Annotated in this window: 59 protein-coding genes (2 of these 59 cut by a window edge); 27 read left to right on the top strand and 32 right to left on the bottom strand. The window is 67.8% G+C overall.

Going from position 1 to position 54,007, the window contains the following annotated elements:
• Both AAIL68_RS01130 and AAIL68_RS01125 read right to left on the bottom strand, forming a co-directional pair.
• Nucleotides 1-148: the beginning of an NAD(P)H-dependent oxidoreductase gene (locus AAIL68_RS01130; protein ID WP_347137645.1), read on the bottom strand. 434 nt of this gene lie to the left of the window's left edge; 148 of the gene's 582 nt are visible here — the first part of the coding sequence; it begins with the start codon at nt 146-148; its stop codon lies off the left edge, out of view.
• Between the two features lie 426 nt (nt 149-574).
• Nucleotides 575-1,843 carry a 4-aminobutyrate--2-oxoglutarate transaminase gene (locus AAIL68_RS01125; RefSeq protein WP_347137644.1) on the bottom strand — a complete coding sequence of 423 codons (1,269 nt, stop codon included), beginning with the start codon at nt 1,841-1,843 and terminating at the stop codon, nt 575-577.
• A 116-nt stretch (nt 1,844-1,959) separates the two neighbouring features.
• Between AAIL68_RS01125 and AAIL68_RS01120 the strand changes: the two genes are divergently transcribed.
• Complete coding sequence (locus AAIL68_RS01120; RefSeq protein WP_347137643.1) at nt 1,960-2,382, top strand: META domain-containing protein; 423 nt, start codon at nt 1,960-1,962, stop codon at nt 2,380-2,382.
• A 4-nt stretch (nt 2,383-2,386) separates the two neighbouring features.
• Nucleotides 2,387-3,109 carry a rhomboid family intramembrane serine protease gene (locus tag AAIL68_RS01115; protein ID WP_347137642.1) on the top strand — a complete coding sequence of 241 codons (723 nt, stop codon included), beginning with the start codon at nt 2,387-2,389 and terminating at the stop codon, nt 3,107-3,109.
• Here AAIL68_RS01115 and mnmD read toward each other — a convergent pair.
• Complete coding sequence (gene mnmD, locus AAIL68_RS01110; RefSeq protein ID WP_347137641.1) at nt 3,106-3,777, bottom strand: tRNA (5-methylaminomethyl-2-thiouridine)(34)-methyltransferase MnmD; 672 nt, start codon at nt 3,775-3,777, stop codon at nt 3,106-3,108. The two genes, AAIL68_RS01115 and mnmD, sit on opposite strands and share 4 nt — an antisense overlap.
• A gap of 29 nt (nt 3,778-3,806) precedes the next feature.
• Here mnmD and AAIL68_RS01105 point away from each other — a divergent pair, with 29 nt between their 5' ends.
• A complete protein-coding gene (locus tag AAIL68_RS01105) occupies nt 3,807-4,832 on the top strand; it encodes an FAD-dependent oxidoreductase (RefSeq protein WP_347137640.1) in 1,026 nt (341 codons plus the stop codon).
• Between the two features lie 122 nt (nt 4,833-4,954).
• Here AAIL68_RS01105 and AAIL68_RS01100 read toward each other — a convergent pair whose 3' ends face one another.
• Nucleotides 4,955-5,476 carry an NnrU family protein gene (locus AAIL68_RS01100; protein WP_347137639.1) on the bottom strand — a complete coding sequence of 174 codons (522 nt, stop codon included), beginning with the start codon at nt 5,474-5,476 and terminating at the stop codon, nt 4,955-4,957.
• A gap of 66 nt (nt 5,477-5,542) precedes the next feature.
• Here AAIL68_RS01100 and AAIL68_RS01095 point away from each other — a divergent pair, with 66 nt between their 5' ends.
• Complete coding sequence (locus tag AAIL68_RS01095; RefSeq protein ID WP_347137638.1) at nt 5,543-6,106, top strand: DUF4202 domain-containing protein; 564 nt, start codon at nt 5,543-5,545, stop codon at nt 6,104-6,106.
• Between the two features lie 7 nt (nt 6,107-6,113).
• On the top strand, nt 6,114-6,797 hold the full coding sequence (locus tag AAIL68_RS01090; RefSeq protein ID WP_347137637.1) for a CbiX/SirB N-terminal domain-containing protein: 684 nt from the start codon (nt 6,114-6,116) through the stop codon (nt 6,795-6,797).
• On the opposite strand, the gene AAIL68_RS01085 is transcribed toward AAIL68_RS01090, so the two are convergent.
• Both AAIL68_RS01085 and AAIL68_RS01080 read right to left on the bottom strand, forming a co-directional pair.
• Nucleotides 6,792-7,505 carry a GNAT family N-acetyltransferase gene (locus AAIL68_RS01085; protein ID WP_347137636.1) on the bottom strand — a complete coding sequence of 238 codons (714 nt, stop codon included), beginning with the start codon at nt 7,503-7,505 and terminating at the stop codon, nt 6,792-6,794. The genes AAIL68_RS01090 and AAIL68_RS01085 overlap by 6 nt on opposite strands.
• The gene (locus AAIL68_RS01080) at nt 7,505-8,245 is read right to left on the bottom strand and encodes a molybdopterin-binding protein (protein WP_347137635.1); all 741 of its coding nucleotides are present in this window, start codon (nt 8,243-8,245) and stop codon (nt 7,505-7,507) included. Before AAIL68_RS01080 ends, AAIL68_RS01085 begins: the two co-directional genes overlap by 1 nt.
• Before the next feature lie 106 nt (nt 8,246-8,351).
• Between AAIL68_RS01080 and map the strand changes: the two genes are divergently transcribed.
• On the top strand, nt 8,352-9,149 hold the full coding sequence (gene map / locus AAIL68_RS01075; RefSeq protein ID WP_347137634.1) for a type I methionyl aminopeptidase: 798 nt from the start codon (nt 8,352-8,354) through the stop codon (nt 9,147-9,149).
• On the opposite strand, the gene AAIL68_RS01070 is transcribed toward map, so the two are convergent.
• The 4 genes from AAIL68_RS01070 to kynU form a co-directional block, all read right to left on the bottom strand.
• On the bottom strand, nt 9,146-12,202 hold the full coding sequence (locus AAIL68_RS01070) for an efflux RND transporter permease subunit (protein WP_347137633.1): 3,057 nt from the start codon (nt 12,200-12,202) through the stop codon (nt 9,146-9,148). The genes map and AAIL68_RS01070 overlap by 4 nt on opposite strands.
• Entirely contained in the window at nt 12,199-13,296 is a 1,098-nt protein-coding gene (locus tag AAIL68_RS01065; RefSeq protein ID WP_347137632.1) for an efflux RND transporter periplasmic adaptor subunit, read from the bottom strand. The genes AAIL68_RS01070 and AAIL68_RS01065 overlap by 4 nt, the downstream gene beginning before the upstream one ends.
• Nucleotides 13,293-14,357 (bottom strand): efflux RND transporter periplasmic adaptor subunit, encoded by a 1,065-nt coding sequence (locus AAIL68_RS01060; RefSeq protein ID WP_347137631.1) that lies wholly within the window; start codon nt 14,355-14,357, stop codon nt 13,293-13,295. Before AAIL68_RS01060 ends, AAIL68_RS01065 begins: the two co-directional genes overlap by 4 nt.
• Nucleotides 14,358-14,420: 63 nt before the next feature.
• The gene (kynU, locus tag AAIL68_RS01055) at nt 14,421-15,608 is read right to left on the bottom strand and encodes a kynureninase (protein ID WP_347137630.1); all 1,188 of its coding nucleotides are present in this window, start codon (nt 15,606-15,608) and stop codon (nt 14,421-14,423) included.
• A gap of 62 nt (nt 15,609-15,670) precedes the next feature.
• Between kynU and AAIL68_RS01050 the strand changes: the two genes are divergently transcribed.
• Both AAIL68_RS01050 and AAIL68_RS01045 read left to right on the top strand, forming a co-directional pair.
• Nucleotides 15,671-16,462: an alpha/beta hydrolase gene (locus AAIL68_RS01050; protein ID WP_347137629.1), complete on the top strand. Its 792-nt coding sequence runs from the start codon at nt 15,671-15,673 to the stop codon at nt 16,460-16,462.
• Nucleotides 16,459-16,989 (top strand): hypothetical protein, encoded by a 531-nt coding sequence (locus AAIL68_RS01045; RefSeq protein ID WP_347137628.1) that lies wholly within the window; start codon nt 16,459-16,461, stop codon nt 16,987-16,989. The genes AAIL68_RS01050 and AAIL68_RS01045 overlap by 4 nt, the downstream gene beginning before the upstream one ends.
• On the opposite strand, the gene AAIL68_RS01040 is transcribed toward AAIL68_RS01045, so the two are convergent.
• Nucleotides 16,979-17,449, bottom strand: a complete 471-nt coding sequence (locus AAIL68_RS01040) for a YbaK/EbsC family protein (RefSeq protein WP_347137627.1) — start codon at nt 17,447-17,449, stop codon at nt 16,979-16,981. The two genes, AAIL68_RS01045 and AAIL68_RS01040, sit on opposite strands and share 11 nt — an antisense overlap.
• 128 nt (nt 17,450-17,577) lie before the next feature.
• Between AAIL68_RS01040 and AAIL68_RS01035 the strand changes: the two genes are divergently transcribed.
• From AAIL68_RS01035 to arr, 3 genes are all read left to right on the top strand, one after another.
• On the top strand, nt 17,578-17,919 hold the full coding sequence (locus AAIL68_RS01035; RefSeq protein ID WP_347137626.1) for a hypothetical protein: 342 nt from the start codon (nt 17,578-17,580) through the stop codon (nt 17,917-17,919).
• An 88-nt stretch (nt 17,920-18,007) separates the two neighbouring features.
• A complete protein-coding gene (locus AAIL68_RS01030) occupies nt 18,008-19,264 on the top strand; it encodes a lytic murein transglycosylase (protein WP_347137625.1) in 1,257 nt (418 codons plus the stop codon).
• Between the two features lie 163 nt (nt 19,265-19,427).
• Nucleotides 19,428-19,841, top strand: a complete 414-nt coding sequence (gene arr / locus AAIL68_RS01025; protein ID WP_347137624.1) for an NAD(+)--rifampin ADP-ribosyltransferase — start codon at nt 19,428-19,430, stop codon at nt 19,839-19,841.
• Between the two features lie 44 nt (nt 19,842-19,885).
• Here arr and AAIL68_RS01020 read toward each other — a convergent pair whose 3' ends face one another.
• The 6 genes from AAIL68_RS01020 to leuC form a co-directional block, all read right to left on the bottom strand.
• Nucleotides 19,886-20,377 carry an RNA pyrophosphohydrolase gene (locus AAIL68_RS01020; RefSeq protein ID WP_347137623.1) on the bottom strand — a complete coding sequence of 164 codons (492 nt, stop codon included), beginning with the start codon at nt 20,375-20,377 and terminating at the stop codon, nt 19,886-19,888.
• On the bottom strand, nt 20,370-21,794 hold the full coding sequence (locus AAIL68_RS01015; RefSeq protein ID WP_347137622.1) for a S41 family peptidase: 1,425 nt from the start codon (nt 21,792-21,794) through the stop codon (nt 20,370-20,372). The genes AAIL68_RS01020 and AAIL68_RS01015 overlap by 8 nt, the downstream gene beginning before the upstream one ends.
• A 17-nt stretch (nt 21,795-21,811) precedes the next feature.
• Nucleotides 21,812-22,984, bottom strand: coding sequence for a peptidoglycan DD-metalloendopeptidase family protein (locus AAIL68_RS01010; RefSeq protein ID WP_347137621.1), 1,173 nt, complete (start codon nt 22,982-22,984; stop codon nt 21,812-21,814).
• A complete protein-coding gene (gpmI, locus tag AAIL68_RS01005) occupies nt 22,981-24,498 on the bottom strand; it encodes a 2,3-bisphosphoglycerate-independent phosphoglycerate mutase (RefSeq protein WP_347137620.1) in 1,518 nt (505 codons plus the stop codon). The genes AAIL68_RS01010 and gpmI overlap by 4 nt, the downstream gene beginning before the upstream one ends.
• A gap of 253 nt (nt 24,499-24,751) precedes the next feature.
• Nucleotides 24,752-25,357: a 3-isopropylmalate dehydratase small subunit gene (gene leuD, locus AAIL68_RS01000; RefSeq protein ID WP_347137619.1), complete on the bottom strand. Its 606-nt coding sequence runs from the start codon at nt 25,355-25,357 to the stop codon at nt 24,752-24,754.
• Nucleotides 25,358-25,369: 12 nt separating this feature from the next.
• Nucleotides 25,370-26,806, bottom strand: coding sequence for a 3-isopropylmalate dehydratase large subunit (gene leuC, locus AAIL68_RS00995; RefSeq protein WP_347137618.1), 1,437 nt, complete (start codon nt 26,804-26,806; stop codon nt 25,370-25,372).
• A gap of 233 nt (nt 26,807-27,039) precedes the next feature.
• Here leuC and AAIL68_RS00990 point away from each other — a divergent pair, with 233 nt between their 5' ends.
• The 3 genes from AAIL68_RS00990 to rlmH all read left to right on the top strand — a co-directional run bounded on the left by AAIL68_RS00990 (nt 27,040) and on the right by rlmH (nt 29,379).
• Nucleotides 27,040-28,395 (top strand): mechanosensitive ion channel domain-containing protein, encoded by a 1,356-nt coding sequence (locus AAIL68_RS00990; protein WP_347137617.1) that lies wholly within the window; start codon nt 27,040-27,042, stop codon nt 28,393-28,395.
• Nucleotides 28,396-28,530: 135 nt separating this feature from the next.
• Nucleotides 28,531-28,896: a ribosome silencing factor gene (gene rsfS / locus AAIL68_RS00985; RefSeq protein WP_347137774.1), complete on the top strand. Its 366-nt coding sequence runs from the start codon at nt 28,531-28,533 to the stop codon at nt 28,894-28,896.
• A gap of 15 nt (nt 28,897-28,911) precedes the next feature.
• Nucleotides 28,912-29,379 carry a 23S rRNA (pseudouridine(1915)-N(3))-methyltransferase RlmH gene (rlmH, locus tag AAIL68_RS00980; protein ID WP_347137616.1) on the top strand — a complete coding sequence of 156 codons (468 nt, stop codon included), beginning with the start codon at nt 28,912-28,914 and terminating at the stop codon, nt 29,377-29,379.
• Between the two features lie 102 nt (nt 29,380-29,481).
• Here the strand turns inward: rlmH and AAIL68_RS00975 are convergent, their stop codons facing one another.
• The 5 genes from AAIL68_RS00975 to AAIL68_RS00955 all read right to left on the bottom strand — a co-directional run bounded on the left by AAIL68_RS00975 (nt 29,482) and on the right by AAIL68_RS00955 (nt 34,749).
• Complete coding sequence (locus AAIL68_RS00975) at nt 29,482-30,609, bottom strand: site-specific DNA-methyltransferase (RefSeq protein ID WP_347137773.1); 1,128 nt, start codon at nt 30,607-30,609, stop codon at nt 29,482-29,484.
• Nucleotides 30,610-30,703: 94 nt separating this feature from the next.
• On the bottom strand, nt 30,704-31,336 hold the full coding sequence (locus AAIL68_RS00970) for a ribonuclease HII (protein WP_347137615.1): 633 nt from the start codon (nt 31,334-31,336) through the stop codon (nt 30,704-30,706).
• Nucleotides 31,333-31,812, bottom strand: a complete 480-nt coding sequence (locus AAIL68_RS00965) for an ureidoglycolate lyase (protein WP_347137614.1) — start codon at nt 31,810-31,812, stop codon at nt 31,333-31,335. The genes AAIL68_RS00970 and AAIL68_RS00965 overlap by 4 nt, the downstream gene beginning before the upstream one ends.
• A 22-nt stretch (nt 31,813-31,834) precedes the next feature.
• The gene (locus AAIL68_RS00960; RefSeq protein WP_347137613.1) at nt 31,835-33,541 is read right to left on the bottom strand and encodes a glycosyl transferase family 90; all 1,707 of its coding nucleotides are present in this window, start codon (nt 33,539-33,541) and stop codon (nt 31,835-31,837) included.
• Nucleotides 33,538-34,749: an MFS transporter gene (locus tag AAIL68_RS00955; RefSeq protein ID WP_347137612.1), complete on the bottom strand. Its 1,212-nt coding sequence runs from the start codon at nt 34,747-34,749 to the stop codon at nt 33,538-33,540. The genes AAIL68_RS00960 and AAIL68_RS00955 overlap by 4 nt, the downstream gene beginning before the upstream one ends.
• A gap of 196 nt (nt 34,750-34,945) precedes the next feature.
• Between AAIL68_RS00955 and AAIL68_RS00950 the strand changes: the two genes are divergently transcribed.
• Nucleotides 34,946-35,701: a GntR family transcriptional regulator gene (locus AAIL68_RS00950; protein ID WP_347137611.1), complete on the top strand. Its 756-nt coding sequence runs from the start codon at nt 34,946-34,948 to the stop codon at nt 35,699-35,701.
• On the opposite strand, the gene AAIL68_RS00945 is transcribed toward AAIL68_RS00950, so the two are convergent.
• Complete coding sequence (locus AAIL68_RS00945; RefSeq protein WP_347137610.1) at nt 35,702-36,994, bottom strand: TRAP transporter large permease subunit; 1,293 nt, start codon at nt 36,992-36,994, stop codon at nt 35,702-35,704.
• A 114-nt stretch (nt 36,995-37,108) separates the two neighbouring features.
• Here AAIL68_RS00945 and AAIL68_RS00940 point away from each other — a divergent pair, with 114 nt between their 5' ends.
• On the top strand, nt 37,109-38,422 hold the full coding sequence (locus AAIL68_RS00940; RefSeq protein ID WP_347137609.1) for a L,D-transpeptidase: 1,314 nt from the start codon (nt 37,109-37,111) through the stop codon (nt 38,420-38,422).
• A complete protein-coding gene (locus AAIL68_RS00935) occupies nt 38,419-39,186 on the top strand; it encodes an extensin family protein (protein ID WP_347137608.1) in 768 nt (255 codons plus the stop codon). The genes AAIL68_RS00940 and AAIL68_RS00935 overlap by 4 nt, the downstream gene beginning before the upstream one ends.
• Before the next feature lie 6 nt (nt 39,187-39,192).
• Here AAIL68_RS00935 and AAIL68_RS00930 read toward each other — a convergent pair whose 3' ends face one another.
• Both AAIL68_RS00930 and AAIL68_RS00925 read right to left on the bottom strand, forming a co-directional pair.
• The gene (locus AAIL68_RS00930; RefSeq protein WP_347137607.1) at nt 39,193-39,924 is read right to left on the bottom strand and encodes a Crp/Fnr family transcriptional regulator; all 732 of its coding nucleotides are present in this window, start codon (nt 39,922-39,924) and stop codon (nt 39,193-39,195) included.
• 111 nt (nt 39,925-40,035) lie between these two features.
• Nucleotides 40,036-41,370: a FliI/YscN family ATPase gene (locus AAIL68_RS00925; protein WP_347137606.1), complete on the bottom strand. Its 1,335-nt coding sequence runs from the start codon at nt 41,368-41,370 to the stop codon at nt 40,036-40,038.
• An 85-nt stretch (nt 41,371-41,455) separates the two neighbouring features.
• Here AAIL68_RS00925 and AAIL68_RS00920 point away from each other — a divergent pair, with 85 nt between their 5' ends.
• The 10 genes from AAIL68_RS00920 to AAIL68_RS00875 are packed head-to-tail and all read left to right on the top strand — an operon-like array spanning nt 41,456 to nt 47,084.
• A complete protein-coding gene (locus AAIL68_RS00920) occupies nt 41,456-41,839 on the top strand; it encodes a FlgB family protein (RefSeq protein WP_347137605.1) in 384 nt (127 codons plus the stop codon).
• A complete protein-coding gene (flgC, locus tag AAIL68_RS00915) occupies nt 41,839-42,231 on the top strand; it encodes a flagellar basal body rod protein FlgC (RefSeq protein WP_347137604.1) in 393 nt (130 codons plus the stop codon). The genes AAIL68_RS00920 and flgC overlap by 1 nt, the downstream gene beginning before the upstream one ends.
• Before the next feature lie 12 nt (nt 42,232-42,243).
• Nucleotides 42,244-42,528: a flagellar hook-basal body complex protein FliE gene (gene fliE / locus AAIL68_RS00910; RefSeq protein ID WP_347137603.1), complete on the top strand. Its 285-nt coding sequence runs from the start codon at nt 42,244-42,246 to the stop codon at nt 42,526-42,528.
• Between the two features lie 3 nt (nt 42,529-42,531).
• Complete coding sequence (locus AAIL68_RS00905) at nt 42,532-42,798, top strand: flagellar biosynthetic protein FliQ (RefSeq protein ID WP_207101794.1); 267 nt, start codon at nt 42,532-42,534, stop codon at nt 42,796-42,798.
• Between the two features lies 1 nt (nt 42,799).
• Nucleotides 42,800-43,516, top strand: a complete 717-nt coding sequence (locus AAIL68_RS00900) for a flagellar hook-basal body complex protein (protein ID WP_347137602.1) — start codon at nt 42,800-42,802, stop codon at nt 43,514-43,516.
• Between the two features lie 10 nt (nt 43,517-43,526).
• A complete protein-coding gene (flgG, locus tag AAIL68_RS00895) occupies nt 43,527-44,312 on the top strand; it encodes a flagellar basal-body rod protein FlgG (protein WP_347137601.1) in 786 nt (261 codons plus the stop codon).
• Nucleotides 44,312-44,725, top strand: coding sequence for a flagellar basal body P-ring formation chaperone FlgA (flgA, locus tag AAIL68_RS00890; RefSeq protein ID WP_347137600.1), 414 nt, complete (start codon nt 44,312-44,314; stop codon nt 44,723-44,725). The genes flgG and flgA overlap by 1 nt, the downstream gene beginning before the upstream one ends.
• 14 nt (nt 44,726-44,739) lie before the next feature.
• Entirely contained in the window at nt 44,740-45,465 is a 726-nt protein-coding gene (gene flgH / locus AAIL68_RS00885) for a flagellar basal body L-ring protein FlgH (RefSeq protein WP_347137599.1), read from the top strand.
• An 8-nt stretch (nt 45,466-45,473) separates the two neighbouring features.
• Nucleotides 45,474-46,058, top strand: coding sequence for a hypothetical protein (locus AAIL68_RS00880; RefSeq protein WP_347137598.1), 585 nt, complete (start codon nt 45,474-45,476; stop codon nt 46,056-46,058).
• 60 nt (nt 46,059-46,118) lie between these two features.
• Entirely contained in the window at nt 46,119-47,084 is a 966-nt protein-coding gene (locus AAIL68_RS00875) for a glycosyltransferase (protein WP_347137597.1), read from the top strand.
• Here the strand turns inward: AAIL68_RS00875 and rfbA are convergent.
• The 7 genes from rfbA to flgK form a co-directional block, all read right to left on the bottom strand.
• On the bottom strand, nt 47,057-47,932 hold the full coding sequence (gene rfbA / locus AAIL68_RS00870; protein WP_347137596.1) for a glucose-1-phosphate thymidylyltransferase RfbA: 876 nt from the start codon (nt 47,930-47,932) through the stop codon (nt 47,057-47,059). The two genes, AAIL68_RS00875 and rfbA, sit on opposite strands and share 28 nt — an antisense overlap.
• Nucleotides 47,929-48,786, bottom strand: a complete 858-nt coding sequence (rfbD, locus tag AAIL68_RS00865) for a dTDP-4-dehydrorhamnose reductase (RefSeq protein WP_347137595.1) — start codon at nt 48,784-48,786, stop codon at nt 47,929-47,931. Before rfbD ends, rfbA begins: the two co-directional genes overlap by 4 nt.
• A complete protein-coding gene (gene rfbB / locus AAIL68_RS00860; RefSeq protein ID WP_347137594.1) occupies nt 48,783-49,823 on the bottom strand; it encodes a dTDP-glucose 4,6-dehydratase in 1,041 nt (346 codons plus the stop codon). Before rfbB ends, rfbD begins: the two co-directional genes overlap by 4 nt.
• On the bottom strand, nt 49,820-50,380 hold the full coding sequence (rfbC, locus tag AAIL68_RS00855) for a dTDP-4-dehydrorhamnose 3,5-epimerase (protein WP_347137593.1): 561 nt from the start codon (nt 50,378-50,380) through the stop codon (nt 49,820-49,822). Before rfbC ends, rfbB begins: the two co-directional genes overlap by 4 nt.
• An 84-nt stretch (nt 50,381-50,464) precedes the next feature.
• Complete coding sequence (locus AAIL68_RS00850) at nt 50,465-51,565, bottom strand: flagellar basal body P-ring protein FlgI (RefSeq protein ID WP_347137592.1); 1,101 nt, start codon at nt 51,563-51,565, stop codon at nt 50,465-50,467.
• Nucleotides 51,565-52,569 carry a hypothetical protein gene (locus AAIL68_RS00845; protein WP_347137591.1) on the bottom strand — a complete coding sequence of 335 codons (1,005 nt, stop codon included), beginning with the start codon at nt 52,567-52,569 and terminating at the stop codon, nt 51,565-51,567. The genes AAIL68_RS00850 and AAIL68_RS00845 overlap by 1 nt, the downstream gene beginning before the upstream one ends.
• Nucleotides 52,570-52,572: 3 nt before the next feature.
• Nucleotides 52,573-54,007, bottom strand: partial view of a flagellar hook-associated protein FlgK gene (flgK, locus tag AAIL68_RS00840; protein ID WP_347137590.1) — the 3' portion only. It continues 20 nt past the right edge of the window; 1,435 of the gene's 1,455 nt are visible here — the last part of the coding sequence; its start codon lies beyond the right edge, outside the window; it ends in the stop codon at nt 52,573-52,575.

Raw genomic sequence — 54,007 nt, 5'->3', positions numbered from 1 at the left:
GCAGCAGGTCGGGGTCGGCGGGGTCGATGGTGCGCGTGGCGAAGCCGTGGAATTCGAGCTGGCGGATCACCCAGAAGGCCACCCGGTCGTTGATCCGCCCTTCGCGGATCGACCCCAGGATCACCCCGATGCACCTGCGTTCCGCCATGAAGTCGTTCCTTGCGTTCCTGACCGGGCTGCGCCCCTAAAGACAATCGTCCTTGGTCAAGAACAAGGCGAAAAATCCATCGGCCCCTTGCATGTAATCGGCAGAGCCAGGCCGGCAAGGGCGGCGCGGGCGATTTGCGGGGGGCCGCAGACTGGCGAAGGCCATCGCCTTCGCCACGTGCCACCATATCCCCCCACACCGCCGGGCCTCAAAGGCCCGGCCAGCGCCCGCCTTGCCGGGGCTTCGCCCGTTCGTCGCTGAAAAAGGTCCATTGGACCTTTTTCCGGGTGCTTCACGCCCACCGGATCGGGCGCTGACCTCTCGGGGTTGTGGGTGGCACCGTCTTGGATGGTGATGTCCCGCGCGGGCGGGGAAACGCGGTGCGTTTCCTTTTTCCGCCCGGTCGAGGTTGGCTGAGCAAGGCGTTCAGCCCCGCGCGGCCAGCAGGCTTTCGTCCAGGATGTCCAGCGCCTCCTCGAACACCTCGTCCGGGATGGTCAGCGGTGCGAGGAACCGCACCACGTTGCCATAGACGCCGCAGGTCAGCAGGATCAGGCCGCGCTTCAGCGCCTCCTCGCGGACGCGGTTGGTGAAGTCGGGGTTGGGGCTGTCGCTGCCCGGCAGGTTGAACTCGACCGCGTTCATGAAGCCGGGGCCGCGGATGTCGGCGATCTGCGGGATCTGGTCGCGCGCGGCGGCCAGACGCTGCTTCAGCCGCTGGCCCAGGCGGGTGGCGCGGTCGCAAAGCCCCTCCTCCTCGATCACGTCAAGGACGGCATGGGCCGCCGCCACCCCCAGCGGATTGCCCGCATAGGTGCCGCCAAGGCCGCCGGGATGGGGGCTGTCCATGACCTCGGCCCGGCCCGTGACGGCGCTGATCGGCAAGCCGCCGCCAAGCCCCTTGGCCATGGTCACCAGGTCGGCGGCGACGCCGTGATGTTCCATCGCGAACAGCTTGCCGGTGCGGGCGAAGCCGGTCTGCACCTCGTCCGCGATCAAGAGCATCCCGTGATGGTCGCAAAGCGCGCGCAGTTCCGCCATGAAGCCCTGCGGCACCTCGTAGAAGCCGCCCTCGCCCTGCACCGGCTCAACGATGATGGCGGCCACGCGGGCGGGTTCAAGGTCGGCCTTGAACAACTGCTGCAGGGCCTTCAGCGCGTCTTCCTTCGATACGCCGTGCAGGGGGTTCGGGAAGGGCAGGTGCCAGACATCGGGCATCATCGGCCCGAAGCCCGCCTTGTAGGGCGCGACCTTGCCGGTCAGCGCCATGCCCATGAAGGTGCGCCCGTGGAAACCGCCCGCGAAGCTGACGATGCCGGGGCGGCCCGTGTAATGGCGCGCGATCTTCACGGCGTTTTCCACCGCCTCGGCCCCGGTGGTGGCGAAGATCGTCTTTTTCTCGAAATCGCCCGGCACCAGCCGGTTCAGGCGCTCGGCCAGGGCGACATAGTTTTCGTAAGGAACGACCTGGTGGCAGGTATGGGTGAAGCGGTCCAGTTGCGCCTTGACGGCCTCGATGACCTTGGGATGGCGATGGCCGGTGTTGACGACCGCGATGCCCGCCGCAAAGTCGATGTAGCGGTTGCCGTCCTTGTCCCAGATCTCGGCATTCTCGGCCCGTTCGGCATAGATCTGCGTGGTCATGCCGACCCCACGGGAAATGGCGGCGTTCTTGCGGTCGGTCATGGTCGTCATTGGAATCGCTCTCCCTCCTGGGTTTGCGGGATGCTAGCGCAGCGGCGAAGCGCCGAACAGGCCCGCCCTTGCGCCGGATGGCCGCCCGCGCGATGCTGGTTCAAAGGAGAACCGCCATGCCCATCACCCGCGCCCTTGCCGTCCTTGCCGCCACGGCAGCCCTTGCCGCCTGCCAGGACGCGGGCCAGCGGTCGGTCGCCATGCTGCGGCCCGGTTCCAGCTTCACCGTCGCGCGCATCGACGGCGCCCCCGCCCCCGCAGGCGTCACGCTGGAGGTGGGCGAAGGCGGCCGCGTCACGGGCCGCGCGCCCTGCAACCGCTACAGCGGGCAGTTGACCGAAAGCGGCGGCGCCATGACCGTCAGCGGCGTGGTGATGACCCGCATGGCCTGCGCGGACGCTGACCGCAACCTGGCCGAGACGCGCTTCGGCATGGCCCTGGGCAGCGTCACCGCCGCCCGCCGCACGGGCGAGGGCATCGCCCTGGCCGACCCCGAGGGGCGCGAGCGCATCGCCCTGGTCCCCGCCGGCGGAAGCTGACCCGGTGTTCCCGATCCGTGACCACAACCCGTCGCAGCAGACGCCTTGGGTCACCTACGCCCTGATCGCGATCAACGTGGCGATGTTCCTGCTGACCCTGCCGGTCGCGGGCGGAGAGATGCTGTGGGCACGGCTGGCGCTCTATCCCCTTGCGGTGATGCATGGGGAACTGATCTGGGGCCTGCTGACGCATATGTTCCTGCATGGCGGGATCATGCATCTGTTGGGCAACATGCTGTTTCTGTGGATCTTCGGCGACAACCTCGAGGAACAGCTGGGCCGCCTGGGCTTCCTGGCCTTCTACCTGATCGCGGGTCTGGTGGCAGCCGGTGCCCAGATCGCGGCCGAGCCGTTCTCGGCCATTCCGATGGTCGGCGCGTCGGGCGCGATCGCGGGGGTGATGGGCGGCTATCTGCTGCTGTTTCCCCGCGCGCGGGTCGATATCGTCGCGATCTTCATCGTCTTCTTCAAGGTCTTCACCCTGCCCGCCTGGGTGGTGCTGGGGGTCTGGCTGGCGATCCAGATCTTCGGCGGCTGGACGACGCCCGGCGATGGCGGCGGGGTCGCCTATTGGGCCCATGCGGGCGGTTTCGGCGCCGGGGTGGTGCTGGCCCTGCCGCGCTTCCTGCGGCTGGGCGGGCGGGCCTTCTGGGCACGCACCCAAGGCCACCCACCCCACCCCGAAGCGGTCTATGCGCCAAGCCGCATCCCGCGCGTGGGCCGCTAGGGCTTGACGCCCACGCTCATGTGCCGCTTGCGGCCGAAGCCGGGGCGGCGGGTGACGCTGAAACCCGCCTCTGCCAGGGCGCGCCGCACCGCGCCCGCCGCCGTATAGGTGGCGAAGCTGCCGCCCGGCGCGGTGCAGCGACCGACATGGGCCATGATCTCGGGGGCCCACATCGCAGGGTTCTTGGCGGGGGAAAAGCCGTCCAGGAACCAGGCATCGGCCCGGCCCTGCCAGCCGGGCAGGGTCTGCGCCACATCGCCGATCACCAGATGCAGTTCGACAAGGCCGACGTGGATCACGTCGCGGCCCCAGCCCGCGCGAAGCTGCGCCGACAGATCCGCCAGTTCGGGGAAGGCCGCATGGGCCTGTTCCAGTTGCGCAAGGCTCATCGGCCAGCCTTCGAAGCTGGTCATGGTGACGGGCACCGCCGCCACCTGCGCCAGAGCCAGGCAGTTCAGCCCGGTCCCAAAGCCCAGTTCGGCGACATGGAAGCCCGGCCGCAGCCGCGCGGGCAGGTCGTTGCCGTCCAGGAACACATGCCGCGTCTCTGCCAGTCCGCCCGCAAGGCTGAAATAGGGATCGTCGAAGCGGGTGGACACCGGCACGCCGCCGTCGCGCCAGTCAAGCTGCGGGTGGCGGGCGGGGTCGGGATCGGGTAACGCGCTCATGGGCCGCAGCTAGGGGAAAGGCACGGGCTTTGACAAGCGTCACGATCATCGGCGGCGGCATCTTCGGCCTGAGTTGCGCCTGGGAGATGACCCGGCGCGGCGCCCGCGTCCGGCTGATCGAAGCCACGCGGATCGGCGCGGGATCGTCAGGCGGCCATGTCGGCGCGCTTGCGCCCCATGCGCCGGAAAACTGGAATCCGAAGAAGGCCTTTCAACTGGAAAGCCTGCTGATGGCCCCTGCCTTCTGGTCGGGGGTCGAGGCCGCGTCCGGCCTGCCCACCGGCTACGGACGCAGCGGACGCCTGCAGCCCGTGGCCGATGCGGCTGCCGCAGAACGCCTGGCTGACCGCATCGCCGCGGCTGCGGACCGCTGGCCCGAGGATTGCGCCATGCGCCTGACCGACGCCCCGGCAGGCGGCCTGATCCCCGACAGCCCATCCGGCCTGTGGCTGTTCGACGGGCTGACCGCGCGCCTGTCTCCCCGCGCCGCCGGGGCCGCGCTGGCCCAAGCCATCCGCAACGCGGGCGGAGAGATCATCGAGGGCCAGCAGCCCGGCGCCGTTTCCGGCCCGATCCTCTGGGCCACCGGCACGCCGGGGCTGGAGGATCTGTCGCGCGACCTGGGCCGCCCCATAGGCAAGGGCGTCAAGGGCCAGTCGGCGCTGCTGCAATACGACGCCCCCGATGCGCCGCAGGTCTTTGCCGATGGCCTGCACATCGTGCCCCATGCGGATGGAACGGTCGCGATAGGCTCGACTTCGGAAAACGATTACGACCATCTGGATACCGACGAGCAACTCGACAGCCTGATCGCAAGGGCGCGCGCCCTCTGTCCGCACCTTTGCGGCGCCCCGGTGATCGACCGCTGGGCGGGCGCCCGGCCCCGCGCGAAAAGCCGCGCCCCGATCCTGGGGCCCTGGCCGGGCCGCCCCGGCCATTACGTCGCCAATGGCGGCTTCAAGATCGGCTTCGGCATGGCGCCGAAGGTCGCGCAGGTGATGGCCGACCTGATCCTGGACGGGAGTGACACCATCCCGAACGGCTTCCGCCTGTAACCTGCTGCGGACTTTAAGTATCCTCGGGGGGTCCGGGGGGCAGGGCTTCGCCCGTTCGTCGTTGAAAAAGGTCCACTGGACCTTTTTCCGGGCGCGCCTCACCCCCCGGCCTTCGCCTGCCCTCAGGCAGGCAGGGGCGACACCCCGATCAGCAGCGGATGCAGATGCAGCAGCGCCGCCCAGACCAGCACCGCCAGCACCAGCCGTTGCCAGGTCACGCGGAACGCGCCGGGCAGCCCCGACCGCGCCACACCCGACAGGGCAAAGACCAGCATCCCGGCGAAGAAGATCGCATGGGCCAGATCGCCATTGGCGACCAGATGCGCCCCCGCCCAGAGGGCGAAGGCCAGCACCAGACCCGACATGCCGCGCGCCAGCGCGGCAACCAGGATCGCGACCGGCATGGCGATGTTGACCAGCCAGCGGCTCCACAGCGGCTGGTCCCACAGATGCACGTAAGGCGCGCGTCCCGCCGCCACGATCAGCCAGTACAAAAGCCCGATCGACAGCAGGCTGAAGGCGGCCAGATAGCCGCGCCGCCCCAGGTGCCCGATCAGCCAGCCGCGCGGGCCGGGCAGCATGGGGATCATGTGCGCGCCCAGGAAGCAGGCCCAGGCGGCGATATATTCGGTCCATCCGGTCATGGCCGCTTGTTAGCCGCTTGCAGGCGCCGGCGCCAGCGGGTCAGACTGCGGCAAAAAGGACGCCCCATGACCACCAAGCTAGACCATGCCTTCCAGGCCATCGACGCCGCCAATGCCCGCGATCCGAACATGGACGAAGGCAAGCCCGCCAACCTGCTCTATGGTCAGCGGATGACGGAACAGCAGCAGCACCTGTTTCCCCAAGCCTCGGACGCGCTGCGCATCGCCTGCCGGGGCCAGCATATCGAACGCTGGCTGCTGCCGCGCGACGCCTATCCGATGGACCGGGCGGGCTATCTGCAATGGCGACAGGAACAGGGCCGCCGCCACGCCGACCGCATCGCGGGCATCATGGCGGATGCAGGCTACGACCAGGACGACATCGCCCAGGCGCGCAAGATGCTGACCAAGCAGGGGCTCAAGCGCGACGCGGAGGTGCAGGCGCTGGAGGACGTGATCTGCTTCACCTTCATCCGCTGGTATCTGGGCGACTTCATGGCGGCGATCCCCGACGAGAAGATGGACCGCATCATCCAGAAGACCGCCGCCAAGATGTCCCCCGAAGGCCGCGCGCGGGCGCTGGAGGAGTTCCCGATGCCCGAGGCCCTGGCCCGGCATTTCCGCCAGTGATGCGCCCATGACAACCAAAGCCGTCATCGTCTCGCACGGCCAGCCCGGCGATCCCGGCCCGCAGCAGCAGGCCATCGAGGATCTGGCCGTCCGCGTCGCCGCCTGCGATCCCGGCTGTCCGGTCGCGGGCGCGACGCTGGCCATGCCCGGCGCGCTGGCTGCGGTCGCGGACGGTAACAGCCTGATCTATCCGATGTTCATGGCGGAAGGCTGGTTCACCCGCAGCGAACTGCCCCGCCGACTGGCCCAGGCGGGCGCGGGGGGGGCACGCGTGCTGCGTCCCTTCGGCACCGATCCGGCGCTGCCCGGCCTGATCGTGGCGCAGGCCCATGCCGCAGCCGCGGCCCAAGGCTGGGCGCCGGGGGACACCACACTGCTGCTGTCCGCGCATGGTTCGCAGCGGTCGCAGGCGTCCTTCACCATCACCACGGCGCTTGCCGAAAGCATCGCCCCGCATTTCGCGCGGGTGGTCACGGGCTTTGTCGAACAGGAACCCTTCATCGCCGATGCCGCAAAGGGGCTGGAACGCGCCGTCAGCCTGCCCTTCTTCGCGCTCAGGGCCGAGCATGTCCTGGACGACCTGCCGACGGCCCTGGATCAGGCGGGCTTCACCGGCCCGCGCCTTGACCCCATCGGCCTTGCGCCCGAGGTGCCCGCGCTGATCGCCGCCAGCATCCGCGCGGCGCTATAGATCCCTGGCGTAATAGGCATAGCCCGCGACCTCGACGAACCCCTGCCGGTCATAGGTCGCCCGCGCGCCGGTATTGGCGCGGCTGACGGCCAGGCCGATCCGGGTGGCGCCCTGTTCCGCCGCCCACTGCGCCGCCTGCCGCATCATCCAGCCCGCCAGTCCACGACGGCGGAACTGCGGCAGGACCTCGACCGCATGGACCATCGCCACATCGCCACACAGCGCGGCGAAGCCCGCCCCTGCCGCGCGGTCGTCGATGCGGCCCAGGATCGCGGTCCGGGGGCCGGTCACGCGGTCCATCACCGCCTGCCGCGCCGGGTTGATGTTGCCCGCCGCCCAGAGGTCGCGCTGGATCGCGAGCGGCGGCCAGATGGCGAAGGTCGTCAAGGACGGGATCGCCCGGTCGGTCAGCGCGGAGATCGGCGCGGCCATGATCGCGGTCGGCGTTTCGTGCCGGTAACCGGCGGCAAGCAGCGCTTCGGCCAGGGCGGCATCACCGTCCGGCACGCGGAACATCGGCTGCTGGCCCCAGGCGCGGTGGATCGCCTCGGCTGCCGCGATGTCGGTCCCGGTCCAGGCCCCGACCGCGCGAGCCGAACTGACACGTCCCCCGGCGCCCAGGCCGCGGCCCACGCGGAAGCCACCGGCGTCGGCGTATTCGGCGGCAGGCCAAGTGTCCTCGAAAGCCTGGGCCAGGGCGGGGTCCATCACAACGACAACCGCTGTTTCAGCGCGGCCATCGCCTGCGCCACGCGATCCGCGTCAAGGCCGCGCACCACAAGGTTCGTGCCCCAGCCGGACGGATCCTGGAAGGGATAGGAGCCCAGCGACAGGTCGGGATAATCGCCCGCCACGGCGCGCAGCCCCTCGGCCACCTCGCTTTCGCCGCGCCGCACCTCGACGCTTTGGGACTGGACAGGGCGGCCGCCGGGCAGGCGCGGGATCAGCCAATCGACCATGCCGCGAAACACCTCGGGGACGCCGGCCATCACATGGGTGTTGCCGATGGAAAAGCCCGGCGCGGCGGATACCGCGTTCTGGATCAGCGTCGCGCCCACCGGCACGCGCGCCATGCGCAGCCGGTTTGGGGTCAGTTCGGTACCCATGCGGTCGCAACGGGCCTGCAGCAGGGCCCGCGCCTCGGGGTGGATCTCGACCGTGGTGCCATGGGCGGCGGCAACCGCATCGGCGGTGATGTCGTCATGGGTGGGGCCGATGCCGCCGCTGGTGAACAGCAGGTCGTAATCCCCGCCCAGGCTGCGGTCCAGGGCGCGGATGGCGGCGACGATGCGGTCGTGATCGTCGGCCACCACACGGATTTCGCGCAGGTCGAAGCCGGTCGCGGACAGCACCTGCGCCAGGTGATGGGCGTTCCCCTCGCGCGTGCGGCCGGACAGGATCTCGTCCCCGATCACCAGGATCGCCGCCGTCGGATTGTCGGATTGCATCGTCCCGCCCCCTGAAACCTGTGCCGGGATGGTTCTATGCCGTCGTCCGGGGCTGGAACAAGGGGGCGTCCGGGACTATCTATGCGGCCAGACGAAAGGATCACCGATGGACCAAAGCCACATCACCAAGGAAGGCATCCGCATCCACGCGCGCGAGGATTTCGCGGGCATGCACAAGGCGGGGGCCGTGGCGTCGCAGATCCTGGACGAGGTCGGGCCCCTGGTCCGCCCCGGCGTCACCACCGGCGCCCTGGACGATTTCATCACCCGGCGGGTGCAGGAACTGGGCGTCACCTCGGCCACCATCGGCTATCGCGGCTATGAACATGCCAGTTGCATCAGCGTGAACCATGTGGTCTGCCACGGCATCCCCGGCGACAAGATCCTGTCGGACGGCGACATCCTGAACATCGACGTGACGGTGATCGTGGACGGCTGGTATGGCGATTCCAGCCGCATGTATGTGGCGGGCAAGGCATCCATCAAGGCGCGGCGGCTGATCCAGGTGACGCATGATTCGCTGATGAAGGGGATCGAGGCCGTGCGCCCCGGCGCGACCTTCGGCGACATCGGCGCGGCGATCCAGTCCTATGCCGAAGGCCACGGCATGTCGGTCGTGCGCGACTTCTGCGGCCACGGACTGGGCCGGGTGTTCCACGCCCCGCCGAACGTCCTGCATTTCGGCCGCCCCGGCAAGGGCCCGGTGCTGGAGGAAGGCATGTTCTTCACCATCGAGCCGATGATCAACCTGGGCCGCCCGGAAACCAAGGTTCTGGCCGACGACTGGACCGCCGTGACCCGCGACAAGTCGCTGTCCGCGCAGTTCGAGCATTCCATCGGCGTGACGGCGGACGGCTGCGAGATCTTCACGGGTTCGGACAAGTTCTTCCCGGATCTCGGCTAACCCGCATCGGGCGATGGCGCGGGCGGCCTGACCCGCATCACCGCGCAATAGAGCGCGGGCACGAAGACCAGCGTGATCAGCGTGCCTGCGATGATGCCGCCCATCATGGCAAAGGCCATCGGCCCCCAGAACACCTGCCGCGCGATGGGGATCAGCGCCAGGGACGCCGCCGCCGCCGTCAGAAGGATCGGCCGGGCGCGGCTGTCTGATGCCTCGAACACGGCATTCCACTGGCTGCGGCCCTTGTGCAGCAGTTCCTGGATCTCGTGGACCAGGATGACCGAGTTGCGGATCAGGATGCCGATCAGCGCCAGGATCCCCAGGATCGCCACGAAGCCCATCGGCACGCCGAAGGGCACCAGCACCGCCACCACCCCGATCAGGCCCAGGGGGGCTGCGGCAAAGACGATCAGCGACAGGCGGAAGCTTTGCATCTGCGTCATCACCAGCAGCGCCATGATCAGCAGCATCACGGGCACCACGGCGGCGATGGGTTCCTGGCTGTCGGCCGAGCTTTCCACCGTGCCGCCCACCGCGATGGTCACGTCCGAAGGCAGGCCCGCCTGGAATTCGGCGACCGCCGGAGCCAGCGCGCTGACCAGCGTGGCGGGCTGGTCCCTGGTCGAGATCGCGGCCTTGACCGTGACCGTCGGCAACCCGTTCCGTTGCGCGATCAGCGGCTGTTCGGTCGCGTAATCCAGCGACACGATGGACGACAGGGGCGTCCCGTCCCCGTTCGGCAGGCGCAGTTGCAGGTTGCGGATGGATTGGAGCGAGGTGCGGTCCTCGGCCTCGCCGCGTCCCACCACGTCGATCAGGAAGATGTCGTCGCGCAACTGGGTGACGACCTGGCCGGAAAACAGCGCCGACAGGGTGTCGGCCACGTCCTGCGTCGTAAGCCCTAGCCGCCGCGCCTGGTCCTGGTCGATTTCCAGCCGGATCACGCGCGCGGGCTCGTTCCAGTCCATCGAGATGTCGCGCAGGCGCGGTTCCCCCGCAAGCACCGCCGCAAGGTCGCGGGCGGCATCGCGCGCCTTGTCTGGATCGGGCGCGCTGACGCGGTATTGCACGGGCTTGCCAACCGGCGGGCCGATTTCCAGGTTCTTGACGAAGATATCGACGCCCGCGAATTCGCGCGCCGCCTTGTCCATCAGCAACGCCTTCAGCCGGTCGCGCCCGGCCAGATCGGGGGTCTGGATGACGATCTGGCCCATATAGGGCCCCGGCGTCGGCACATCCATGGCCAGCACGAAGCGGGGCGCACCGCTGCCGACATAGGATGTCCAGAACAGCACGTCGTCGTTGTCCTTCAGCACCGCTTCCAGCCGGTCCATGTCGGCGCGCGTCCTGGCGATGGAGGTGTTCTGGCGTTCGACGATATCGACCAGAACCTCGGTCCGGTCGGATGTGGGGAAGAACTGCTGTTCCACGAAGCGCATCCCCCAGACGGATGCGGCAAACAGCACCAGCGTGATCGCGATCACGATCCACCTGTGGCGCATCGACCACAGCAGCAGCCCGTGGAACCGCCGCCGCAGCCAACCGGGCTTGTGTTCGTGATGCGCGGCATAGGTGCGCAGGAAGGTCACGCCCAGCAGGGGCGCGAACAGCACGGCGACGATCCAGGAGATCACCAGCGACACGGCGATCACCACGAACAGCGAGAAGGTGAATTCCCCCGCCGCCGAACTGTTCAGTCCGATGGGGATGAAGCCCGCCACCGTGACCAGCGTGCCGGTCAGCATCGGAAAGGCGATCGAGGTCCAGGCATAGCTGGCCGCGGATTCCAGCGACTCGCCGATCTCCAGCCGGGAAATCATCGTCTCGATGGCGATCATCGCGTCATCGACCAGCAGGCCAAGCGCGATGATGAGCGCCCCAAGCGAAATCCGCTGCAGGGTGATGCCATACAGATCCAGGATCACGAAGGTGATCGCCAGCACCAGCGGAATGGTCAGCGTGACGACGAACCCCGCGCGGAAGCCCAGGCTGATGAAGCTGACGACCAGGACGATCAGGACGGCCTCGGCCAGGGCCCGGACGAAATGGCCGACGGCGTGATCCACCACATGCGGCTGGTCGGCGACCTTGGCCATCTCGATCCCGATGGGCAGTTCGGCGGCCACGCGCTCCATCAGCGCGTCCAGGGCCTTGCCGAATTCCAGGATGTTCTCGCCCTCGCGCATGCCGATCTGCAGGCCGATGGCAGGCTGGCCGTTGTATCGGAACAGCGACTGCGGCGGATCGGCATAGCCGCGCGTGACGGTGGCCACGTCGCCCAGGTTAAAGAACCGTTCGCCCACGCGCAGGTTCACGGCGGCGATGGAGTCCGCGTCGTCGAACTGCCCGCCCACGCGGACAAGCACCTGTTCCGGCCCCGCCTGGATCACCCCCGAAGGCGAGATCGCGTTCTGCTGGGCCAGCGTCGCCACCACCTGCTGCTGGTTCAGCCCAAGCGCCGCCAGGCGGGCGGCCGAGAATTCCAGATAGATCTGCTCCTCCTGCTCGCCCAGAAGCTCGGTCTTGCCTGCGGCGTCCAGGGCTGCCACCTGCTTGCGGATGCGTTCCACCCGGTCGCGCAATTCGCGCGGGCTGAAGCCGTCGGCGGTGAAGGCATAGATGTTGCCATACACGTCGCCGAAGTCGTCGTTGAACTGGAAGCCCGCGAATTCCTGCGGGAAATCCGGGCGGATGTCGGACATCATCTCGCGCACGCGCTTCCAGATTTCCGGCACCCTGGGGCCGCGGGTCGTGTCCAGCAGTTCCAGATAGACGACCGCCTGCCCCGGCATCGTCACCGAGCGGGTGAAGTTCAGCTCGTCCAGTTCCTCCAGCTTCTTCTCGATGCGGGTGGTGACCTGGTTCAGCGTTTCATCCACGGTGGCGCCGGGCAGGGCGGCGCTGATGACCATGGTCTTGATGGTGAAGTTCGGGTCTTCCTCGCGCCCCAGATTGGCATAGCTGATCGCCCCCGCCACCAGCGAGACGATCAGCAGGAACCACACGAAGCTGCGATGGTGCAGCGCCCAGTCGGACAGGTTGAAGCGGCTCATGGCTGGACCCTTGGCCCGACGGGCTGGCCATCGGTCAGCGAATGGATGCCCCGGACCACCACCTCGTCGCCGGGGCGGAGCCCCTCGCCGATCAGCACGCTGCCGTGCAGTTCGGCGGCGGGGGTGATGCGCACGGCCTCGACCCGCGCGCCGTCGCCGTCGCGCAGGACACGCCAGACATGGGGGGCGCCGTCGCGCTGGAAGATCGCGGCCGCCGACAGCATCAGCGCAGGGTCGCTGGCCGTGCCAAGGCGGGCGCGGATCAGCGCGCCAAGGCGGAAGGGCGAATCCGGCGGCAGGGTCAGATACAGCCGCCGGGTCCGGGTCGCCGCATCGGCGATGGGGTCGATCCGGTTCAGCACGGCACGGACCTGCCGGCTGGGGTCGGTGCGCTGCCAGACGGTGAAGACCGCATCATCCGGCAACCCCGCCAGGGCGGATTCGGGCAGGTCGATCACGGCTTCCCTCTGGTCTTCGGCCGACAGTTGCAGGACGGGCGTTCCCGCCTCCAGCACGCTGCCGGGCGTTTCATAGACGGCGCTGACGACGCCCGGAAAGGGCGCGGTCATGCGGGCGAAGCCCAGGGTGTCGCGCGCCTGGACCAGGGCGGACCGGGCCTGCTCGGCCCCCGCATCGGCGGCGGCGGCGGCACGCTGGGCCTGTTCCAATTGCGCCGCCGTCGCCACATTGCGGGCGGCCAGTGCCTCGGTCCGCTCCAGCGTCAGGCGGGCGGTGTCGCGCTGGACCTCGGCCGCGGCCAGAGCCGCCTCGGCGGCGCGGGTGGTCGCCGCCAGATCCTCGGCCGCAAGGTTCGCCAGCACGTCGCCTTGGGCCACCCGGTCGCCCAGATCCACATTGCGCGACACCATCCGCCCCAGGGTCTGGAAGGCCATCGTCACCTGCGTGCGCGAGGCGACGGTGCCGGGAATCCAGCGCGCATCCTCGCCCCGGTCCTCAACGATCTCGGACACAACGGGGCGGACGGGGACCGCATCCTCGGCATGGGAACTGAGATCCAGCCAGGACGGCAGGTCCAGCGCGGCGGCGGGCCCGGCGCCTGCAAGGGCGGCCAGCAAGGCAAGCATCCGCATCATGGCAGCACCTCGGCCCGCCGGACCTGCCTGCCGGGATAGAGAAGCTGGGATCCCGCGCCCACCACGATGTCGCCCGGCTTGATCCCGTCCGACAGATAGACCACGTCATTGGCGAACTGGCCGATGGTGACGGGCACAAGGCTGACGCGGTTTTCCGCATCGACACGCCAGACCGCCGGTCCGTCGCCATCGCGCATCAGCGCCGTCCAGGGCACCGCGATCCCGGTGGCGGCGGTGATGTCCACATGGCCGCGCACGGCCGCGCCCAGAAGCGCGGTGTCGCCCTTCACATCGTCGATCCTGACCCGCATCGTCACCGTCCCGCTGGCCGGATCGACCAGGGGCGAGATTTCGGTGACGGTTCCCCGCATCTCGGGGCGGTCGATGTCGATGGTGTCCAGCCGCACCGAACTGCCCATGGCGCTGTCCAGCCGGGGATGATCCGGGGCATCGAACACGGCCTCCAGCCCGTCCAGCGTGGCGATTGTCAGCACGACCTGCGCCGCGCCGACGATCTGGCCGGGCGCCATGTCGCGGGCGGTGACGACCCCGTCGCCCGGCGCGCGCAGGATCGTGTCCCTGACCGCGCGCCGGGCCTGGTCCAGCGTGCTTTCGGCGCGTTCCACCGCGCCCTGCGCCTCGGACAGGGCCTGCACGGCATCATCGCGGGCGGCGCGGGTGCCGACGCCCCGGTCCAGCAAGGCCTGGGCCCGGTCGCTTGCCTGCCGGGCCTGCGACAAGGCCGCGCGGGCGGCAGCCAGCCCGGCCTCGGCCACGCGCAGGGCCTGGTCCTGCTGGACCGAATCCAGGCGCGCAAGCTCCTGTCCCTCGGCCACGCGGTCGCCCTTGTCCACCTGAACGTCGGTCACGCGGCCCGCCTGGCGAAAGCTCATCTCGACGCTGTCGGTGGCGGCGATGCTGCCCGACAATTGCAAGTCCAGCCGGACCGGCCTTTCCTCGGCCGCGACCAGTTCGACGCGCAGCAGGTCATCCTGTGCAAGTGCCGGGCACCCCGGCAACACCGCCAGGGCAATGACCCATGCAAACCGAAATATCCGCATGAACACGTCCTATCAAATGTCGCATTTGTGCGTCACAACCGGGTCCGGGGAAAGGCCCCTTTCCTATGTCACCGCGGCCTTGTGATGAAAATTCTCATCATCCCAGGAACCGTCGCGCAGGATCCGGGCCAGCGTCTCGACCGCATGGCCCACATCGTCCAACGTGTTGTAAAGCGGCGCGAAGCCGAAGCGCAGCACATCGGGGGCGCGGAAATCGCCCACCACGCCCGCCGCGATCAGCGCCTGCATGACCGCATAGCCCTGGGGATGGCGGAAACTGACCTGCGATCCGCGCCGGGCCGGGTCGCGGGGCGAATTCAGCACAAGATCGGGGCATTGCGCCTCGACCCCCGCGATGAAGGCCTGGGTCAGTTCGATGGACCGGGCGCGCAGGTCCGGCAGCGCGACGCCGTCCCAGACATCCAGCGCGGCATCCAGCGCGGTCAGGGCGATCACCGGCGGCGTGCCGACGCGCATCCGTTCGATCCCCGCCGCCGGGCGATAGCCCAGGTCAAAGGCGAAGGGCGCATCATGGCCCATCCAGCCCTGCAGGATCGGCTGGGCCGTATCGGCATGGCGGGGATGGGTCCAGATGAAGGCCGGCGCGCCCGGCCCGCCGTTCAGGTATTTATAGGTGCAGCCGACCGCGAAATCGGCATCCGCCCCGGCCAGGTCCACGTCCACCGCCCCCGCCGAATGGGCCAGATCCCACAGCGCCAGCGCGCCCGCGTCATGGGCGCGGGCCGTCAGCGCGGCCATGTCGTGGCGCCGCCCGGTGCGGTAATCGACCTCGGTCAGCATCAGCACGGCCAGATCGGGAGCGATGGCCGCCTCGACCTCCTCGGGGGCGACCACGCGCAATTCGGCGCCCACGGCGCGGGCCAGGCCTTCGGCCACATACAGGTCGGACGGGAAATTGCCGCTGTCGGACAGGATCACCCGGCGGCCGGGGCGCAGGGCCAGGGCGGCGCTGAGCGCCTGGAACACCTTGATCGACAGCGTGTCGCCCATCACGACCTCGCCCGGTCCGGCGCCAATCAGCCGGGCGATGCGGTCGCCGACCTTGCGCGGCTGGACATACCAGCCCGCCTTGTTCCAGCCGGTAATCAGCATGTCCGACCATTCATCCGCCATCATCCGCGCCACGCGGTCCCTGGCGGCAAGGGGCATCGGTCCCAGCGAATTGCCGTCCAGGTAGGTGATCCCCTGCGGCAGGTGAAAGGCGCGGCGTGTGGCGGCGAAATCGGTCATGGCTCTCTCCATCTTGACCGCAGGCTAGCAGCCCCCATTCATGCCGGAAAGAGAGAGGCAGGATGATCTATCACATCACCGACTGGGACGACGCCTATGCGAACACCGTCCATATCCCCCAGGGCGAAGGCTTCGTGCCGCGCTGGCAGGATGCCTCGGCCCGGTTCCGCGCGGCGCACCCGCCCGAGCCGCTGGGCCGGGGGCACCTGTTCCGCCCTGCGGGGGCGCCGCAGGGGCTGATGGTCTTTGTCCATGGCGGCTACTGGATGGAAACCGGCCCCGGCCTCTGGTCGCATCTGGCGGCAGGCGCGCTGGCGCGCGGCTGGGCGGTCGCCCTGCCCGCCTATACCCTGGCGCCCGAGGCGCGCATCACGCAGATGGTGCAAGAGGTCGCCGCCGCGATTGCAGAGGCGGCAGGCCGCATCGGCGGCCCCATCGCGCTGACCGGCCATTCGGCGGGCGGGCATCTGGCCGCGCGGATGGTCTGCGACGACGGCACCCTGCCCGGTGCGGTGGCCGCGCGGGTGACGGGCTGTGTCCCGATCTCTCCGCTGTCCGACCTGCGCCCGCTTCTGCGCACGGCCATGAACGGCACGCTGCGGCTGGACGCGGCCGAGGCCGCCGCTGAAAGCCCCGCCCTGCTGGCCCCGCGCCCCGGCATCCCCGTCACCACCTGGGTCGGCGGCATGGAACGGCCCGAGTTCCTGCGCCAGGCCCGGCTGCTGGCGAATGTCTGGGCCGGGCTGGGGGCTGCGACCGATTGCGTCATCGACCCCGGCCGCCACCATTTCGACGTGATCGAGGGGCTGGAACGCCCGGACAGTCCGCTGCTGGACCGGCTGCTGACGCCATGAAGCGTGCGACAATCGTTGCGCTGATTGCCCTGGCGGGGCTGCCGACCGGCTGGTTCGGGGCAAGGGCCCTGACGCCGGAACTGGACCGCGCGGCGCAAGGGATTGCGCTGTTCAAGACCTATTGCCTGCCCTTGGCGCGCCACGAAAGGCCCCAAGTCGGCCCCGCCCTGGAGCCCTTGAAAATCTCGCTTGGGCCAGACCCGTTCTTCGATCCCCGCAGCGGATGGCTTCTGGAACGTACCGAACGCGAATGTTCCATCACTGACGTGATGCGGCTGTTGACCAAGGACGAACGAGACCGCTTTGCCGCCCTTGCGGCCGAGGCGATCCCGCCAGCCTTGCCCATGCTGGAGCCAGGCGTGCTGCAAAGACCGTTCCGTTTCGATGCCCTGCACTTCTGGGCGCAATATCCACCTGGCGACAAGCGCCGATGGGGCGTCAATCTTGTGCGCTTCGCTGCCGAGGGACCGGACAGCAACACCACGCTCAGCATTACGGCCCCGCCCTTTGCCGTGGTCAGCCCGTGAAATCCGCCACCGCAGCCCCGGTCAAATCCAGGAGCACCTGCGGCGCAATCGCAAAGACATGGCGCGGCGTGCCTGCCGCCGCCCAGACCCGGTCGAAGTCCAGCAGGCGCGGGTCGAAGAAGGCCGTCACGGGCTTCAGGTGCCCGACCGGGGCCACGCCGCCGATGGCGAAGCCGGTTTCCTCGCGGATCAGGGCGGCGTCGGCCTTGCCCAGGGGCTGGCCCGCGACTGCCGTGGCCTTTGCCGGATCGACGCGGTTGCCGCCGGCGGTCAGGAACAGGACGACATGGCCCGTGTCCTCGCCGCGGAAGATGATCGACTTGGCGATCTGATCGACCGCGCAGCCCGCTGCCCGCGCGGCATCTTCGGCCGTGCGGGTGCTATCCGCCATCTCAAGGATCTCGACCGCCACGCCTGCCGCATCCAGGGCCGCGCGGACCCGTCCCAGGCTCTTGCTCATTCCTGCCCCCCTTTTTGTCGCGCGCACCCTAGCGGCGGCGAAGGGGCGCGAAAAGCCCAGGGCATCGCCTTGCGCCTGCGCGTCAGGCATGATGTTCCACAAGGCAACGCAACAAGGAGGCTTGGCCCATGAACGTCTATACCCTTCTGGTCGAGGTGGGCCGGTCCAGGAACGACGGCCTGCCCGACGGATCGACCGGCGCCGCGCTGATCTGCTATGCCTCTGGCCGCGACGAGGCCGAGGCGGTGCGCGAAACCGTGGCGATCCTCAAGCAGGCCGATCTCGCGCCGCTGGACGTGACCGGATACGGCACGCTGGACGAACGCCTGGCCGAGGGCCACGAGATCGACGAGGACGAACGCGCCCTGATGCAGCGCGCCCTGGACGAAAACTCGGTCATCGTCGCGCAGATGCAGCCCTTTTTCAAAGGCTGCGAAGGCGCAGACGACGATGAGGGGACGGTTCACTGACGGGCGAGGCGGCCCTATTCAACCGCAAGTGTCTTCGCTAGACTGCCTTCCAACAAAAAACAGCAGCAGTTACGGACAGGCGATCCCCATGACCATGACCCGCATCTTCCTGACCACCGCCTTGGTGGGCGCACTGGCGTCCTGCGGGGGCGCGATGAACCGCGCGCCCGGCGCGATGACCGGCAGCGGCCCGGTCACGCCCGCGCCGATCCCGCAGGCTTCGGCCGGGGACGAGGCGGGCTTGCAGCGCTTCGTGCAGTCCTTCCGGCCGCGCGCCATCGCCTCGGGCATCTCGCCCGCCACATACGATCGCGCCATGCGGATCGCCCGCTACAACCCCGACGTGATCCGCCTGGACCGCAAGCAGGCCGAGTTCAGCCGCCCCGTCTGGCTGTATCTGGACAGCGCCGTGTCCGAGGTGCGCGTCACCACCGGCCGCCAGAAGGCCGCGCAACTGGCGGGCATCCTGTCCCGGATCGAGGCGCGCTATGGCGTGCCGCGCGAGATCGTGCTGGCCGTCTGGGGGATGGAATCGAACTTCGGCGCCAACCGGGGCAAGATGCAGATCATCCCTTCTCTGGCCACCTTGGCCTATGACGGCCGCCGGGGCGAGATGTTCCAGAACCAGTTGATCGCCTCGCTGAAGATCCTGCAGGCGGGCGACACCGATCCCGAACACATGCTGGGAAGCTGGGCGGGGGCCATGGGCCACACGCAGTTCATGCCGACTTCGTATCTGGATTACGCCGTCGATTTCAACGGCGACGGGCGGCGCGACATCTGGTCGGACGACCCGACCGATTCGCTGGCCTCGACCGCGAACTATCTGCGCCGCAACGGCTGGATCCCCGGCCAGGCCTGGGGGGCCGAGGTGCAACTGCCGCCGGGCTTCAACATGGGCCTGGTCGGCAAGGGCACGCGCCGGTCGGACTGGGCCGCGCAGGGCGTGCGCCGGATCGGCGGCGGCGCGCTGCCCGGCGGGAACGGGTCCATCATCATGCCGGCGGGGGCGAATGGCCCGGCCTTCCTGATCCTCGACAACTTCCGCTCGATCCTGCGCTACAACAACTCGGACAACTACGCGCTTGGCGTGGCCTTCCTGGGCGAGCGCATCGCGGGCCGCGCAGGGATCCAGGGGTCGTGGCCAAGGAACGACCGCCCCCTGTCCACCGGCGAACGCCAGGAAATCCAGCAGCGCCTGCGCGCCAAGGGTTTCTACAACGGCGAGATCGACGGGCTGTTCGGATCGGCCACGATGGAATCGGTCGCGGCCTACCAGCGGTCGATCGGGGTCACGCCGGACGGCTATCCGACCTCGATCCTGCTGGGTCAGTTGCGGCGGTAAGCAAGAGGGGCGCCCAATGAGGGCGCCCTTTTTTTCGTGGCCTCAAGCCCACAGCCATCATCGGGTGTCGGCTATCCAGAAGCCATGGTGGACATGACGAGGGCAGTTTCAAGCTTTTGCGGCCCCCGGAGACGCGCTGAATTACATCAAGGGAGCGGCGGCCATGTCAGCAAGTGCCGGGATGTTTTCACAATCCTTCTTCCACGGAACCAAGGCTGATTTGAAACCAGGAGACCTGATCGTCGCAGGGTACCAGTCCAACTTCACTGACGCCAAGCCGCTGTCCTGGGTGTATTTTACCGCCACGCTGGATGCGGCAATCTGGGGCGCTGAACTGGCTGCCGGCCCAAGGCCGGAACGGATCTATGTGGTCGAACCAACCGGGCCAATCATGGACGATCCCAACCTGACCGATAAGAAATTCCCCGGCAATCCGACCCTTTCCTATCGTTCACGCGACCCGCTGCGAATCCTTGCCGAAGTGACAAGGTGGCAAGGGCACTCCCCTGACCGGCTACAGCAGATGAAGGATGGTCTCGCCCGTCTGAGCGCCGAGGATGCCAGAATCATCGACTGACCGGATTGTCCGCAAGGCAGGCCCTGGCCTTCGGCACCCTCCCCCTATCGCAGCCACCCCTCAAACGCCGCCAGAACCTCCTCGTAAACCCCGCGTTTGAAGGGCACGATGTTTTCCAGCAGCGCGGCGGCGGGCATCCAGCGCCATTCCTGAAACTCGGGGTGATCGGTGTCGATGCGGATATCGGCATCGTCCCCCAGAAACCGCATCAGCACCCATTTCTGGCGCTGCCCGCCATACCTGCCCTTCCAGACCTTGCCCAGAAGCTCGGGCGGCAGGTCGTAACAGACCCAGCCGGGAGTTTCGGCCAGAACCTCGACCTGGTCCGGGGAAACGCCGGTTTCCTCGACCAGTTCGCGCAGGGCGGCCGTGCGGGGATCCTCGCCCTCGTCGATGCCGCCCTGGGGCATCTGCCAGGCGCCGGGCATGTCGATGCGCTGGCCCGCGAAGACCAGCCCGTCGGCGTTGATCAGCACCACGCCCGCGCAGGGGCGATAGGGCAGCCCGCCCGGTCCCGTCCGTTCCGCCTCAGCCATTCGTCTTGGCAGCCCCTTCGGTGCCCGACCCCTCGCCCGTGACGGCGGGGGTTTCGCTGGCAGGCACCTGGCCCGCCTGGAAATCGACGGCGGCCAAGCCCTTGAGGATGTCCACGGCATAGGCCAACTGGTAATCCTCCTCGCGCAGCTTGGCGGTCGCCTCGACCTCGGCGGCTTCTTCCTCGATCTGCTTCTTCTCGTCGTCGCTGACCGAATCGTTGTTCAGCGCGCCGCGCAGGTCGGCCTCGGACCGGCCGAAGTTCGACTGCGTGCGGGGGCCCTGCTTCTCGTCCTCGGGTTTGGCGGCGGGCTTGGGCTGCGCCACCAGGATGTCGGGCTGGATGCCCAACGACTGGATCGAGCGGCCCGACGGCGTGTAATAACGCGCCGTGGTCAGCCGGATGGCGCTGTCGGCCGTCACCGGCATGACCGTCTGGACCGACCCCTTGCCGAAGGTCTTTTCGCCCACGACGATGGCGCGGCGGTGGTCCTGCAGCGCGCCCGCGACGATTTCCGACGCACTGGCCGAACCGCCATTGGTCAGCACCACCATGGGTTTGCCCTGGGCCAGGTCACCGGGCTCGGCGTTCCAGCGCTCGCTTTCCTCGGGGTTGCGGCCACGGGTGCTGACGATCTCGCCTGCGTCCAGGAAGGCGTCCGAAACGCTGATCGCCTGGTTCAGCAGGCCGCCGGGGTTGTTGCGCAGATCCAGCACGAAGCCCGTGACCTTGTCGATCCCGCCCGCGTCCTTGACGCCCTTTTCCAGTTCGGACTTCAACGTGTCATAGGTTTCGTCGTTGAAGGTCGAGACGCGCAGGACGACCGAATGACCCTCGACCCGCGTCTTGACCACCGTCAGCTTGATCGTGTCGCGCGTCATGGTCAGGTCGAAGGGCTCGGTCTCGCCTTCGCGCAGGATGGTGACGGTTATTTCCGACCCGATGGGGCCGCGCATCATGTCCACCGCCTGGTCCAGCGTCAGGCCCATCAGCGATTCGCCGTTCACATGGGTGATGAAATCGCCCGACTTGACCCCCGCCTGCGCCGCCGGCGTGTCGTCGATGGGCGAGACGACCTTGACCAGCCCGTCCTCCTGGCTGACCTCGATCCCCAGGCCGCCGAAGCTGCCGCGGGTCTGGGTCTGCATGTCCTCGTAATCGTTGGCCGACAGGAAGGAAGAATGCGGATCCAGCGATGTCAGCATCCCGTTGATCGCGGCCTCGATCAGCTTCTTGTCGTCGGGCGCCTCGACATAATCGGCGCGGACCCGTTCGAAGACATTGCCGAACAGTTCCAGCTGTTCATAGATCGAGGCGTTGGAGCCGGTTTCCTGCGCCACCAGCGGACCGGCGATCTGGGTGGTCAGCAGGGCCCCGGCCAGAACGCCGCCCACGCCTGCGATCAGATAATGTTTCATGTCGGCCTTTCCTGCCTTCAATCCTGTTGGGCCCCCGTGACGGGATTCAGCACGAACCAGTCCGCCGGGTCCAGAGTTTCCTGTCCCTTGCGCAATTCCAGATACAGGGATTCGGTCTGCCCTGCATTGCCGCCAATGGCGGCATCGGCCACGAATTGCGCACCGAATTCCTGGGCCGACGCTTCCTGCCCGCCCATCAGGCCGATCGGATCGCCCGCCTGCAGCACGTCGCCCACCTCACCAAACACCTGCGACATGCCCGCGAAGACCAGAAGATAACCGCGCGCGGGCTCGACGATCATCACATTGCCGTAATCCAGAAGCGGGCCGCGATAGCGGATCGTTGCGGGCCAGGGGGTCGTGACCAGGGCGGCGGGAGGCGTGGCGATCACCCAGCCGGGGCGCTTGACCCCGGCGGCATCCGGCTGGTCGTAAAGGCGCAGGATGGTGCCCACGACCGGCAGGGGCAGGCTGCCCTTCGCGCCCTCGAAATCCTCCATGGGCGGGCCCACATCCATCTGCACCTTGGCCACGCCCGCCGCGAATTCGTCCAAGGATTGCGCGGCGTCGCGCAGTTTCTGCAATTCGGCGGGCGCCTCGGCAAAGCGGACCGGCAAGCTGGAGCGGTCGGTCACGGCGCTTGCCAGCAGCCTGCGCGCCTCCTGCACCGAGGCCAGCCCGGCGCCCAGCATCTGCGCGGCGCCCGCCTGCAGTTCGCGGACGGTGGCGATTTCCTGCAGATCGTCCTGCAATGCCTCGGCCTCGGCCCGCAGGCCGGGGGTGACATCGGCCAGGACCATGCCGGACCGCGCATTGGCAAGCGCGCCCGCCGGATGCAGCAGCATGGTGGCTTCGGGGGCCTGCTGCAGAGCCGTCATGGCCCCCAGGACCGAGGCAAGCTGCACCCGCTGCGATTCGAAGCGGGCGCGCAGTTCCGCCTCTCGCGCGCTGGCCTGGCGCAACCCCTCGCGCAGGGCGGCAAGGCCCTGTTCGTATCCCCGGATCACCTCGGTCAGGGCGACCACCTGGTCGTCGGCGGACACCGCGTCGGCCAGCTTGGCCACGGCCGCGCGCAACTGGGCGGCGGCGTCCTGCGCCTCGGCCACGGCGGCGCTGACCGAGGGTTCCTGGGCTGTGGCGGGCGCGGCGGCGATCAGCGCGGAGAGCGCCAGGGGAAGAAGGAACCTCATGCGGTCACGATCAGGCTCTGGCCCGTCATTTCGGCGGGCTGGTCAAGGCCCATCAGCTGCAAGACGGTCGGCGCCAGGTCGGCCAGACGGCCATTGCGCAGCCGCGCGCCCGCCGGGCCGCCATAGACGATCACCGGCACCGGGTTGGTGGTATGGGCGGTATGCGGGCCGCCGGTTTCCGGGTCGATCATCGTCTCGCAATTGCCGTGGTCGGCGCAGATCACCGCCGCGCCGCCGACGCGATCCAGGGCCTCCAGCATCCGGCCAAGGCCGCGATCCACGGCCTCGCAGGCCAGGGTGGCGGCGGGCAGGCTGCCGGTATGGCCCACCATGTCGGGATTGGCGAAGTTCACCACGATCAGGTCATAGCCGCCGCCGATCACCTCGACCAGCTTCGTCGCCACCTCATCGGCGGCCATCTCGGGCGCAAGGTCATAGGTCGCGACCTTGGGGCTGGAGGGCATGAAGCGGTCCTCGCCCCGTTCGGGCGCCTCTTTCCCGCCGTTCAGGAAGAAGGTGACATGGGGATATTTCTCGGTCTCGGCCAGGCGGAACTGGCGCAGGCCCTTGGCCGCGACCCAAGCGCCCAGGGTATTCAGCACCTGACGCTTCGGGTAGGCCGTGGTCATGTATTCGTTGTGCCGGGTGCTGTAATCGACCATGCCCAGAAGCGCCGCCCATTCGGGGCGGTCGCCGGTGTCGAACTGGTCGAAGGTCGGATCGGCCAGAGCCGTCAGGATTTCCCGCGCGCGATCCGCGCGGAAGTTGAGGCAGAAGAACCCGTCCCCGTCCATCGCGCCGTTATAGCCGTCGATGATGAAGGGCTGGATGAATTCGTCCGTCTCGCCCCGCGCATAGGCCGTGGTCACGGCCAGGTCGGCGGACAAGGCGGGCTCGCCCTGCCCCGCCACCATGGCGCGATAGGCGCGCTCAACCCGTTCCCAGCGGTTGTCGCGGTCCATCGCGAAGTAACGGCCGATCACCGTGCCGATCCGCGCGCCTTCGGGCAGCGTTCCCTGCAATTCGGTGACAAAGCCTATGGCCGATTGCGGCGGCACGTCGCGCCCGTCGGTGATCGCATGGACCACCACCGGCACGCCTGCCGCGGCAATGGCGCGGATGGCGGCCTGCACATGGACGACATGGCCATGCACGCCGCCGTCGGACACCACGCCCATCAGATGCGCGGTCCCGCCCGTGGCGCGCAGCCGTTCGACAAAGCGGACCAGCCCTTCGTTGCCCACGAAGCTGCCATCCTCGATCGCCAGGTCGATCTGGCCCAGGTCCATGGCCACGACGCGGCCCGCGCCGATATTGGTGTGGCCGACCTCGGAATTGCCCATCTGCCCGCGCGGCAGGCCCACGTCGGGGCCGAAGGTGGTCAGCGTCGCATGGGGGCAGTCGCGCATCAGCCGGTCGAAGTTCGGTGTGGCCGCCTGATCCGGCGCGCTTTGCTCGGGGCGGTCGGAAATGCCCCAGCCGTCAAGGATGCACAGGACCACGGGTTTCGTCATGTCGGCCTCAAGGTAGTTTGCGCCTTGTTACGCTTGTGCCGTCCTAATGAAAATCCCGGCTGGGGAAAAGCCGCTTGGGCCGGTCACGCGGGTGACGGGCGATGACCATTCCGCGAACCGTTGTCCTGCGCAAGGGCGCGCCCGGCCGCTGGGCAGCCGGAGAAACCAGACCGGGGCGACGTGCCGCTTGCGGTTCCGCCGAAACAAGGAAGCCGGGCAGGTGCCCGGCTTGCGATGCTTCGGAAAGGGCGGGTCAGACCCAGGGCCGGGCCTGCGCCATCTGCGTCTCGTAGCTTTCGATGACGGGGGCTTTTTCCATCGTCAGCCCGATGTCGTCCAGACCGTTCAGCAGGCAATGCTTGCGGAAGGGATCGACCTCGAAGGCGAAGGAAACGCCGTCCGAGGTGGTGACCGTCTGGTTTTCCAGATCCACCGTCATGCGGGCATTGGCGCCACGGCGCGCGTCCTCCATCAGCACATCGACCGCTTCCTGCGGCAGCACCACGGGCAGGATGCCGTTCTTGAAGCAGTTGTTGAAGAAGATGTCGGCAAAGCTGGTCGAGATGACGCAGCGGATCCCGAAGTCCAGCAAAGCCCAGGGCGCATGTTCGCGCGAGGATCCGCAGCCGAAATTGTCGCCTGCCACGATGATTTCCGCCTGCCGATAGGCGGGCTGGTTCAGCACGAAATCCGGCAACTCGTTCCCGTCGCGGTCATAGCGCATCTCGTCGAACAGGTTGACCCCGAGGCCCGACCGCTGGATCGTCTTCAGGAACTGCTTGGGGATGATCATGTCGGTGTCGATATTGACCAGCGGCATGGGCGCCGCGATCCCGGTCAGGGTGGTGAACTTGTCCATGATCGGGTCTCCTTACACCGTTTCCGCCGCGAAGGCGCGGACATCGACCAGATGCCCGGCCACGCCCGCCGCCGCAGCCATCGCGGGCGACATCAGGTGGGTGCGGCCCTTGTAGCCCTGGCGGCCTTCGAAGTTGCGGTTGCTGGTCGCGGCGCAGCGTTCGCCGGGGGCCAACTGGTCGGGGTTCATCCCCAGGCACATCGAGCAGCCCGCAAGGCGCCATTCGAAGCCCGCATCCTTGAAGACTTGATCCAGCCCCTCTTCCTCGGCCTGAGCGCGGACAAGGCCCGATCCGGGCACGACCATGCCGCGCACGCCCGGTGCCAGCCTGCGGCCGCGCAGGATCTGGGCCGCCGCGCGCAGATCCTCGATCCGGCCGTTGGTGCAGGAGCCGATGAAGACCGCGTCGATGGCGATGTCGGTCAGGGGCGAGCCGGGCGTCAGGCCCATGTAGTCCAGGCTGCGCCGCGCGGCCTCGACCTTGCCGCCGGTGAAGTCCTCAGGCGCAGGAACCGTCGCGGTGATGGGCAGCGCGTCTTCGGGGCTGGTGCCCCAGGTGATGGTGGGGGCGATATCCTCGCCGCGCAGGGTGACGACCTTGTCCCAATGCGCATCGTCGTCGCTGTAGAGCGTCTTCCACCAATTGACTGCCGCTTCCCACTGCGCGCCTTTCGGCGCATGGGGACGGCCCTTGACGTAATCGAAGGTGGTCTGGTCCGGCGCGATCAGGCCCGCGCGGGCGCCGCCTTCGATGGCCATGTTGCAGATGGTCATGCGGCCTTCCATCGACAGGTTGCGGATCGCCTCGCCGCAATATTCGATGACATAGCCGGTGCCGCCGCCGGTGCCGGTCTTGCCGATGATCGCCAGCACCACGTCCTTGGCGGTGACGCCGGGCGCCAGGCGGCCGGTCACCTCGACCTTCATGTTCTTCGATTTCTTCTGGATCAGCGTCTGGGTGGCCAGCACATGCTCGACCTCGGAGGTGCCGATGCCGTGGGCCAGCGCGCCGAAGGCCCCGTGGGTCGAGGTGTGGCTGTCGCCGCAGACCACCGTCATGCCGGGCAGGGTCCAGCCCTGTTCGGGGCCGATGATATGGACGATGCCCTGGCGGATATCGGTCACCGGGTAATAGACCACGCCGAATTCGCGGGCATTGCGGTCAAGCGCCTCGACCTGGATGCGCGATTCCTCGTTGTCGATGCCCTGTTCGCGGTCCCAGGTGGTGGGCACGTTGTGGTCGGGCACGGCGATGGTGCGTTCGGGGGCGCGGACCTTGCGGCCGGTCATGCGCAGGCCCTCGAATGCCTGCGGGCTGGTGACTTCGTGGACCAGGTGGCGGTCGATATACAGAAGGCAGGTGCCGTCGGGCTGGCGGTCCACCACATGGGCGTCCCAGATCTTGTCGTAAAGCGTCCGCGCGGCGGCGGCTTGGGGTTCGATGGTCATGGCTGTCTGGCTTTCGGCTGTGATGCTTTTGGGAACATGCGGCATGGCTGCGGCGGGACCGCAGCCCGTCACAGTCGCGCCGTCACGCGCCGCGTGGCGCCGAAGAACCGCGACGGCAGGCGCGCGCGATCATGGATGTCGAAATAAATGAACCCTGACATGCGCGATCTTTTACAATGCTTCCGGCGTTGGGGCAATATTGGCTGACTGCCCCCATGTCGCAAGGGAAACGGATGATCCAGGTCGGGCCCGACATCTTGGATGCCGCACAAGGATTGTGGTCGCGCATCGCCCTGTTCTTCGAGATCATGGTCCTGCCCATGCGGCTGTATCAGGCGGCCGCCATCCTGGCCCTGGCGCTCATGTCCCTGATCCTGGGGCGAATCGGGGCGCGGATGCTGAACGGCTGGCTGCGGTCGCGCGCGAATTGGCCCAAATGGCGGCTGCGGCTGGGCATCCTGGTCGGACGCAGGCTGGGGCTGATGATCTTTGTCCTGCTGGCCTGGGGAGTGGTGATCGCCATGCGGGCGGTGACATGGCCGTCCCATAGCGCGCTTGTGGCGCTTGCGGCCTCGATCGCCACGGCCTGGCTGGGCATCTTCTTCCTGATGCGGCTTGTCGCGAACCGCCTGCTGCGGCGCATCCTCAGCTGGAGCGCATGGGTCTGGGTCACGCTGTTCCTGCTGGATCTGACCGAGCCGGTGGGAAAGTTCCTGGACAGCATCGCCCTGACCATCGGCGACTTCCGCCTGTCGGTCCTGACGGTGATGAAGGTTCTGCTGGTGACCGGCCTGATGATCACCGGGGCAAGAATGCTGTCGCGGCTGGTCAGCGGCAGGCTGGCGCGCAACCAGGATCTCTCGCCCACGATGCGGGTCCTGACCACGAAACTGCTGCAGATCGTGCTGTTCAGTCTGGCGATCATCGTCGGATTGCGGGCCGTGGGCTTCGACCTGACGGGGCTTGCGGTCTTTTCGGGCGCGGTCGGCGTGGGCCTGGGCTTCGGGCTGCAGAAGGTGGTGTCCAACCTTGTGTCCGGCGTCATCATCCTGCTGGACAAGTCGGTGAAGCCCGGCGATGTCATCAGCCTGGGCGACACCTTCGGCTGGATCGAGGAACTGGGCGCCCGCTATGTCAACGTGGTGACGCGCGACGGCAAGGCCTATCTGATCCCGAACGAGGATCTGGTGACGGGCCAGGTCGTGAACTGGTCGCACAACAACAGCTTCGTGCGGCTGGACCTGACGTTCCGCGCCTCCTACGACGACGATCCCCACAAGGTCACCGCCACCGCCATCGCCGCCGTCAAGACCGTCAGGCGCGTGCTGACGCACCGCCAGGCGGTCTGCTGGGTCACGGGATTCGGCGACAATTCCATCGACTATGTGCTGCGCTTCTGGATCGACGACGCGGCGGACGGGCTGACCAATGTGCGGGGCCAAGTCTATCTGGTGCTGTGGGACGCCTTCCAGGAACAGGGCATCACCATTCCCTTCCCGCAACGCGAGGTCCGGCTTGTGAACGCCGCGCCGCCGATCCATACGGGCGATCCCCGGCCGGACGACGCGGAATCGGACCGGGAACATTGAGATGGTGCGAAAAGTTGCTATCTTTAACCCTATCCCCTGCGCCGGGGGCGATCGGCGCGCTGACCGGAGGATTGAACCCTGTCACAAGACGTCTCGCCGGCCACGGGTCCGGCAGCGACCCCTGCGGCGCATGATCTGACCAGCGACCAGATCCTTGCCCGCGTCCTGTCCTCGCTTGACGACGACAAGGCCGAGGACATCGTGACGATCGACCTGCGCGGACGATCGGCCATGGCGGATCACATGGTGATCGCATCGGGCCGCAGCGCGCGCCAGGTAAGCGCCATCGCCGAAAAGCTGGCCGACCGCATGAAGCAGATCACCGGCCGCACCCCGCGCATCGAGGGCAAGGACACCGGCGACTGGGTGCTGATCGACACCGACGATGTCATCGTCCACGTCTTCCGCCCCGAGGTGCGCGAGTTCTATCAGCTTGAAAAGATGTGGATGCCCGCCGACGCGCTGAGCCGCGTCCGCGACGGGGCCCGTCCGGCGGTCTGAAACCGGGCAGGCTTCATGCGAATCGACATCGCCGCGGTCGGGCGGCTTCGCAAGGGCCCCGAGGCGGCGATGGTGGCGGACTACCTCGACCGTTTCGCCAAGGCCGGGCGCAGCCTTGGCCTGCCGCCTGTCACCCTCACCGAGGTCGAGGACAAGCGCGGCGGCGGCATGGGTGCCGAGGCCGAGTTGCTGGCGCGTGCCATCCCGCAAGGCGCGGGTCTGGTGGTGATGGACGAACGGGGCGAACAGCCGACCTCCCCCCAGTTTGCGCGGCGGCTGGCGGATTACCGCGACCAAGCGCGCGATTTGTGCTTCGTGATCGGCGGCGCGGACGGGCTGGATCCTTCCCTGCGGGCGCGGGCCGACTGGCAGATCAGCCTGGGCCGCATGGTCTGGCCGCATATGCTGGTGCGCGTGATGCTGGCCGAACAGCTTTACCGCGCGGCGACCATCCTGGCGGGATCGCCCTATCACCGGGAGTAGCATCGGACCCGCAAACCGAAAAAGCCCCGCCATGCGAGGATGGCGGGGCAAGGCGGTTCCCCTGATGGCGGCAGCCGGGGGAACGTGGCGAACACCTGATGTTCAGTTGGGGCGGGACACCTCGCCCTCCATCTCGGCCCGGATCTGCTGGCGCAGGATGTCGATGGGGATCATCCTGCCCTCGCGCCGGTAATGCCAATAGGTCCAGCCGTTGCAGCTTGGCGCGCCTTCCAGCGCGGCGCCGACCTGGTGGATGGAGCCCTTCACGTCATTGCCGATCAGGCTGCCATCGGCGCGGACCTTGGCCTTGTGGCGGTTGTTCATGGAATACAGTTCTTCGCCCGGGCGCAGCATCCCGCGTTCGATCACCTGGCCGAAGGGGATGCGCGGTTCCGCCCGTTTGGCGCGGGTCGTGGCAAGCGCCTCGGCATCCAGGCGGCGGATGCGGCTGATGCGCTTCTCGGCAACCTCACGGTACGCGGCCTCCCGCTCGATCCCGATGAAGTCGCGCCCCAGCATCTTGGCGACCGCGCCGGTGGTGCCGGTGCCGAAGAACGGGTCCAGCACCACGTCGCCGGGATTGGTGGTGCCGATGATGACGCGGTGCAGCAGCGCCTCGGGCTTTTGCGTCGGATGGGCCTTGTCGCCTGCCGCGTCCTTGAGGCGTTCGCCGCCGTTGCAGATCGGGATCACCCAGTCCGATCGCATCTGCGTGCCTTCGTTCAGCGACTTCAGCGCCTCGTAGTTGAAGGTGTATTTCGAGTTCTCGGACTTTGCCGCCCAGATCAGGGTTTCATGCGCGTTGGTCAGCCGCTTGCCGCGGAAGTTGGGCATCGGGTTCGACTTGCGCCAGATCACGTCGTTCATGATCCAGAAGCCCTGGTTCTGGATCTCGGCCCCCACGCGGAAGATGTTGTGATAGCTGCCGATCACCCAGATCGCGCCGTTGGGCTTCAGCAACCGGCGCGCCGCAGTCAGCCAGTCGCGGGTAAAGGCGTCATAGCTGGCAAAGCTGGAAAACTGGTCCCAATGGTCATCGACCGCATCGACGCGGGAATTGTCGGGCCGGTGCAGGTCGCCCCGCAATTGCAGGTTATAGGGAGGGTCGGCAAAGATCAGGTCCACGCTGGCTTCGGGAAGCGCGTTCATCACCTCGATGCAATCGCCTGCCAGAATTTGGTTCAGGGGTAACGGTCGCGCGGCTGCCATGCGCTGATCCTTGGTCGTCATCATCTTCGCCTCGGGGGAAATCGCCGGCTTCTTGCCGGTCTGGTATGCCCCCAACATGATTCAGACCCGAATCGGCGTCAATTTCTTTTTTGAATCAAGAACTTGCTTCCAGGGCTTTACACAAGATGTTGTGGACCGGCTCGAACGAACGCCTATGATAGGGGGTCACGCCCAAATCTAGGAGCGCCTGCCTGTGGGCGGGCGTTGCGTAACCTGCATTGGCTTCCCAGCCGTATCCGGGATGTTGTTGCGCCAAATCCACCATCAGCCGGTCCCGCGCCACCTTGGCCAGGATCGAGGCTGCGGCAATGGTCACGCAGCGGGCGTCGCCCCCCACGACGGGCTCTCCGGGACAGGACAGGTCGCGCGGAACACGGTTGCCGTCCACCAGCACATGGCAGGGCCTGGTCCGCAGTCCCGCGACCGCCATGCACATCGCCAGGTGGGACGCGTGATAGATGTTCAGGCGGTCGATCTCCTCGACGCCGACATGGATGATGCAATGGTCGCAATGGGCGGCCAGCCATTCGGCCAGGGCTTCGCGCCGCTTTGCCGTCAGCTTCTTGGAATCATTCAGCCCCTCGGGGATGTTGCCCGGGTCCAGCACCACGGCGGCGGCGGTGACGGGACCGGCCAGCGGGCCGCGCCCGACCTCGTCCACGCCCGCGACGCGGCGGGCGCCACGGGACAGGGCGGCCTGTTCGAAGCTGAAATCGGGCAGAATCATGCCACGATGGTTACAGGGTCGATGGCGACCTCTTCAAGGTTCACGCCCTCGCCTTCCCGGTCCACGACCAGGAAATCCGCAGGCCGGTCCAGCGGCGTCAGCACGCCATGCCAGACGCCGGCGCGCAGGTTCACGCCCATGCCCGCAGGCACCAGGAAGGCGCGCGGCTGGCCGGGCTGGCCATTGTCATCGGGGGCCACGACCGACATCCAGGCATCCGGGCCCAGCGGCATGAAAGCCTGGCTGCCCAGGGGGTGCCGCTCCAGCAGCGTGCAGTCATAGGGCAGGCTGACGGCTTCGGACCGGAAGATCGAGATGATCGCCTCTCCCCCCGCCCGCTCGACGGTGGCAAGGGCGTGGTGACGCTCGCAGCGGCCGGCGTTGATCATGCGGTCGGGCGTGGCGCGCGCGGTCAGCAATTCGCCGAAGGGGGCGAAGGCGTCTGCAGTGATGGGTTCGATGCGGATCGTGGTCATGGGGTTCCTCCTGCCCCTTGGCTTAGCCTGCCCCGGCCAGCCCGTCGAGGATGCGCGCCATGATCGCCCGGCGCGTGGCGGGACGGCGCAGAAGCGCGGCCTCGGCCTGGGCCGCAGCGGCCATCGCCTTGCATTCCTGGGGATTTTCGCGCGCCCAGGCCAGCTTTTCGGCGACATCCGCGCCATATCGCGCCAGCGGGATATAGTGTTTCCACGGGCGGAAGCGGCCGGAATAGAAGACCTCCCACCCGTCCTCCTCGGACAGAAGCACGGACTGGCCGTCGATGGCGGGGATGAAATTCGACCCGTGGTCATAGCCGGAAAGGCACAGCTGATAGCGAAAGCGCCGGAAGAAGGCGCGGTCCTGGCGCGGCGTGCAGTAAGGCGCCAGCAGCGGGTCGCGGGCGAATTCACGGTATCCCCAGGCCATGACCACGCCCAGGTCGAAATCGGGATGGCCCCACCAGCGGCGCACGAAGGCCAGCCGCGAGGTGTTCGACAACCGATCCCACGCGGCCTGCCGCCGGGCCGGATCGTCCCCGGCCTCGGCCAATTGGCGCAGGAAGACATGCGAGGCGGGGCCGGGCTTGACGCTGCCCGTCATCTCGCTGCCCGAGATCATGCCGCGCCAGACCACCCGGTCCAGCTTCTTTTCCCACGGGATCGGGTCAGGCGCGGCATCGGGGTCGAAACCCGGCAACCCGATGCCGTGCTGGTCCGGCAGCGGCCACAGCACGGCATTCCGCGCGCCCTTGCGGCGATTGTGGCACAGGGTCGGACCGGCCAGGGGATGGCCCTGCGGCGAACCGAACCAGCGCGAATCCTCCATGTCGATGCGCAGGGGCATGGCGCGGCCAAGGCGCAGGGCGTCGTTGATGACGCCTTCGGCGCGGAGCAGCTTGAAATGCCGGCCGGGGGCGGAAACGGCGGTTCCGTCCAGAACCCCGATCCGGCGCCTGTTGCCGCGACGGTCGGCCACGATGTCCCCGCCGTCCCAGGTGGAAAAATATTCCGATGCGCCGCGATCCTCGCTCGTGCCGCGCCCCAGACCGCGCAGGCAGAACAAGGCCACATCCTCGACATAGCCCGGATCGACGGCTTCCGGCGCCTGCCTGTCCAGCAGCGCGAGAGCGGCTGGCGCGGTTTCTTCCGCCTGGGGGAACCACCCTTGCTGCCATCCGGCATCCGGCATCGGCAGCAGCGGGTCCAGCCTTGCCGCCAGATCGCGCGGCGTCTCAAGGTCCAGATCGACGCGGATCAGCCGGGGATCGGCGCCGAAGAAGGCATCGACCGCAGCCAGATGGGCGTGCCAGTCGGCTTCCCACAGGTCCGGCAGGTCCGACGGATCGCAACCGCGATGATGGGCATGGCAGCGCGCGGCAGCACCCCCGTCGCGGGTCAGGCGGTCGAGGATCCAGTCCTCGGGGCGGCGCAGGGTCAGGATGAAACGCGCCTGCGGAAAGCGGTCGGCCAGCCAGGGGAACTGCCGCCAGGCCTCCAGCGGCGGGCGCCAATGCGGGGTGTGGCGGTAAAGGCCCGAAAACAGCACCGTGCCGGGCCAAGGGCGCAGCGCCTCGCCCCCGCTGGCACGCGCGAACAGGATATCCTCGGCCAGGCGGCCATCGTCATGGCAGACGGCGGCATGGCCGTTACGGCGGAACAGGCGGGCCAGCCGCGCCTCGCCGCACCAGTCGGGGCTGATGTGGAAGAACAGCGGCGCAGCCGTCATCCGCCAACCGGCCGTCCCTGACGCGGCAGGAAGATCGTCAGGATCCCCAGCACCGGCAGGAACGAGCAGAGGACGAACACCCGCTCGATCCCCTGCGCGTCGGCAAGAACGCCCAGGGCGGCGGCGGCGATGCCCCCCATGCCGAAGCTGAAGCCGAAGAACAGCCCGGCGATGGTGCCCGTGCGGCCCGGCACCAGTTCCTGCGCAAAGACCACGATGGCCGGGAAGGCCGAGGCAAGGATCAGTCCGATGATGATGGCCAGCACCCCCGTCGTCATCAGCCCGACATGCGGCAGCAGCAGCGTGAAGGGCAGCACACCCAGGATGGAAAACCAGATGACCCGCAAGGGCCCGATCCGGTCGCCGACGATGCCGCCCAGGATCACGCCCGCCGCCATGCCGCCCAGGAACAGGAACAGCATGATCTGCGCGCCCTGCGCGCCCAGGCCGAACTTCTCGATGGTGAAGAAAGTGAAATAGCTGCTCATCGAGGCGGTGTAGATGTTCTTGGTGAAGGTCAGGATCGCCAGCACGGCGATGGACCGGATCACGATGCCGCGCGGCAGGCGCAGGGCGGTGTCGGCCCTGGCGGTCGCGGCGCGGCGGCGCCCCTCGGCCCAGTGGCCCACATGCCACAGCAGCGCGGCACCCAGGGCCGCGGCCACCGCGAACCAGGCCACCGCCGGGCGGCCCAGCGGCACGACGATGAAGGCCGCCAGCAGCGGGCCCAGCGACTGGCCGAAATTGCCGCCCATCTGGAACAGCGACTGCGCCGTCCCGAAGCGCCCGCCCGATGCCAGCCGCGCCACGCGCGAGCTTTCGGGATGGAACACGGCCGATCCGACGCCGATCAGCATCGCGCCCGCCAGCAGCATCCCGTAATGATGCGCAAAGGCCAGCAGCAGCACCCCGCAGAAGGTCGAGGCCATGCCGAAGGGCAGCGAACGCGGCTGCGGGTGGCGGTCCGTCGCCATCCCGATCAGCGGCTGCAGCAGCGATGCCGTGACCTGGAAGGCGAAGGTCATCACCCCGATCTGCGCATAGGTCAGCGAGAACTCGACCTGCAGCAGCGGATAGATCGCCGCCAGCATCGACTGCATCACGTCGTTGATGGTGTGGCACAGGCTGATGGCGGTCAGGATGCCCCAGGCGGTCCCAGTGGCGGCCATCGGGGTGGCGGCGGTAATCGCGGTGGTATGGGCGCGCATCGTTCCCCCTGTGCCTGCCTGCAGATCATGCAATAGCAGCCGCGCTGCCTTGTGCAAGCGAACTGTCGCCTTTGCAGGGGCTGCCTTGCGCAAACCCTTGCTGATCAGGAAGCACTGTCGATTTGGACAGCTTCCTTTTGCGTCAACTTTTCCAGACATTAAGCGGATTGTATGTCTCGAGTATCATAGTCAAAAGATGGCAAAAATCCCCGGAAACCTTGTCCGGTCGCTGCGTGCATCGGGCGCGGCGGGCGGCAGCAGGCGCATGAACACCTGGCAGTCGGTGCGGGCCGATGTGCTGGAACGGATCCGCTCGCGCGAATGGCCGCCCGGCGAGTTGATCCCCACCGAACAGGAACTGGCGGCAAGCCTTGGCTGCGCGCGGGCCACCGTCAACCGGGCGCTGCGCGAACTGGCCGACAGCGGGATCATCGAACGGCGGCGCAAGGTCGGCACGCGCGTCGCCTCGACCTCGGCCCGGCGCACGGTGCTGGACATGCCCGCGATCCGCACCGAGATCGAGGGCATGGGCGCGGCCTATGCCTATGACCTGAACAGCTTTTCCATCCGCTTGCCGACCGAGGCCGCGGCCCGCGCCCTGCAGGTCTCGCCGGGCGAGGATCTGGTGCTGGTCAAGGCGACCTATACCGCCGACGGCCGCCCGCATTGCTGCGAGGCGATCTGGCTGAACCCGCGCGCCCTGCCGCCCCTGACCCGGCAGGACGTGGAGCGCCGGTCGGCGCATGAATGGCTGGCAAGCCAGGTTCCGCTGACGCATGGCCGTTTCTCGATCCTTGCGGATGCCGCGCGCGGCGATTGCGCGCGCCACCTTGGGATCGACGAAGGCGTGCCCGTGCTGACCATCGAACGCACGAACTGGAGCGACAGCACCCCCGTGTCCTTCGCCCGCCAGTTCTATCCGCCCCAGCACCGGCTGGTGTCCGAGGACTGATCAGCCCGCCGCCAGCACCAGCCCCGGAAACAGCACAAGCGCGGCCAGGACCAGAAGGTCCGCGAACAGGAAGCGCCCGATCCCCGCGAATATCGCCCCTGGCGGAACGTCCCGCACCGTCCTGCCGATGATCACCACGATCAGCCCCAAGGGCGGCAGGATCATCGCGGTTTCCACCAGCTTGACCAGGACGATGCCTGCCCAGGCGGGATCGAGGCCATGGGCACGGGCCAGGGCCCCGGCGAAAGGCAGGGCCAGGACCAGCATCGCCACGGGCTCGGCCAGAAGGCTAAGAAGGGCGCAGGCCAGCCCCAGCAGCAGAACGGCAAGCAGGCGGGGGGCGGCTGCCATCCAATCCTCCAGCAGGGCCGGGGTGCCTGCCGCATCAAGGAAGACCAGGAACAGCCGCGCGGCGATCAGGACCGCCAGGATCGCCGCCGCCTGCCGCAGCGTTTCGCGCAGGGCGATCCACAGTGTTTCCGGCCTCAGGCGGTGCTGGATCAAGCCGAAGGCCAGCGTCGCCGCCAGGCAGACCGCCACGGCGGCGGTGGCGGTCAGCAGGCCCCAGAAAAGGCCGCCGACAATGATGGCGAACAACAGCGGCGCAAGCCAGACGGCGCGCAGCGCCTCGGCCGGACGGATCGGCAGGGGTTGCGGCAGGGGCCCGGCTTGGGGATCATGCCGGACCCACCACAGGACAACCGCGACCATTCCCGCCAGAGACAAAAACGCGGGCAGCAGCCCGGCCAGGAACATCGTGCCCACCGGCGTTCCCGACAGCAGCCCCCAGGCGATCAGCAGCATCGACGGCGGCAGCAGCGCTCCCGGCGTGCTGCCCATGGCGACCGAGGCGCCCGCCAGGCGCGGATCGTAACCGGCGGCCAGCATGGGGGGCAGGGCGATGCGCGACATGGTGGCCGCAGATCCCACCGACGACCCCGAGGTCGCGGAAAACGCCGCGCAGCCAAGGACTGCTGCCATGGCAAGCCCGCCCCGCCTGCCCTGAAGGATCACCGCCGCGGCATCATGCGCGCGCGTCGCAAAGCCTGCGTAGAAGGCGACATTCCCCAGCATCAGCACCAGCGGGACCAGCAGCAGATCGGGCGACGACAGCAAACCCGCCACGGTTTCCCATGCCTCGCCCAGGGTGCCCAGCCGGGCCATTCTGGCCGCGCCCGTCAGCAGCAGCGCCAGAGCGACCGGCATGCGCAGGGCCGTCAGCGTGACCACCGCCGCCATCGCGGCAAGGCCGGCCATTCCCATCCCCTCGCCCGTCACCCTGTCCCCGGCCATGCTTTCCTGGCAGGCAGGCTATGCCGCGGCGGGGGCGAACTCAAACGGGAATTGACCGGAATGTGACCGGCGGTCTATCTGGCGATTCCCCGCAAGACCCCCGATGCTGCGCCCATGCCGACGGAGACCCCCATGCCGCGCCTTTCGACCCGAATCCCGCTTGCCCTGACGCTTGCCTTGCTCTGCGCCCTGCCCGTGCAGGCCCAGACCGACAAGCCCTTCCTGGCGGCCGATATCGAGGCGGCAAGCTATAACGGCGGCGATCTTCCCTCGGGCCGGTCGGCGCTGACGACCAAGGTGCAGGTGCTGCTGGACCGCTCGGGGATCTCTCCGGGCGTGATCGACGGCTTCAAGGGCGGCATGAGCCAAAGCGCGATCATGGCCTTCGAACGCCGGTCGGGCCTGCCCATCGACGGGGTGATGGACCCGCATGTCTGGAACCTGCTGCAATCCTTCGCGGCCCAGCCCGCGACGCAGGATTACACCATCACGGCCGAGGATGCCGAGGGCCTGGCCGAGTCGATCCCGACCGACTATGCCGAAAAGGCGAAGATGCCCGCCATGGCCCATACCAGCGTCGCCGAACGCCTGGGCGAACGCTTCCACATGGATGAAAAATTCATCGCCTTCCTGAACCCCGGCACCCAACTGGTGCCCGGCGCCACGATCAAGGTCATCAATACCGGCAGCCGGATGCGGGGCACGGTGGCGCGCATCCTGGTCGATGTGAACACCCGGCGGGTGGCGGGATTCGACGCCAAGGGAAAGCTGCTGGTGGATTATCCGGCGACGATCGGATCGTCGGCCACGCCTTCGCCCTCGGGCAGCCACCATGTGGCGACGGTCGCGCTGAACCCGAACTATACCTATGATCCCCGGAAGAACTTCAAGCAGGGCGACAATGACAAGGTGCTGGTGGTGCCGCCGGGACCGAACGCGCCGGTGGGCACCGTCTGGATCGGGCTGTCCAAGCCCACCTACGGGATCCACGGCACGCCCACGCCGTCGCAACTGTTCCGCAACCAGTCGATGGGCTGCGTGCGCCTGACCAACTGGGACGCCGAGGAACTGGCCCATATGGTCCGCGCCAACACCACCGTGGTCGAGTTCCTGCCCCAGGGCGTCACCATCGCCGATGCGACGGGCGCCACGACCGGAACCCCCGCCGCCCCGGAACAGCCGCTGGAAACCCCCGCCGCCGCGACCGCCGGCACGATGTCGGAACCGGCAGCCGCCCCCGCCCCGGAACAGCCGCTTGATTACCCCGACCCGCTGGCCGCCAAGCGCGCCCCGGTCGAGCCGGTTTACGAGAACACCTCGGAGGAAGAGGCCAACGCGCAGGTTCCGCCCGCCGACCCGCTGTCCGATGCGCTGACCGGCGCCCTGCCCGACGGCTTCGTCGTCCCGCCCGTCACGGAACAGCCATGATCCGGGCGGGCGCGATCCTGCTGGGGCTGCTGGTGTCACTGGCATCCGCCGCCGCGCAGGACCGCCCGCCGGAACGGCCATTGGAACGGCCCGAAGCAGCAGCACCGCCGCCCGAAGCACCGGCAGAGGCCGCGCCCGAGCCCGCCGAGATGTTCGGTCCCCCGCCCCCACCTGCCTGGTGGATGCTGCGCGAAACGGATGCGGACCTTGCCGCCTGCAAGCTGGCGCTATCCTATCTGGGCACGGTCTATGCCGAACAGCCGCCGATCACCGACCCGGAGGATCCCGATTGCGGCATTGCCCGGCCGATCCGGGTGGAGCGGATCCTGCCCGACCTGGTTCTGGAGGGCGGCGCGGTGATGCGCTGCGACACGGCGCGGGGGCTTGGCTTCTGGGCGCGCGACTTCCTGCGCCCGGCGGCGGCCATGCTGCCGGGGGCGCCCCGCGTCACGGGGCTGCAACTGGGCACGACCTATGACTGCCGCCCGCGCATCGGCACCGGAGAGGAAAGGCCCAAGCTGTCGGAACACGCGCTTGGCAATGCCATCGACATCGCCGCCATCCGGTTCGACGGGGCCGAGCCGCTGGTGGTTCAGCCCCGCAGCGACACCGGCGATCTGGCCGAGGCCTTCCAGCGCACCATCCGCGCGGCGGGCTGCCTGTTCTTCACCACGGTGCTTGGCCCCGGCGCGAACGAGGCGCATGAGAACCACCTGCATCTGGACATCGCCGCCCGGCGCGGCGGCTGGCGGCTGTGCCAATAGGCCGGATCAGCGGCTGGTCCGGTCCAGATCCAGATAGGACGGATCGAAGCGCGCCAGCAGCGCCAAGCCCTTCCAGTCGATGATGGTGATATCCGATCCCGACCAGCGGATCAGGCCGCGATCCCGCAGGTCGCGGACCGCGCGGTTCACATGGATTGGGGAATAGCCCAGAATATCCGCCAGTTCGCGTTGCAGCAGCGGCAGCTGGAACTGCCCGTCCGAGGCCGCGCCGACCGCATTCAGGCGCGTGTAGATCTCGCACAGAAGATGCGCCAGATGCGCGCTTGACCGCAGGGACGCGGCGGCGACCAGCCATTGCCTGTGAATGGCCGAATCGATCAGCGTCGCCATCCACAGAAGGCGGGTCAGATGCGGGAAGTTCCGGGTGATCTCGATCAGTTCGGAATGGTCGATGAACTCGACCTCGACGGGGCCGACCGCGACAATGGAATGGTCCAGCTTGGACAGGACAAAGGCGTGAAGATCGACGAAATCGCCGGGAACATGCAGGGCCGTGATCACCCGGTCGTCCGGGCGGCCCACAAGCTGGTTCGACCGCGCCGATATTCCCCGCAGCATCATGCAACTGCGGGTCGGGCTGCTGCCGGCAGGAACGATCACCTCGCCCGCGGCATAGCTGGCATGGTCCGTCTTGATCGCCCTCAGGCGGTCCAGGTCTTTGGGGGCCAGAGTGTCACGTCGTTGAAGATAACGGACAAAATACTCGGTGATTGCCAATTCCGTCCCCTTGTTATGGCAGGGGACAGTTGCAAATCGTGCTGCACCGCGCAATGGTCCGCCCCCCTGACCTAACATTAATTAAGCGATCTCAATTGCTTGCGCTTGCGATCACATCCGCCCGCCTTGGCGCGGATTGGCCTGAACCCGAAGCGCGCGCGCAAGTTCCAGAAAGCTCTCCGCAACCCCGATCGTCTTGCAGGTCACGAAGTCATCAAGCTGCGGGAAGAGCTTTACAGCCTCATCCAGGCGGGGATCCGATCCGGGCGCGTAAAGGCCTGCGCGAATCATCAACTCGGATTCCGCATAGGCCCCAAGGGCGGCCCTGGCCTTGCCGATCATCCTGTTCTCGTCAGCGGTGGCGGCGTCGGGCAAGGACCGTGACACCGATCTTACCACATCGATGGCCGGAAAACGACCGCGTTCCGCAATCGTCCGGTCCAGCACCACATGGCCGTCCAGCGTGCCGCGCAGGATGTCGGCCACCGGCTCCTCCATGTCCGATCCGGCGACCAGCACGCTGAAGATGCCGGTGATGTCGCCCGTCCCCTCCAGCCCCGGACCGGACCGTTCGGCCAAACCCATGATCAGGTTCGAGACCGAGGGAGGAAAGCCGCGATAGCTGGGGGGCTCCCCCGCAGCTAGGGCGATCTCCCGATGCGCCTCCGCAAAGCGGGTGATCGAATCGGCCAGGAACAGGACATGGCGTCCCTGGTCGCGGAAATGCTCGGCCACCGCCATCGCGGCCCAGGCGCAGCGCCGCCGGATCAGGGGCGAGCGGTCCGAGGTCGCGGCCACGATCACCGCCCGCTTCATGCCCTCGGCGCCCAGGGTGTTTTCGACGAATTCGCGCAACTCGCGCCCGCGTTCGCCGATCATGGCGATCACCACGACATCGGCCTGCACGCCCTTGGCAAGCCCCGACAGCAGCGTGGACTTGCCCACGCCCGATCCGGCGAACAGCCCGATCCGCTGTCCCCTGACCAGGGGCAGCAGCGTGTCGAAGACCGCAAACCCAGTAGGCAGGCGCGCGCCCAGCCGCTTGCGGCGGACGGCGGGCGGGGCCTCGCGCCGGTAGGGGCGCGGCTCGCGGCCCGCAGGCAGGGGGCGGCCGTCCAGCGGCTGGCCCAGGGGATCGATGATTCGCCCGACCCAGGCGTCACAGGGGGCAATCGTCGGCGCGAACAGCAACTCGACCTCGGCCCCCACCGACAGCCCTTCGGCATCGCCTTCGGGCAGCACATCGGCATGGCGCGGCGCAAGGCCCACCACCTCGCCCGCCACCTGCCCTTTCTGCAGCGAGATCACCACCCTGTCGCCGACCGAGGCATGGCTGTTCAGCCCCTCGACCCGGATCAATCCCGCCTGCATCGAATGCACCCGACCGAAATGCCGGGCCATGCGCAGATCGGCAATCCGCGCCGCGATCGAGGTCAACTGGTCCATCCCCGTCCTCCGTTTTTTCAGGCCGCAAACGGTTTCTAAACGAATCGGGGTTAAGACCGGGTTATCGCCAATGAGGAGAAGCCTCATGTTTGAGAACATCGAAATGATGCGCATGGCCCGTGCCCTGGGCCAGCACGCCAGCCAGCGGCAGATCACCGTCGCCCGCAATATCGCCAATGCCGACACCCCCGGCTTCAAGGCCAAAGATGTGGCCTCCTTCACCGACAGCTATCGCGCGGCATCCGCGCCGCTGCGCACCACCGATCCGCGCCATCTGGATGCGCCAGACTGGTCGCCCGCCACATACATGACGGCAGCAGAAACCGGCGTTTCGCCCAACGGCAACTCCGTCTCGCTGGAGGAGGAAATGCTGAAGGCGGCCGAGGTCAAGCGCAGCCACGACCTGTCGCTTGGCATCTACAGTTCGGCGCTTGATCTGATGCGCACCAGCATCGGGCGGAGGGCGTGATGGACCGGCCCATATCCGCCCTGCACCTGTCGGCATCCGGGATGCGCGCCCAGGGCGAACGCCTGCGCCACACGGCCGAGAACATCGCCAATGCCGACACGCCCGGCTATCGCCGCAAGCTGGTCAGTTTCGAGGAAACCACCGACTTTGGCCGCCCCACCGGAGAGGTCGAAGCATCCAGGCTGCGGCTGGACCAGACGGAACTGCCGCGCCTTTACGATCCCTCGCATCCCCTGGCGGACAAGGACGGCTATTACCTCGGCTCCAATGTCGATCTGGTGATCGAGATCGCGGATAGCCGCGAGGCCGGCCGCAGCTACGAGGCCAACCTGAAAATGTTCGAGCAGACGCGCCAGATGGGCGCGTCGCTTCTGGAACTTCTGCGCCGCTAGAAAGGGCCGCCCATGTTCACCAGTCTCAATGCAGCCAGTGCCTATTCCGCCGCCCGCACTGCCGTGGCCCCCGGCCAGCCCGCCCCCGCCGTCCAGGCGCTGTCGAACGCGGCCGAGGATTTCGCGGCCCAGATGGCACAGGTCGATCAGGCCGCGACCGGCGCCATGACCGGCCAGGTGGAAACCCACGGCCTGGTCCAGACCCTGGCCGAGGCCGAGATGGCCATGGAGACTGTGGTCGCCATCCGCGACAAGGTGGTCGAGGCCTATCAGGAAATCCTGCGGATGCCGGTGTAAACCATGGATGAGACGCTGCTTTTCGACATGCTGCGCCAGGCGCTGCTGATCTCGGTCCGCATCTCGGCCCCGATGCTGGCGGTGGCGCTGATCGCGGGGGTCGTGATCGGCCTGTTCCAGGCCCTGACCTCGGTCCAGGAGATGACGCTGACCTTTGTGCCCAAGGTCGGGCTGATGCTGGCCGTTTTCTGGGTCACGATGAGCTTCATGACCACGGCGCTGTCCGATTTCTACCTGGGGCAGATCATCCCCCTGGTCGCGGGAAGCTGACATGGACAACGCGATCTATGCGACGCTGACCCGGCAATCGGGCCTGATGGCCGAGATGCGCGTGGTGGCCAACAACATCGCCAATGCCAACACCACCGGCTTTCGCCGCGAAGGGGTGATCTTCGCCGAACACCTGTCGGCGCTTGACCGCGGCGGCGATACGCTGTCCATGGCCCATGCCCGCGGCCGGACCCTGGATCTGGACCAGGGCGTCCTGACCCAGACCAATGGCAACTACGACCTGGCGATCGAAGGCGAGGGCTTCTTCCTGGTCGAAACGCCCGAAGGCAACCGCCTGACCCGCGCGGGCGCCTTCCTGCCTTCGGCCGAGGGCGAGCTGATGACCGCCGACGGCTTCCGCCTGCTGGACGAGGGCATGGCGCCGATCATCGTGCCCGCCGGTGCCAGCGGAGTAGCGGTCGGCGCCGATGGCACCCTGTCCGCCAATGGCGTGGCCTTCGGCAAGATCGGAGTATTCGCCGCCCCCGAGGATGCGCCGCTGACCCATCAGGGCGGCACCACGTTCACCACCGACGAACAGCCCGAGCCGGTCGAGGATGCCCGCATCCGCCAAGGCTTCCTTGAGGAATCGAACGTCGATTCCGTCTTCGAGATCACCCGCATGATCGAGGTCCAGCGCGCCTACGAGCTGGGCCAATCCTTCCTTGACCGCGAAGATCAGCGCATCCGCAGCGCGATCACCGGCATGACCCGCTGAAAGGTCCACCATGAGAGCCCTGCAGATCGCCGCCACCGGCATGAGCGCGCAGCAGACCCGCGTCGAGGTCATCTCGAACAACCTCGCCAACATGTCCACCACCGGCTACAACGCCCGGCGCGCCGAATTCGCCGACCTGCATTACCAGCAGGTCACGCGTCCCGGCACGGTCACGGCGGCCGACGGCACCGTCATACCGGCGGGCGTCCAACTGGGCTTGGGCGTGCGGCCCACGGCGGTCAGCATCAACCTGCAGCAGGGCGCGCTGACCCAGACCGGGGGCGACCTGGATCTGGCCATCGACGGCGACGGCTATATCGAGGTGACGCTGCCCTCCGGCATCTCGGCCTATACGCGCGACGGCGGGCTGAAGCGGTCCCCGGATGGGCTGATCGTGACCTCGGACGGCTATCCGGTCGCGCCGGGCATCACCATCCCGGACGACGCCAGCACGATTTCCATCAACGCCGCCGGAGAGGTTTACGCCTATTTCAGCGACCAGGTCGAACCCGAGATGCTGGGCCAGCTAACGCTGGCGGGCTTTTCCAATGAAAAGGGGCTGGAGGCGATCGGGTCGAACCTGTTTCTGGAAACCGCCGCGTCGGGCACGCCCCAGGTGACGACTCCGGGGCAGGAAGGGCTTGGCACGCTGCGGCAGGGCTATCTGGAGGACAGTTCGGTCGACTCGGTGCGCGAGATCACCGAACTGATCAAGGCGCAGCGCGGATATGAACTCAACGCCAAGGTCATCACCGCCGCCGACCAGATGCTGGCGGCCACGACGCAGGTGCGCTGATGCGCTGGCTGGTCCTTCTTCTGGCGCTGTCGCCCCTGCCCGCCCAAGCCGCCGTACTGGCCGCCGCCCGGACCCTGCCCGCGGGCACGGTCATCATCGCCGCCGACCTGCGCGCCATCGACGGCGACCGGCCCGGCCTGTCGGACCCGTCCGAGGCGATCGGGCTGCAGACCCGCATCACCATCCACGAAGGTCGCCCGCTGCAGGCATCCCTGCTGCAGGCGCCCAAGCTGATTTCCCGCAACCAGATCCATCCGCTGGTCTTCCAGCGCGGCGCCCTGCGCATCGTGACCGAGGCGCGGACGCTCTCGGACGGTGCCGCGGGCGAGGTGATCCGCGTCATGAACCTCGAATCGCGCGCCACCATCAGCGCCGTGGTTCAGCCCGACGGCAGCCTGCTGGCGATGAAATAACCCAAGGACATCCGATGAAACCGGCCCATTTCCTTTGCCTGGCCATTGCCGTCACCGCCTGCGCGCGCGCCGACCACCTGGGCAAGCCGCCAACCCTGACCTCGCCCCGCGACAGTGAGGAGTTCATCGCCATGACCAACCCGCCCCTGGAAATCCCCGTCGATTCGGGCCGCCCCGAGGCTGCGGCGTCGCTCTGGGCCGGGACCACCTCGTCGCTCATCAGCGACCGGCGGGCCGCCACGCGCGGCGACATCCTGACCGTGGTGATCCAGATCGACGACGAGGCGCAGATGACCAACAGCTCGGGGCGCAGCCGCCAGTCGGGCGAAAGCGTGTCGATCCCGCAGATGGTCGGCATCCCGCAGCGGCTGAACCGGGAACTGCCCGACGGCGCCAGCTTCGACAACCTGGCCGAGGCGGAATCGTCCTCCACCTACAAGGGCAGCGGCAACATCACGCGCCGCGACAAGCTGACCCTGCGCGTGGCCGCCACCGTGATCGACACCCTGCCCAACGGCACCCTGCAGATCGAGGGCACGCAGGAGGTCCGCGTGAACTACGAGTTGCGCGAGCTGACCGTCAGCGGCTTCGTGCGCCCCGCGGATATCGACCGCAGCAACGAGATCGCCTATGACCGCATCGCGGGGGCGCGCATCTCCTATGGCGGGCGCGGGCAGATCACCGATGTCCAGCAACCCCGCTTCGGCCAGCAGCTGGCCGACGTGATCCTGCCCTATTGAGGCCGCCGATGAAGAAGATCCTGGGCTTGCTGGTTCCTGTCATCGCCCTTGTCGGAGGGGTCGCAGCGGGAGAAATGCTGCGCCTTGATGCGGGAGCGGCCGACCCTGCCACGGCCCAAGCCCAGCCGAGCGACCATGGCGCGGCGGAGGCCGAGGGCCACGGTACCGACGAAGCTGCCGCCCATGCCGGGGCAGAACCAGCCGACGATCATGGAAAGGCACAGGCTGCCAGCGATCACGGCGGCGGCCATGACAGCGCCGCTGTCCCGGCGGACGGCTGGTTCACCTTCCCCAGCCAGTTCTTCGTCCCCCTGATGCGCAACGGCGACATGGGCGCCGTGATGATCCTGACCCTGACGATCGAGACGCCCGGCGCTGACCTGGCCGCGATGGAACAGCAGGAACACCGCCTGCGCGATGCCCTGCTGCGGGAACTGCTGATCCACGCCAATACCGGCGGCTTCGACGGCAACTTCACGTCCGAGGCGCGGCTGGCCCCCTTGCGGGAACGGCTGCGGAAGGCTGCGCAGGCCAGCACGGATCTGACCGTCAAGGCCGTGCTGATCGAGGATATCGCGCGCCAGGCAGGCTGACGGTTGCATCGGGCAGGACGGCAGGGCAGAAGCCGCCCTGCCCCGATCAAGGACATGCCGGTGGACCGACCGATCTTTCCGCCCCAACCCGTGACGATCCTGCTGGCCAGCTATCGCGGCGCAGCCTTTATCGGCGCGCAACTGCACAGCATCGCCGCGCAGACGCATGGGGATTGGCGGCTGATCGTGTCGGATGACGGGTCGGATGACGGCACGCGCGAGATCGTCGCGGATTTCGCGGCCTCGCGTCCTGCGGGCCAGGTGCAACTGACCTGCGGCCCCCAGCGGGGCGCCACGCAGAACTTCCTGCACCTGCTGTCGCTTGCGCCGGACGGCCCCCTGGCCTTTTGCGACCAGGACGATGTCTGGTTTCCCGACAAGCTGGCCCGCGCCGCCCATGCGCTGGCACCCCATCACGGTCCTGCCCATTACGCCGCCCGGACCATCATCACTGACGCAGACCTGACCCCCGTGGCCGAGTCGCGCCGCTTTCCCCGCCCGCTTGGTTTTCGCAATGCCCTGGTTCAGGCGATCATGGCGGGCAACACCTCGGTCTTCAACGCCAAGGCGGCGGCGATCCTGCGGCGTTGCGTCGGTCCGGCACGGGACCACGGCATCCAGTCGCATGACTGGTGGGCCTATCAGGTCACGGCGGGCGCCGGGGCGGCGCTGATCCATGACGAAAACCCCGCGCTGTTCTATCGCCAGCACGCCCGAAGCGAGATGGGCCGCAACGACACGGTTCGTGCCATGTCGCAGCGGATCGGAATGCTTCTGGCGGGCGATTATGGCGGCTGGCTGGCGGCCAACCACGCCGCGCTCCATGCCGTCCGGTCAGAGCTTCTGGCTGAAAACCGCGCCATTCTGGACCGCCTTGGCGCGGCCCTGCGCCAGCCGGGGCCCCTTGCCGCGACGACCATGGCCCGCATCGGGCTTTATCGCCAGACGCGGGCTGGAACGGCTGCCCTGTTCGCCGCCGCCCTGGCCGGACGGCTTCGTCAAGACCCGATCAGGCCCATCAGATAGCGGCCATAGGCGTTCTTCGAAAACCGCCCCGCCTGTTCGCGCAACGCGTCCTCGGAAATCCAGCCGGCCTCGAAGGCGATCTCCTCGGGGCAGCCGGTCTGCAGGCCCTGGCGGTTCTCCAGCGTGCGCACGAAATTTCCCGCGTCCAGCAGGCTGGCATGGGTGCCGGTATCCAGCCAGGCAAAGCCGCGCCCCATCTTTTCGACCGTCAGGCTGCCGTCGTGCAGATAGCTTTCCAGCAGGGTCGTGATCTCAAGTTCCCCCCGGTCCGAGGGCGTGACGGACTTGGCCCGCTCGGGTGCCGTTCCATCCAGGAAATACAGCCCCGTGACGGCAAAGTTCGACGGCGGCAGCTTCGGCTTTTCGACGATCGCGCGCACCTTTCCATCAGACTGGAAATCCACCACGCCGTAGCGTTCCGGGTCCGCGACGCGATAGCCGAACACGGTGCCCCCGCTGTCGCGCCGGTCGGCGGCCTTCAAAAGCTCGGGCAGGCCATGGCCGAAGAAGATGTTGTCGCCCAGAACCATGGCGGACGGCGCGCCCGCAAGGAAATCCTCGGCCAGCAGATAGGCCTGCGCCAGCCCGTCGGGCGAAGGCTGGACGATCCATTCGAAGCGCAGCCCCCATTGCGCGCCATCGCCCAGAAGCCTCTGGAACTGCTGCTGGTCGTCGGGCGTGGTGATGATCGCGATGTCCCGGATGCCCGCCAGCATCAGCACGCTGATCGGGTAATAGATCATCGGCTTGTCATAGAGCGGCAAAAGCTGCTTCGAGACGCCCATCGTGATCGGATAAAGCCGCGTCCCGGACCCCCCCGCCAGAATGATGCCCTTGCGTGCGGTCATGTCGTATATCCCAATTCCCTCAGAACATGATCAAGGTCGCCCCGCCAGTCGGGCCGCTCGATGCCGAAATCCCGCGCGATACGCGAACAATCCAGCCGCGAATTGGCCGGGCGCCGCGCCGGGGTCGGATAGTCGCTGGCGGGAATGTCGCGCACCTCGCAGGAAAGGCCCGCCCGCGCAAAGATCGCGCGCGCGAAATCGGCCCAGCTCACGTCGGGCGCCCCGGCGAAGTGGTAAAGCCCGCCCTTCCGGCGGTCGGCCAGCATCTGGCGCGCCATCGTGAGCAGCGCGGCGGCGATCCGGCCGGCCTCGGTCGGGCCGCCGATCTGGTCGGCCACGACGCTGAGGCTGTCCCGTTCGGCCCCAAGCCGCAGCATCGTCTTGACGAAGTTCGCGCCATCGGGGGAAAACACCCAGGAGGTGCGGAGAACGGCCCATTGCCCGCCCGCCGCCGCCACCCGGCCTTCGCCGTCCAGCTTGGTCTGGCCGTAAACGCCCAGGGGCGCGGTCGTGGCATCCTCGGCCCGCGCCCCCCCGCCCGAGCCGTCGAAGACATAGTCGGTCGAGACATGCAGGAACGGAATGCCCAGATCGGCGGCGGCCTGGGCCACCAGGCCCGGCGCCGTCGCGTTCAACATGGCGGCCGCCACGGCATCCGTTTCCGCCTTGTCAACGGCGGTATAGGCCGAGGCATTGATGATCGCCCTTGGCCGCAGGTCGCGAACCCTTGCTGCCACCGCCTGCGGATCGGTCAGGTCGGCCTCGGCCCTGCCCCAGAAGGTGGCCTGGGGGGCCTGCCGGGCCAGCGCCTGCGCAAGCTGGCCGGTTTTTCCCAGAACAAGCAAACCGTTCATTTCGCCTGTCCCAGACGCTGTCCCACCCCGTCGCGCGACAGAAGCGGCTGCCACCAGTCGCGGTTCTGCAGATACCATTCGACGGTGCGCCGCAGCCCTTCCTCGACCGTGACCGAGGGGCGCCAGCCCAGTTCGGAACGGATGCGGTCCGGGTCGATGGCATAGCGGCGGTCATGGCCCGGACGGTCCGTGACAAAGGTGATCAGCTCGGCATGGGGGGCGCCTTCGGGATGCAGCTCGTCCATATGGGCGCAGATGGTGCGCACCAGGTCGATGTTTTTCGCCTCGTTCTCGCCCCCGATATTGTAGCTGCGGCCGACCTGCCCCTTTTCAAGGACCAGCATCAGCGCATCGGCATGATCCTCGACATAGAGCCAGTCGCGCACGTTGCCGCCATCGCCGTAAACCGGGATCGGCTCGCCCGCCAGGGCCTTCAGGATGACGACGGGGACCAGCTTCTCGGGGAAATGATAGGGGCCATAGTTGTTGGAACAGTTGGTCAGCACGACCGGCAGGCCATAGGTCTCATGCCAGGCGCGCACCAGATGGTCCGATCCCGCCTTGCTGGCGGAATAGGGGCTGCGGGGATCATAGGGCGTCGTTTCAGTGAACTGCCCGGTTTCATCCAGCGAGCCGAAGACCTCGTCGGTCGAGATGTGGTGGAAGCGGAAATCATCAGGTCGGCCGCAGTCGATCCAATGGCTGCGCGCCGCCTCCAGCATGTTGAAGGTGCCGATGACGTTGGTTTCGATGAAGGCGGCCGGACCGTCGATCGAGCGGTCCACATGGCTTTCGGCGGCCAGGTGCATGACGGCATTGGGCCGATGCGCGGCAAAGACCCGGTCAAGCGCGGCGCGGTCGCGGATATCGACCTGCTCGAAACGGTAAAGGGGGCTTTCGGCTGCCTCGGCCACGTTGGCGGGATTGGCGGCATAGGTCAGCGCATCGACATTGACGACCTGATGCCCGCGCCGGACGGCAAGCCGGACCACGGCCGATCCGATGAACCCGGCGCCGCCGGTGACAAGGATCTTCATGCCGCACCTTTGTAGTCGAAGGGGGATTGCCAGTCGGCAAAGGCCGGGGCATCCCGATCCTTGTCGGACAGCACGGGATCATCGACACCCCAGTCGATGCCCAGGCTGTCCCACCGGACCGCCCCGTCGCTGGCCTTGTCGTAATGGGCGGTGCATTTGTAGACGATCTCGGTATCCGGCTCCAGCGTGACAAAGCCATGCAGGAAACCGGGCGGAACCCAAAGCTGGCGTCCGTTTTCATAGGTCAGTTCCACCGCAACCCATTGGCCATAGGCCGGACTGCCGCGGCGCGCATCCACCGCGACATCCAGCAGCGCCCCGCGCCCGCAGCGCACCAGCTTTCCTTGCGCAAAGGGCGGCGACTGATAGTGCAGCCCCCGCACGGTGCCGGCGCGCCGCGACATCGAATGGTTGTCCTGCACGAAGTCCGGCAGGTCCACCCCGGCCCCGGACAAGGTCTTGCGGTTCCAGCTTTCCGAAAAGAAGCCGCGCTCATCACCAAATCTTGCGGGCGTCAGAACAAGCACATCGGGCAAGGCGGTGGTTTCTATCTTCATCGGCTCGATCCAGACCAGAACATCGCCTCTCCGTCTATGCGATGAAACAGGGGGTGTCACTTGCCTTGCGGTCTTCGACCTGCCTCATTCGACGATCAGATCGGCGTGCAGGGCTCCGGCCGCATGGATCGATTTCAGGATGTCGATCATTTCGCGCGGACGAACGCCAAGCGCATTCAGTCCTTCGACCAGATCGCTGAGCGAGGTTTCCCCCGCGACCTCGGCAAAGCCGATGCCCGGTTCGTTGCGCAGTTCGGCCACCGTCCGCGGAACCGTCACGGTTTCGCCGCGCGCGAAAGGGTTGGGCTGGGACACCATCGGCGCCTCGCTGACCTGCAATGTCAGCGCCCCCTGGGACACCGCGACCCGCGATATCCGCACGCGCTCGCCGATGACGATGGTGCCCGACTTGTGGTCGATGACGACCTTCGCACGGTCCTCGGGCTCGACCATGAGGTTCTCGATCCGGCCCAGAACACGAGCCGGATTGACCTCGCCAAGCTGCCGGAATTCGACCAGGACGGTTCCGCTGTCCTGCGTGACGGCAAGGCGGCGGTCGAAGTCCCGGTTGATCGCGTCCTCGATCCGCGTGGCGGTGGTGAAATCGGCGTTTCGCAAGGCGATGCGGATGTTCTCGATGCCGGCGAAATCGAACTCGACCTCGCGCTCGACCCGCGCGCCCGCCGGGATCTTGCCCGAGGTCGGAACCCCCTCGACCACGCGCGCGGCCTCTCCCTCGACCGCGGCGCCGCTGGCGATGATCGAGCCCTGGGCGACGGCATAGATGTTGCCGTCGGCCGCCTTCAACGGCGTCATCACCAGCGTGCCCCCCAGCAGGCTTTTGGCATCGCCGATGGTTGATACGCTGACATCGATGCGCGCGCCCGACCGGGCAAAGGGCGGCAGGGCCGCGGTGACGACGACGGCGGCGACGTTGCGCGACCGCAATGCCTCGTCCGTGACGTTGACGCCCAGCCGTTCCAGCAGACCGGCCAGCAATTCTTCGGTGAAAGGCGCATTGCGGAAGCCGTCGCCGGTGCCGTCCAGACCGACCACCAAGCCATAGCCGACCAGATCGTTGCCCCGCACCCCGTCGAATTCGGCCAGATCCTTGACGCGCACCGGCGCCGCCACCGCGAGAGCGGGCAACAGCGCCATGACCAGGATCGCAAGCAGGCGCCGCATCAGATGTAATCCGCCAGCTTGAGCTGCGACAGCCGCCCGATCACCGAATAAAGCGTCTGCAGCTTCGTTTCGGCCTCGCTGATGGCAGCCGAGGTCGCAAAGGGATCGGCCTCGCGCAGCCTGTTGCGCGCGGTCTGGAGGGTGGCGGTCGCGGCTTCCCCTTCGGTCTGGACGGTGGCAATCACCTGCTGGGCATAGCCGATGCGCGACATTTCCGCGATCAGGGCGGGTGAATTGTCCATGAGCGTCTTGCCAGCGCCTTTCAGCAATTCCCGGCCTTCCTGCGGGTCGCCGGCCAAGACGCCACGGTCGATCAGCGCAGCGGTTGCAAGGCCTTTCAGGCTGTCGCGGATCGCCGGCGACAAGGCGGTCGTCGTCAGGGCAAGGGTCGTCTCCTCGCTGATCGGCAGGCGCTGGCCCCCTGCCGCGCCGCGATAGGCGACATCCGCAAAACCGCCCGAGGGGGCGTCGAACCAGTCCGAAACCGCTTGCGCCACATCTCCGGCCGTGGTCATTCCCAAAACCAGGGTCGTCAATTCCGACAGGATCGCATCGGCGGATACCAGAGGGGCCGCGTCGCTGGCCGTGCCCGAGAACAGGAACCGCTGCCCGACCGAGCCGTTCAATTGCCCGATCATCGTCTGCAGGGTCAGGACAGCCTCGGCCGAGCGGGCGGCCACCAGTCCGCCGGTTGCCAGTTCCGGCTCAAGGTAAAGGCCTTGCCCCAGCTTTTCGGTGGCGGACTGGATGGCCGTCAAGGCGTCCTGCATGCTTTGGGTATGCGCCGCGGCCTCGGCGGCGTTGGTCTTGAACTGGGCCAGCCGCGCCAGCCGCGCCTCGATCCCGGCCAGGGTCTGGGTGTTGCCCCCCAGCCTTGCGCCCAGATCGGCAACTTCGCCGCTGGAGAGTTCCGCGGTCAGCGTCGCCAGCGTGGTCTTGATCCGGCTGGAAGCCGCCTGCATCGCGAAGGCACGCGCCTGATCCCCGATGGATTGCACCGTCATCGTTCAAATCTCCAGTATCTGGTCCATCATGGCCTGGATGGCCTGGATCACCCGCGCATTGGCGGCATAGGCCTGTTCGTATTGCAGCAGTTTCTGCATCTCGGCATCGCTATCGACGCCGTCCGCGGCCAGCCGGGACCAGATCGTGTCCGCCTGGCTGTTGCGGACCGCGGCCTCCGATTGCGCGTTCAGGCGGGCGGTGGAAACCTGCGCCTCGACCGCGGCCAGCCGCCCGGCAAGCGAGGCCTTGCCGCTGAACCCGGTGCCCGTTGCAGGCGCGGCGGTCTTGCCCAACGCCTCGGACAGCGCGATCAGCAGCGTCGCATCGCCAACCGTCCCCGAGGTCGTGGCCCCCAGGCCCGCGCGGATGCGCCAGGCCGCGCCCCCCGCGCTTTCCACGACCGCACCGTTCACACCGAAGCGTCCTGCAAGCCCGGTCTTGTCCGCCGCAGTGGCGCGGGCGCCGTCATCGGTGAAAAGGCCGGGGGACGTGAGGGTGATCGTGGGATCGACTGCCGGATCGGCCAGCCGGTCGTGCAGATCAAGCGCGATGTCGTCCAGCAACTCCTGCGCCTTGGGCGCGAGTTCGTCGCGGATGGCGAAATTGGCGGCCAGCGAGCCGCCTGCATAAAGCCTCATCTGCGATTGCGTCAGTTCGACGCCGTTCTGGACCAGCATGGACAATCCCGACCCAGCCGTCTGGGCCGTTGTCACCTGCCCCGCCGCCGTGAAGGAAAGTTCGGTCGGCACGGTGCCGTCCAGAAGCACCGCCCCTTCGGCCGTGAACAGCGCGACGGCACCCGCCGCCCGCGTCACCTCCTGCACCGGGACGATCCTTGCAATCGCGCTGATGATGCCCTGCCGCTGGTCATAAAACGACGAGGGATCCGAGCCATCCGCCTCCAGCACGGCGATCTTGCGGTTCAGATCGGCCACCTGGGCCAGGGACTTGTTCAGGCTGGCAATATCTGTGGCAATGGCCTGATCGGCGGCGGTGCGCGCCGCCTGAACCTCGCCTGATAGGGTGTTCAGCCGGTCAGCCAGCGCCGTTGCCGTATCGACCACCTGCGTCAGGCGGATGTCGTCATCCGGCCGGCTGGCCGCCGAAGACAGGGCCGTCTGGAAGGCGCTGAGGGCGGATCCCAGGCTGCCGGCATTGCCGGCGATGCCCATGGCGTCCTCAATCCGGGTGGCAAAATCCAGGCGCGTGGCGGCGTCAGAGCGCGCGGCCTCGGCCAGGCGCGATTCGGACAGGACGCTGGCATTGACGGCGCGGGTTACGCCATCGACCCGCACGCCCCCGGCATTGCCGCCCGCCGTCTGCGCGCTGACGACCAGATCCCGGCGGGCATAGCCGGGGGTCGAGGCATTGGCGAGGTTGGCCGCGACCGCTTCGGTCCCCCGCGCCGTGGCGGTCAGGCCCGAAATGGCATTTCCC

The sequence above is a fragment of the Paracoccus sp. SSK6 genome (assembly GCF_039770665.1).
Lineage (GTDB): Bacteria > Pseudomonadota > Alphaproteobacteria > Rhodobacterales > Rhodobacteraceae > Paracoccus.
Note: the sequence above shows the minus strand (reverse complement) of the source record. Positions and strands in the feature narration are given on the sequence as shown.

Coding starts and splice junctions, on each gene's coding strand:
- leuD (WP_347137619.1), bottom strand. CDS start 25,357: ATGGACAAGTTCACCACCCTGACCGGGATCGCGGCGCCCATGCCGCTG.
- AAIL68_RS01035 (WP_347137626.1), top strand. CDS start 17,578: ATGAACGTCTATACCCTTCTGGTCGAGGTGGGCCGGTCCAGGAACGAC.
- AAIL68_RS01010 (WP_347137621.1), bottom strand. CDS start 22,984: ATGAGGTTCCTTCTTCCCCTGGCGCTCTCCGCGCTGATCGCCGCCGCG.
- AAIL68_RS01095 (WP_347137638.1), top strand. CDS start 5,543: ATGACCACCAAGCTAGACCATGCCTTCCAGGCCATCGACGCCGCCAAT.
- AAIL68_RS00935 (WP_347137608.1), top strand. CDS start 38,419: ATGATCCGGGCGGGCGCGATCCTGCTGGGGCTGCTGGTGTCACTGGCA.
- AAIL68_RS00850 (WP_347137592.1), bottom strand. CDS start 51,565: ATGCGGCGCCTGCTTGCGATCCTGGTCATGGCGCTGTTGCCCGCTCTC.
- AAIL68_RS00950 (WP_347137611.1), top strand. CDS start 34,946: ATGGCAAAAATCCCCGGAAACCTTGTCCGGTCGCTGCGTGCATCGGGC.
- AAIL68_RS01060 (WP_347137631.1), bottom strand. CDS start 14,357: ATGCGGATATTTCGGTTTGCATGGGTCATTGCCCTGGCGGTGTTGCCG.
- rfbC (WP_347137593.1), bottom strand. CDS start 50,380: ATGAAGATAGAAACCACCGCCTTGCCCGATGTGCTTGTTCTGACGCCC.
- AAIL68_RS01040 (WP_347137627.1), bottom strand. CDS start 17,449: ATGAGCAAGAGCCTGGGACGGGTCCGCGCGGCCCTGGATGCGGCAGGC.
- rfbA (WP_347137596.1), bottom strand. CDS start 47,932: ATGACCGCACGCAAGGGCATCATTCTGGCGGGGGGGTCCGGGACGCGG.
- AAIL68_RS00975 (WP_347137773.1), bottom strand. CDS start 30,609: ATGACGACCAAGGATCAGCGCATGGCAGCCGCGCGACCGTTACCCCTG.
- AAIL68_RS01100 (WP_347137639.1), bottom strand. CDS start 5,476: ATGACCGGATGGACCGAATATATCGCCGCCTGGGCCTGCTTCCTGGGC.
- AAIL68_RS01030 (WP_347137625.1), top strand. CDS start 18,008: ATGACCATGACCCGCATCTTCCTGACCACCGCCTTGGTGGGCGCACTG.
- rfbD (WP_347137595.1), bottom strand. CDS start 48,786: ATGAACGGTTTGCTTGTTCTGGGAAAAACCGGCCAGCTTGCGCAGGCG.
- kynU (WP_347137630.1), bottom strand. CDS start 15,608: ATGACCGATTTCGCCGCCACACGCCGCGCCTTTCACCTGCCGCAGGGG.
- AAIL68_RS00990 (WP_347137617.1), top strand. CDS start 27,040: ATGATCCAGGTCGGGCCCGACATCTTGGATGCCGCACAAGGATTGTGG.
- arr (WP_347137624.1), top strand. CDS start 19,428: ATGTCAGCAAGTGCCGGGATGTTTTCACAATCCTTCTTCCACGGAACC.
- AAIL68_RS01125 (WP_347137644.1), bottom strand. CDS start 1,843: ATGACGACCATGACCGACCGCAAGAACGCCGCCATTTCCCGTGGGGTC.
- AAIL68_RS01070 (WP_347137633.1), bottom strand. CDS start 12,202: ATGAGCCGCTTCAACCTGTCCGACTGGGCGCTGCACCATCGCAGCTTC.
- AAIL68_RS00920 (WP_347137605.1), top strand. CDS start 41,456: ATGTTTGAGAACATCGAAATGATGCGCATGGCCCGTGCCCTGGGCCAG.
- AAIL68_RS01090 (WP_347137637.1), top strand. CDS start 6,114: ATGACAACCAAAGCCGTCATCGTCTCGCACGGCCAGCCCGGCGATCCC.
- AAIL68_RS01080 (WP_347137635.1), bottom strand. CDS start 8,245: ATGCAATCCGACAATCCGACGGCGGCGATCCTGGTGATCGGGGACGAG.
- AAIL68_RS00845 (WP_347137591.1), bottom strand. CDS start 52,569: ATGACGGTGCAATCCATCGGGGATCAGGCGCGTGCCTTCGCGATGCAG.
- rlmH (WP_347137616.1), top strand. CDS start 28,912: ATGCGAATCGACATCGCCGCGGTCGGGCGGCTTCGCAAGGGCCCCGAG.
- AAIL68_RS00925 (WP_347137606.1), bottom strand. CDS start 41,370: ATGGACCAGTTGACCTCGATCGCGGCGCGGATTGCCGATCTGCGCATG.
- AAIL68_RS01020 (WP_347137623.1), bottom strand. CDS start 20,377: ATGGCTGAGGCGGAACGGACGGGACCGGGCGGGCTGCCCTATCGCCCC.
- AAIL68_RS01050 (WP_347137629.1), top strand. CDS start 15,671: ATGATCTATCACATCACCGACTGGGACGACGCCTATGCGAACACCGTC.
- AAIL68_RS01045 (WP_347137628.1), top strand. CDS start 16,459: ATGAAGCGTGCGACAATCGTTGCGCTGATTGCCCTGGCGGGGCTGCCG.
- AAIL68_RS00900 (WP_347137602.1), top strand. CDS start 42,800: ATGGACAACGCGATCTATGCGACGCTGACCCGGCAATCGGGCCTGATG.
- AAIL68_RS01120 (WP_347137643.1), top strand. CDS start 1,960: ATGCCCATCACCCGCGCCCTTGCCGTCCTTGCCGCCACGGCAGCCCTT.
- AAIL68_RS00955 (WP_347137612.1), bottom strand. CDS start 34,749: ATGCGCGCCCATACCACCGCGATTACCGCCGCCACCCCGATGGCCGCC.
- flgA (WP_347137600.1), top strand. CDS start 44,312: ATGCGCTGGCTGGTCCTTCTTCTGGCGCTGTCGCCCCTGCCCGCCCAA.
- flgH (WP_347137599.1), top strand. CDS start 44,740: ATGAAACCGGCCCATTTCCTTTGCCTGGCCATTGCCGTCACCGCCTGC.
- AAIL68_RS00960 (WP_347137613.1), bottom strand. CDS start 33,541: ATGACGGCTGCGCCGCTGTTCTTCCACATCAGCCCCGACTGGTGCGGC.
- gpmI (WP_347137620.1), bottom strand. CDS start 24,498: ATGACGAAACCCGTGGTCCTGTGCATCCTTGACGGCTGGGGCATTTCC.
- fliE (WP_347137603.1), top strand. CDS start 42,244: ATGTTCACCAGTCTCAATGCAGCCAGTGCCTATTCCGCCGCCCGCACT.
- AAIL68_RS00965 (WP_347137614.1), bottom strand. CDS start 31,812: ATGACCACGATCCGCATCGAACCCATCACTGCAGACGCCTTCGCCCCC.
- flgG (WP_347137601.1), top strand. CDS start 43,527: ATGAGAGCCCTGCAGATCGCCGCCACCGGCATGAGCGCGCAGCAGACC.
- AAIL68_RS01065 (WP_347137632.1), bottom strand. CDS start 13,296: ATGATGCGGATGCTTGCCTTGCTGGCCGCCCTTGCAGGCGCCGGGCCC.
- AAIL68_RS00940 (WP_347137609.1), top strand. CDS start 37,109: ATGCCGACGGAGACCCCCATGCCGCGCCTTTCGACCCGAATCCCGCTT.
- AAIL68_RS01015 (WP_347137622.1), bottom strand. CDS start 21,794: ATGAAACATTATCTGATCGCAGGCGTGGGCGGCGTTCTGGCCGGGGCC.
- flgC (WP_347137604.1), top strand. CDS start 41,839: ATGGACCGGCCCATATCCGCCCTGCACCTGTCGGCATCCGGGATGCGC.
- map (WP_347137634.1), top strand. CDS start 8,352: ATGGACCAAAGCCACATCACCAAGGAAGGCATCCGCATCCACGCGCGC.
- leuC (WP_347137618.1), bottom strand. CDS start 26,806: ATGACCATCGAACCCCAAGCCGCCGCCGCGCGGACGCTTTACGACAAG.
- AAIL68_RS00880 (WP_347137598.1), top strand. CDS start 45,474: ATGAAGAAGATCCTGGGCTTGCTGGTTCCTGTCATCGCCCTTGTCGGA.
- mnmD (WP_347137641.1), bottom strand. CDS start 3,777: ATGAGCGCGTTACCCGATCCCGACCCCGCCCGCCACCCGCAGCTTGAC.
- AAIL68_RS00905 (WP_207101794.1), top strand. CDS start 42,532: ATGGATGAGACGCTGCTTTTCGACATGCTGCGCCAGGCGCTGCTGATC.
- AAIL68_RS00970 (WP_347137615.1), bottom strand. CDS start 31,336: ATGATTCTGCCCGATTTCAGCTTCGAACAGGCCGCCCTGTCCCGTGGC.
- AAIL68_RS01085 (WP_347137636.1), bottom strand. CDS start 7,505: ATGGACCCCGCCCTGGCCCAGGCTTTCGAGGACACTTGGCCTGCCGCC.
- rfbB (WP_347137594.1), bottom strand. CDS start 49,823: ATGAAGATCCTTGTCACCGGCGGCGCCGGGTTCATCGGATCGGCCGTG.
- AAIL68_RS00945 (WP_347137610.1), bottom strand. CDS start 36,994: ATGGCCGGGGACAGGGTGACGGGCGAGGGGATGGGAATGGCCGGCCTT.